Origin of the sequence: Limnohabitans sp. (assembly GCF_040401135.1) — a bacterium.
In the GTDB taxonomy this organism is placed as follows: Bacteria; Pseudomonadota; Gammaproteobacteria; order Burkholderiales; family Burkholderiaceae_C; genus Limnohabitans.
Map to the genome: position 1 here is coordinate 1 of NZ_JBBAOV010000010.1, position 55267 is coordinate 55267.

At 55.9% G+C, this 55267-nt stretch carries 60 protein-coding genes and 1 tRNA gene (1 of these 61 cut by a window edge); 21 read left to right on the forward strand and 40 right to left on the reverse strand.

The features are described 5' to 3' along the window. Window positions 1-139 precede the first annotated feature (139 nt). The 4 genes from ABWP81_RS04305 (at window position 140) to ABWP81_RS04320 (ending at window position 7655) form a co-directional block, all read left to right on the forward strand. On the forward strand, window positions 140-766 hold the full coding sequence (locus ABWP81_RS04305) for a TRAP transporter small permease subunit (RefSeq protein WP_353139832.1): 627 nt from the start codon (window positions 140-142) through the stop codon (window positions 764-766). Then, on the forward strand, window positions 763-2673 hold the full coding sequence (locus ABWP81_RS04310; protein WP_353139834.1) for a TRAP transporter large permease: 1911 nt from the start codon (window positions 763-765) through the stop codon (window positions 2671-2673). Before ABWP81_RS04305 ends, ABWP81_RS04310 begins: the two co-directional genes overlap by 4 nt. Before the next feature lie 178 nt (window positions 2674-2851). Continuing rightward, the gene (gene icmF, locus ABWP81_RS04315) at window positions 2852-6145 is read left to right on the forward strand and encodes a fused isobutyryl-CoA mutase/GTPase IcmF (RefSeq protein ID WP_353139836.1); all 3294 of its coding nucleotides are present in this window, start codon (window positions 2852-2854) and stop codon (window positions 6143-6145) included. Window positions 6146-6161: 16 nt separating this feature from the next. Continuing rightward, window positions 6162-7655 (forward strand): AMP nucleosidase, encoded by a 1494-nt coding sequence (locus ABWP81_RS04320; protein WP_353139838.1) that lies wholly within the window; start codon window positions 6162-6164, stop codon window positions 7653-7655. 3 nt (window positions 7656-7658) lie between these two features. Here the strand turns inward: ABWP81_RS04320 and asd are convergent, their stop codons facing one another. Beyond that, on the reverse strand, window positions 7659-8534 hold the full coding sequence (gene asd / locus ABWP81_RS04325) for an archaetidylserine decarboxylase (RefSeq protein WP_353139840.1): 876 nt from the start codon (window positions 8532-8534) through the stop codon (window positions 7659-7661). 30 nt (window positions 8535-8564) lie between these two features. Here asd and ABWP81_RS04330 point away from each other — a divergent pair, with 30 nt between their 5' ends. The 5 genes from ABWP81_RS04330 (at window position 8565) to ABWP81_RS04350 (ending at window position 13529) form a co-directional block, all read left to right on the forward strand. Further along, the gene (locus tag ABWP81_RS04330) at window positions 8565-9488 is read left to right on the forward strand and encodes an ATP-binding cassette domain-containing protein (RefSeq protein WP_353139842.1); all 924 of its coding nucleotides are present in this window, start codon (window positions 8565-8567) and stop codon (window positions 9486-9488) included. A gap of 6 nt (window positions 9489-9494) precedes the next feature. After that, a complete protein-coding gene (locus ABWP81_RS04335) occupies window positions 9495-10268 on the forward strand; it encodes an ABC transporter permease (protein WP_353139844.1) in 774 nt (257 codons plus the stop codon). A 173-nt stretch (window positions 10269-10441) separates the two neighbouring features. Beyond that, on the forward strand, window positions 10442-11290 hold the full coding sequence (locus tag ABWP81_RS04340; protein ID WP_353139846.1) for a 3-hydroxybutyryl-CoA dehydrogenase: 849 nt from the start codon (window positions 10442-10444) through the stop codon (window positions 11288-11290). 32 nt (window positions 11291-11322) lie between these two features. Continuing rightward, window positions 11323-12087: a metallophosphoesterase family protein gene (locus ABWP81_RS04345; protein ID WP_353139848.1), complete on the forward strand. Its 765-nt coding sequence runs from the start codon at window positions 11323-11325 to the stop codon at window positions 12085-12087. Continuing rightward, on the forward strand, window positions 12084-13529 hold the full coding sequence (locus ABWP81_RS04350) for a protein kinase domain-containing protein (protein WP_353139850.1): 1446 nt from the start codon (window positions 12084-12086) through the stop codon (window positions 13527-13529). Before ABWP81_RS04345 ends, ABWP81_RS04350 begins: the two co-directional genes overlap by 4 nt. Here the strand turns inward: ABWP81_RS04350 and ABWP81_RS04355 are convergent. The 8 genes from ABWP81_RS04355 to ABWP81_RS04390 form a co-directional block, all read right to left on the reverse strand. After that, window positions 13526-14506: a tripartite tricarboxylate transporter substrate-binding protein gene (locus ABWP81_RS04355; protein ID WP_353134403.1), complete on the reverse strand. Its 981-nt coding sequence runs from the start codon at window positions 14504-14506 to the stop codon at window positions 13526-13528. The genes ABWP81_RS04350 and ABWP81_RS04355 overlap by 4 nt on opposite strands. 126 nt (window positions 14507-14632) lie before the next feature. Beyond that, entirely contained in the window at window positions 14633-15883 is a 1251-nt protein-coding gene (locus ABWP81_RS04360; RefSeq protein ID WP_353139852.1) for a phenylacetate--CoA ligase family protein, read from the reverse strand. A 24-nt stretch (window positions 15884-15907) separates the two neighbouring features. Next, window positions 15908-16717, reverse strand: coding sequence for an ABC transporter ATP-binding protein (locus tag ABWP81_RS04365; protein ID WP_353134409.1), 810 nt, complete (start codon window positions 16715-16717; stop codon window positions 15908-15910). Between the two features lie 129 nt (window positions 16718-16846). Continuing rightward, complete coding sequence (locus tag ABWP81_RS04370; RefSeq protein ID WP_353134412.1) at window positions 16847-18169, reverse strand: ABC transporter substrate-binding protein; 1323 nt, start codon at window positions 18167-18169, stop codon at window positions 16847-16849. A gap of 44 nt (window positions 18170-18213) precedes the next feature. Beyond that, a complete protein-coding gene (locus ABWP81_RS04375; RefSeq protein ID WP_353134415.1) occupies window positions 18214-19290 on the reverse strand; it encodes a branched-chain amino acid ABC transporter permease in 1077 nt (358 codons plus the stop codon). An 11-nt stretch (window positions 19291-19301) separates the two neighbouring features. Then, window positions 19302-20231: a branched-chain amino acid ABC transporter permease gene (locus ABWP81_RS04380; protein WP_353134418.1), complete on the reverse strand. Its 930-nt coding sequence runs from the start codon at window positions 20229-20231 to the stop codon at window positions 19302-19304. A gap of 15 nt (window positions 20232-20246) precedes the next feature. Next, on the reverse strand, window positions 20247-21029 hold the full coding sequence (locus tag ABWP81_RS04385) for an ABC transporter ATP-binding protein (protein WP_353134421.1): 783 nt from the start codon (window positions 21027-21029) through the stop codon (window positions 20247-20249). Next, window positions 21026-22972 (reverse strand): AMP-dependent synthetase/ligase, encoded by a 1947-nt coding sequence (locus ABWP81_RS04390; protein ID WP_353139854.1) that lies wholly within the window; start codon window positions 22970-22972, stop codon window positions 21026-21028. The genes ABWP81_RS04385 and ABWP81_RS04390 overlap by 4 nt, the downstream gene beginning before the upstream one ends. A 173-nt stretch (window positions 22973-23145) precedes the next feature. Here ABWP81_RS04390 and ABWP81_RS04395 point away from each other — a divergent pair, with 173 nt between their 5' ends. The 4 genes from ABWP81_RS04395 (at window position 23146) to ABWP81_RS04410 (ending at window position 27530) form a co-directional block, all read left to right on the forward strand. Next, window positions 23146-23853: a Crp/Fnr family transcriptional regulator gene (locus tag ABWP81_RS04395; RefSeq protein ID WP_353134427.1), complete on the forward strand. Its 708-nt coding sequence runs from the start codon at window positions 23146-23148 to the stop codon at window positions 23851-23853. Between the two features lie 12 nt (window positions 23854-23865). Beyond that, window positions 23866-24723, forward strand: coding sequence for a pseudouridine synthase (locus ABWP81_RS04400; protein WP_353139856.1), 858 nt, complete (start codon window positions 23866-23868; stop codon window positions 24721-24723). Window positions 24724-24817: 94 nt separating this feature from the next. Further along, on the forward strand, window positions 24818-26779 hold the full coding sequence (gene htpG / locus ABWP81_RS04405) for a molecular chaperone HtpG (RefSeq protein ID WP_353139858.1): 1962 nt from the start codon (window positions 24818-24820) through the stop codon (window positions 26777-26779). Between the two features lie 19 nt (window positions 26780-26798). Then, window positions 26799-27530, forward strand: a complete 732-nt coding sequence (locus ABWP81_RS04410; RefSeq protein ID WP_353139917.1) for a haloacid dehalogenase type II — start codon at window positions 26799-26801, stop codon at window positions 27528-27530. On the opposite strand, the gene ABWP81_RS04415 is transcribed toward ABWP81_RS04410, so the two are convergent. From ABWP81_RS04415 to rplN, 21 genes are all read right to left on the reverse strand, one after another. After that, the gene (locus ABWP81_RS04415) at window positions 27527-28531 is read right to left on the reverse strand and encodes a serine/threonine protein kinase (RefSeq protein WP_353139860.1); all 1005 of its coding nucleotides are present in this window, start codon (window positions 28529-28531) and stop codon (window positions 27527-27529) included. The two genes, ABWP81_RS04410 and ABWP81_RS04415, sit on opposite strands and share 4 nt — an antisense overlap. After that, window positions 28524-28877, reverse strand: coding sequence for a DUF1840 domain-containing protein (locus tag ABWP81_RS04420; RefSeq protein ID WP_353134439.1), 354 nt, complete (start codon window positions 28875-28877; stop codon window positions 28524-28526). The genes ABWP81_RS04415 and ABWP81_RS04420 overlap by 8 nt, the downstream gene beginning before the upstream one ends. Window positions 28878-28923: 46 nt before the next feature. Continuing rightward, window positions 28924-29814: an alpha/beta fold hydrolase gene (locus ABWP81_RS04425; protein WP_353139862.1), complete on the reverse strand. Its 891-nt coding sequence runs from the start codon at window positions 29812-29814 to the stop codon at window positions 28924-28926. A 55-nt stretch (window positions 29815-29869) separates the two neighbouring features. Next, a tRNA-Met gene (locus ABWP81_RS04430) sits at window positions 29870-29946 on the reverse strand. A gap of 22 nt (window positions 29947-29968) precedes the next feature. Continuing rightward, window positions 29969-30364: a 50S ribosomal protein L17 gene (gene rplQ, locus ABWP81_RS04435; protein WP_353134445.1), complete on the reverse strand. Its 396-nt coding sequence runs from the start codon at window positions 30362-30364 to the stop codon at window positions 29969-29971. A gap of 75 nt (window positions 30365-30439) precedes the next feature. Next, on the reverse strand, window positions 30440-31432 hold the full coding sequence (locus ABWP81_RS04440; RefSeq protein ID WP_353134448.1) for a DNA-directed RNA polymerase subunit alpha: 993 nt from the start codon (window positions 31430-31432) through the stop codon (window positions 30440-30442). Window positions 31433-31544: 112 nt separating this feature from the next. Then, window positions 31545-32168 carry a 30S ribosomal protein S4 gene (gene rpsD, locus ABWP81_RS04445; protein WP_104796726.1) on the reverse strand — a complete coding sequence of 208 codons (624 nt, stop codon included), beginning with the start codon at window positions 32166-32168 and terminating at the stop codon, window positions 31545-31547. A 103-nt stretch (window positions 32169-32271) separates the two neighbouring features. Then, complete coding sequence (rpsK, locus tag ABWP81_RS04450; protein ID WP_100133809.1) at window positions 32272-32673, reverse strand: 30S ribosomal protein S11; 402 nt, start codon at window positions 32671-32673, stop codon at window positions 32272-32274. Window positions 32674-32685: 12 nt separating this feature from the next. Then, window positions 32686-33051 carry a 30S ribosomal protein S13 gene (rpsM, locus tag ABWP81_RS04455; RefSeq protein ID WP_310613754.1) on the reverse strand — a complete coding sequence of 122 codons (366 nt, stop codon included), beginning with the start codon at window positions 33049-33051 and terminating at the stop codon, window positions 32686-32688. 25 nt (window positions 33052-33076) lie between these two features. After that, entirely contained in the window at window positions 33077-33190 is a 114-nt protein-coding gene (gene rpmJ, locus ABWP81_RS04460; RefSeq protein ID WP_011481465.1) for a 50S ribosomal protein L36, read from the reverse strand. Between the two features lie 68 nt (window positions 33191-33258). Continuing rightward, on the reverse strand, window positions 33259-34572 hold the full coding sequence (gene secY / locus ABWP81_RS04465; protein WP_353134457.1) for a preprotein translocase subunit SecY: 1314 nt from the start codon (window positions 34570-34572) through the stop codon (window positions 33259-33261). Between the two features lie 27 nt (window positions 34573-34599). Next, window positions 34600-35031, reverse strand: coding sequence for a 50S ribosomal protein L15 (gene rplO / locus ABWP81_RS04470; RefSeq protein WP_353134460.1), 432 nt, complete (start codon window positions 35029-35031; stop codon window positions 34600-34602). A gap of 10 nt (window positions 35032-35041) precedes the next feature. Further along, complete coding sequence (rpmD, locus tag ABWP81_RS04475; protein ID WP_353134463.1) at window positions 35042-35224, reverse strand: 50S ribosomal protein L30; 183 nt, start codon at window positions 35222-35224, stop codon at window positions 35042-35044. Window positions 35225-35238: 14 nt separating this feature from the next. After that, window positions 35239-35757: a 30S ribosomal protein S5 gene (rpsE, locus tag ABWP81_RS04480; RefSeq protein ID WP_353134466.1), complete on the reverse strand. Its 519-nt coding sequence runs from the start codon at window positions 35755-35757 to the stop codon at window positions 35239-35241. An 18-nt stretch (window positions 35758-35775) separates the two neighbouring features. Beyond that, a complete protein-coding gene (rplR, locus tag ABWP81_RS04485; RefSeq protein WP_353139864.1) occupies window positions 35776-36141 on the reverse strand; it encodes a 50S ribosomal protein L18 in 366 nt (121 codons plus the stop codon). A gap of 11 nt (window positions 36142-36152) precedes the next feature. Then, entirely contained in the window at window positions 36153-36686 is a 534-nt protein-coding gene (gene rplF, locus ABWP81_RS04490) for a 50S ribosomal protein L6 (protein WP_353139866.1), read from the reverse strand. A gap of 24 nt (window positions 36687-36710) precedes the next feature. Further along, a complete protein-coding gene (rpsH, locus tag ABWP81_RS04495) occupies window positions 36711-37106 on the reverse strand; it encodes a 30S ribosomal protein S8 (protein ID WP_353134474.1) in 396 nt (131 codons plus the stop codon). Window positions 37107-37123: 17 nt separating this feature from the next. Further along, window positions 37124-37429 (reverse strand): 30S ribosomal protein S14, encoded by a 306-nt coding sequence (gene rpsN, locus ABWP81_RS04500; RefSeq protein WP_108360242.1) that lies wholly within the window; start codon window positions 37427-37429, stop codon window positions 37124-37126. Further along, complete coding sequence (rplE, locus tag ABWP81_RS04505) at window positions 37422-37976, reverse strand: 50S ribosomal protein L5 (protein WP_353134478.1); 555 nt, start codon at window positions 37974-37976, stop codon at window positions 37422-37424. Before rplE ends, rpsN begins: the two co-directional genes overlap by 8 nt. A gap of 2 nt (window positions 37977-37978) precedes the next feature. Then, window positions 37979-38299, reverse strand: coding sequence for a 50S ribosomal protein L24 (gene rplX / locus ABWP81_RS04510; RefSeq protein WP_353134481.1), 321 nt, complete (start codon window positions 38297-38299; stop codon window positions 37979-37981). A gap of 9 nt (window positions 38300-38308) precedes the next feature. After that, window positions 38309-38677 (reverse strand): 50S ribosomal protein L14, encoded by a 369-nt coding sequence (rplN, locus tag ABWP81_RS04515; protein ID WP_053172537.1) that lies wholly within the window; start codon window positions 38675-38677, stop codon window positions 38309-38311. A gap of 219 nt (window positions 38678-38896) precedes the next feature. Between rplN and proC the strand changes: the two genes are divergently transcribed. Continuing rightward, complete coding sequence (gene proC / locus ABWP81_RS04520) at window positions 38897-39727, forward strand: pyrroline-5-carboxylate reductase (RefSeq protein ID WP_353139869.1); 831 nt, start codon at window positions 38897-38899, stop codon at window positions 39725-39727. A gap of 54 nt (window positions 39728-39781) precedes the next feature. Continuing rightward, window positions 39782-40012, forward strand: a complete 231-nt coding sequence (locus ABWP81_RS04525; protein ID WP_353136450.1) for a hypothetical protein — start codon at window positions 39782-39784, stop codon at window positions 40010-40012. Window positions 40013-40030: 18 nt separating this feature from the next. On the opposite strand, the gene ABWP81_RS04530 is transcribed toward ABWP81_RS04525, so the two are convergent. The 3 genes from ABWP81_RS04530 to recG are packed head-to-tail and all read right to left on the reverse strand — an operon-like array spanning window position 40031 to window position 44067. Then, the gene (locus ABWP81_RS04530) at window positions 40031-40933 is read right to left on the reverse strand and encodes a 4-hydroxybenzoate octaprenyltransferase (RefSeq protein WP_353139871.1); all 903 of its coding nucleotides are present in this window, start codon (window positions 40931-40933) and stop codon (window positions 40031-40033) included. A gap of 11 nt (window positions 40934-40944) precedes the next feature. Further along, complete coding sequence (locus ABWP81_RS04535; protein WP_353139873.1) at window positions 40945-41910, reverse strand: LysR substrate-binding domain-containing protein; 966 nt, start codon at window positions 41908-41910, stop codon at window positions 40945-40947. Window positions 41911-41916: 6 nt separating this feature from the next. After that, window positions 41917-44067 carry an ATP-dependent DNA helicase RecG gene (recG, locus tag ABWP81_RS04540; RefSeq protein WP_353139875.1) on the reverse strand — a complete coding sequence of 717 codons (2151 nt, stop codon included), beginning with the start codon at window positions 44065-44067 and terminating at the stop codon, window positions 41917-41919. Window positions 44068-44134: 67 nt separating this feature from the next. Here recG and queA point away from each other — a divergent pair, with 67 nt between their 5' ends. The 3 genes from queA to ABWP81_RS04555 are packed head-to-tail and all read left to right on the forward strand — an operon-like array spanning window position 44135 to window position 47631. Further along, on the forward strand, window positions 44135-45220 hold the full coding sequence (queA, locus tag ABWP81_RS04545) for a tRNA preQ1(34) S-adenosylmethionine ribosyltransferase-isomerase QueA (protein WP_353139877.1): 1086 nt from the start codon (window positions 44135-44137) through the stop codon (window positions 45218-45220). A 10-nt stretch (window positions 45221-45230) separates the two neighbouring features. Next, on the forward strand, window positions 45231-46421 hold the full coding sequence (gene tgt / locus ABWP81_RS04550) for a tRNA guanosine(34) transglycosylase Tgt (RefSeq protein WP_353139879.1): 1191 nt from the start codon (window positions 45231-45233) through the stop codon (window positions 46419-46421). A gap of 43 nt (window positions 46422-46464) precedes the next feature. Continuing rightward, entirely contained in the window at window positions 46465-47631 is a 1167-nt protein-coding gene (locus ABWP81_RS04555; RefSeq protein WP_353139881.1) for an ATP-binding protein, read from the forward strand. A gap of 2 nt (window positions 47632-47633) precedes the next feature. On the opposite strand, the gene ABWP81_RS04560 is transcribed toward ABWP81_RS04555, so the two are convergent. The 6 genes from ABWP81_RS04560 to ABWP81_RS04585 all read right to left on the reverse strand — a co-directional run bounded on the left by ABWP81_RS04560 (window position 47634) and on the right by ABWP81_RS04585 (window position 53319). Next, entirely contained in the window at window positions 47634-48914 is a 1281-nt protein-coding gene (locus tag ABWP81_RS04560) for an FIST signal transduction protein (protein ID WP_353139883.1), read from the reverse strand. Further along, window positions 48911-49618 carry a PhaM family polyhydroxyalkanoate granule multifunctional regulatory protein gene (locus ABWP81_RS04565; protein WP_353139885.1) on the reverse strand — a complete coding sequence of 236 codons (708 nt, stop codon included), beginning with the start codon at window positions 49616-49618 and terminating at the stop codon, window positions 48911-48913. The genes ABWP81_RS04560 and ABWP81_RS04565 overlap by 4 nt, the downstream gene beginning before the upstream one ends. Window positions 49619-49680: 62 nt before the next feature. Then, on the reverse strand, window positions 49681-50175 hold the full coding sequence (locus ABWP81_RS04570; protein WP_353139887.1) for a copper chaperone PCu(A)C: 495 nt from the start codon (window positions 50173-50175) through the stop codon (window positions 49681-49683). A 15-nt stretch (window positions 50176-50190) separates the two neighbouring features. After that, on the reverse strand, window positions 50191-50727 hold the full coding sequence (locus ABWP81_RS04575) for a YcnI family copper-binding membrane protein (protein ID WP_353139889.1): 537 nt from the start codon (window positions 50725-50727) through the stop codon (window positions 50191-50193). A 35-nt stretch (window positions 50728-50762) separates the two neighbouring features. After that, window positions 50763-52862 (reverse strand): TonB-dependent receptor family protein, encoded by a 2100-nt coding sequence (locus tag ABWP81_RS04580; protein WP_353139891.1) that lies wholly within the window; start codon window positions 52860-52862, stop codon window positions 50763-50765. A gap of 100 nt (window positions 52863-52962) precedes the next feature. Further along, window positions 52963-53319, reverse strand: coding sequence for a DUF2946 family protein (locus ABWP81_RS04585; RefSeq protein ID WP_353139893.1), 357 nt, complete (start codon window positions 53317-53319; stop codon window positions 52963-52965). Window positions 53320-53455: 136 nt separating this feature from the next. On the opposite strand from ABWP81_RS04585, the gene ABWP81_RS04590 reads away from it, so the two are divergent. Both ABWP81_RS04590 and ABWP81_RS04595 read left to right on the forward strand, forming a co-directional pair. After that, window positions 53456-53821 carry a TraR/DksA family transcriptional regulator gene (locus ABWP81_RS04590; protein WP_353139895.1) on the forward strand — a complete coding sequence of 122 codons (366 nt, stop codon included), beginning with the start codon at window positions 53456-53458 and terminating at the stop codon, window positions 53819-53821. A 17-nt stretch (window positions 53822-53838) separates the two neighbouring features. Beyond that, a complete protein-coding gene (locus tag ABWP81_RS04595) occupies window positions 53839-54210 on the forward strand; it encodes a hypothetical protein (protein ID WP_353139897.1) in 372 nt (123 codons plus the stop codon). On the opposite strand, the gene ABWP81_RS04600 is transcribed toward ABWP81_RS04595, so the two are convergent. Continuing rightward, the gene (locus tag ABWP81_RS04600; RefSeq protein WP_353139899.1) at window positions 54203-55165 is read right to left on the reverse strand and encodes a fumarylacetoacetate hydrolase family protein; all 963 of its coding nucleotides are present in this window, start codon (window positions 55163-55165) and stop codon (window positions 54203-54205) included. The two genes, ABWP81_RS04595 and ABWP81_RS04600, sit on opposite strands and share 8 nt — an antisense overlap. An 11-nt stretch (window positions 55166-55176) precedes the next feature. Between ABWP81_RS04600 and ABWP81_RS04605 the strand changes: the two genes are divergently transcribed. Further along, on the forward strand, window positions 55177-55267 hold the 5' end (the start) of the coding sequence (locus ABWP81_RS04605; RefSeq protein ID WP_353139901.1) for a DUF3108 domain-containing protein. Its footprint extends 1001 nt past the window's final position; 91 of the gene's 1092 nt are visible here — the first part of the coding sequence; its start codon is at window positions 55177-55179; its stop codon lies off the right edge, out of view.

Below are 55267 nucleotides of genomic sequence, written 5' to 3' on the forward strand. Positions count from 1 at the left end.
AACATCAGCCGTCGCATGGCGGTGAATCACTTCTTCGGCGCGAAGAAGGCCTAAGAATCGATAGCTCTTATGAGCTATCGCGTTTTCCATCAGCCATCCGACATTCGTCGGGTGGCTGATTCATTTATCTCAGCACAAAATGCAAAAACTATTACTCACCATTGACAAAATCAGCACCCAGGTTGGTCAAGTGTTTGCTTGGCTTATTCTTGCGCTCACTTTCATGATCACATGGGAAGTAATCTCGCGCTATGCGTTTGACAACCCTCACCCTTGGGCCTTCGATGTGATGAGCATGATGTATGGCTCTCTCTTCATGATGGCCGGCGCTTACACCTTGTCGAAAAACGGTCATGTGCGTGGTGACGTCTTGTATGGGTTTTTCACGCCGCGATTGCAAGCAGGCTTTGACTTAACGCTCTACTTTGTCTTCTTCATTCCAGGCATCGTGGCTTTGGCGTGGGCGGGTTACAACTATGCGGGCGAGTCTTGGGCCATCAACGAACATTCAAACGTGACTGCGAATGGCCCGCCTGTCTACCCCTTTAAAACCATCATCCCAATTGCAGGCACTCTTTTGTTGTTGCAGGGCTTGGTAGAAATTGTGCGTTGCGTGCTTTGCCTGCAAACCGGCGAGTGGCCCAAACGCGGTGACGACGTGGACGAAGTAGACGTTGAAAAACTCAAAGAAATGGTCAACGTTAAAGACGAGGACATCGCCAAGCTCGATGCCTATGTTGTCGGTGCCAAGGGAACACAAAAATGAAAAAAGAAATATGGTTTGGCCTGAGCATCATGGCCGTGGTCGTGTTGGCGGCTTTTGTTTTACTGCCCCCCGTGTCAGAAATGGCCAATGGCCACTTGGGCTTGCTGATGTTGGCCTTGGTGGTTGTGGCCATCATGTTGGGTTTCCCTACAGCCTTTACCCTGATGGGCATGGGCATGATCTTCGCCTGGTTGGCATATAAAAGCCAAAATCCAGAGCTAGCTGTCACGCAAACTTTGGACTTGATGGTGCAACGCACCTACTCAGTGATGTCCAACGATGTGCTGATTTCGATTCCGCTGTTTGTGTTCATGGGCTACCTGATTGAACGCGCCAACTTGATTGAAAAGCTCTTCAAGAGCATGCACTTGGCTGCGGCCCGCGTGCCAGGATCGTTGGCGGTGGCCACCATCATTACCTGCGCGATCTTTGCAACAGCGACCGGCATTGTGGGTGCCGTGGTGACCTTGATGGGCCTGCTGGCCCTGCCCGCCATGCTTCGAGCTGGCTACAGCGTGCAGTTGTCGGCGGGTGCAATTACCGCGGGTGGTTGCCTTGGTATTTTGATTCCGCCTTCGGTCATGCTGATTGTGTATGGCGCGACGGCTGGCGTGTCGGTGGTCAAGCTGTATGCGGGCGCCTTCTTTCCCGGAATCATGCTGGCAACCTTGTATGTGGTTTACGTGATCGTTATTGCCAAGCTCAAGCCGCATTTGGCACCGCCTATGTCGGCTGAAGACCGCTATGTACCGCTGCCACCCGTGGCGCATGAAGTGTCTTTGACGATCAGCGACAAAGTATTGCCCGGTTTGATTGGTGCCATCAAGGGCAAGCGCAACGCTGCTGTGCCCCTTAGCGAACTGCTCAAGCAACTGGGCATTGCCTTGCTGCCAGCCGTTTCTGCTTTGGTGATCATGGGCGCCATCTTTATGTCGGTCACGGCCCCCGCACCGTTGGAAGATGTGCAAGGTGTTGTCTCGATGGGTGGCGGTTTTGAAGATCCAGCCCCCGAAGCAGAAGCCGGCGATTTAGCTGAACCTGGCGATTTGCAAGCGCCCCCCGGCACGGACGAACCTGCGGCCAAAGTGGCTATCGAGGCACCCGCTGCAGCAGAAGTAGCCCCTTCCGAACCAGCAGCCCCGCAAGAGCGCTTAGATGCCCCTGCCTCCTTCTGGATTGGCTTGGCCAGCGTGGCTGTGGCATTGGCCATCTTCTACACCTACTTCAGCTTTGTGCGCCTTGAGATTTTCAAGATGTTGCTAGGCTCGTTCTTCCCACTGGCCATCATGATTTTGGCGGTGCTTGGCACCATCGTGTTTGGCTTGGCCACTCCGACTGAGGCCGCGGCGATGGGATCGATGGGTGGTTTGTTGTTGGCGGGCGCTTATCGCCGTCTCAACATGACGGTGATGCGCGAATCGGTGTACCTAACCGCCAAAACCAGCGCCATGGTGTGTTGGCTGTTTGTGGGCTCCAGCATCTTCTCGGCAGCGTTTGCGCTGTTGGGCGGACAAGACTTGATCAACACCTGGGTGCTGGGCATGGACCTGACGCCCACGCAGTTCATGATCTTGGCGCAAGTGGTGATCTTCTTGCTGGGCTGGCCGTTGGAGTGGACTGAGATCATTGTGATTTTCATGCCCATCTTTATCCCGTTGCTGCCGCACTTCAACATCGACCCGCTGTTCTTTGGCTTGTTGGTGGCGTTGAACCTGCAAACTGCGTTCTTAAGCCCGCCTGTGGCGATGGCAGCGTTTTACTTGAAAGGCGTCAGCCCTCCTCATGTGACGCTGAACCAAATCTTTGCAGGCATGCTGCCGTTTATGGGCATTCAAGTGTTTGCCATCTTCTTGCTGTACATGTTTCCAGCAATTGGCATGTGGCTGCCTAGCGTGCTTTACAAATAAGCATCTTTAGCACCACGCAAAGCCGCAGCGCCTTTTGGTCTGCGGCTTTTTTCTTGCCACTTTGTCTTGGTTATTAGGGCAACTCCTCTTCACACGCGCTGCCAAGTTGCTATGATTGACGTTTACGTAAACGTAAGCTAAACATCACGTTTTATCTGCTTTTCTTTCGGAGCCTCCCATGTCTAACCTGTCCGCCGAATTCCAAGCCCTTGCCAACTACAAGCCCACGCAAAAAGTGCGCTTCGTCACAGCGGCCAGTTTGTTTGACGGTCACGATGCGGCCATCAACATCATGCGTCGCATTTTGCAAGGCATGGGCGCCGAGGTGATTCATTTGGGCCACAACCGCTCGGTGGACGAGGTGGTCACAGCTGCGCTGCAAGAAGACGTGCAGGGCATTGCCATCAGCTCGTACCAAGGCGGCCATGTGGAGTATTTCAAATACATGGTGGACTTGCTGCGCGAGCGCGGTGGTGAACACATTCAAGTGTTTGGCGGCGGCGGTGGCGTGATCGTGCCGCCCGAAATTCGAGAGCTGCAAGCCTACGGCGTGACCCGCATCTACAGCCCCGAAGACGGCCAGAAGATGGGCCTGCAAGGGATGATTGGCGAGATGATCATGCGCTGCGACACAGACCTGTCGGGCTACGCGCCTGCCGCTGTGAAAGACATTCAAGGCCACAGCGAAATGGCTTGGCGCAAACTGGCGCAGCTCATCACGGCTTTAGAGAACGAAAAGGCAGACCCCAAGATGGTTGAAGCCGTGCGCAAAGAATCGATCAAACACCAAGTGCCTGTGCTCGGCATCACCGGCACAGGCGGTGCGGGCAAGTCGTCACTCACCGACGAACTGGTGCGTCGTATTCGTCTGGACCAAGGCGATGCGTTGCGCATTGCTGTCATTTCCATCGACCCCTCACGCCGCAAGAGCGGTGGCGCGCTGCTGGGCGACCGCATTCGCATGAATGCCATTTCGCCTTGGCGCAGCGGTCAGCGCGTGTTCATGCGCTCCCTCGCCACACGCGACTTTGGCAGTGAAATTAGCGCGGCCTTGCCCGATGTGTTGGCCGCTACCAAGTGCGCGGGGTTTGACTTGATCATTGTGGAAACCTCGGGCATTGGCCAGGGCGATGCCGCCATCGTGCCGCATGTGGATGTGCCCATGTATGTGATGACACCCGAGTTTGGCGCGGCCAGCCAGTTGGAGAAAATAGACATGCTCGACTTTGCCGAGTTTGTGGCCATCAACAAGTTTGACCGCAAAGGCGCCAGCGACGCGCTGCGCGATGTGGCCAAACAAGTGCAGCGCAACAAAGAGGCGTGGACCACGCCCACCGAGCAAATGCCCGTGTTTGGCACCATGGCCGCCCGCTTTAACGACGACGGCGTGACCGCGCTTTACCAAGCGCTGAAAGGCCGATTGGCCGAGCTGGGCCTGAGCTTCAAAGATGGCTTTCTGCCACGCGTCGACGTGCGCCACAGCAGCAACCAAACGCCCGTGGTGCCTGCCGCACGCGCACGCTATTTGGCCGAAATTACCGACACCGTGCGCGGCTACAAAAAACGCGCACGCACACAGGCCAAACTGGCCCGTGAAATTCAACAACTGCGCGAAGCCGCACGCATGCTGTCTGAAGGCAAACCGGGCCGCGCCAAAGCATCAGAGGCGGCGATCGACTTGGCCTTTAGCCGCGAAGAAAACTTAGGTGGCGCAGAGCGCAAGCTGCTGGCCCAATGGCCCGATCTACAAGCCGCCTACGCCGGCGATGAGTACGTGGTGAAGATTCGCGACAAAGAAATTCGCACCGCGCTCACCACCAAATCGCTGAGCGGCACGGTGATTCGCAAAGTGGCCTTGCCCACCTACGAAGACCACGGCGAAATTTTGAAATGGCTCATGCTCGACAACGTGCCTGGCAGCTACCCTTACACCGCTGGCACCTTTGCGTTTAAGCGCGAGGGCGAAGACCCCACGCGCATGTTTGCAGGCGAAGGCGATCCCTTCCGCACCAACCGCCGCTTCAAGCTGGTGAGCGAAGGCCTTCCTGCCAAGCGCTTGTCCACCGCGTTTGACTCGGTCACGCTGTATGGCAACGACCCCGATCTGCGCCCCGACATTTACGGCAAAGTGGGCAACTCGGGCGTGAACGTGGCCACGCTGGACGACATGAAGGTGTTGTACGACGGGTTTGATTTGTGCAACCCCACCACCAGCGTGTCGATGACCATCAACGGCCCAGCACCGTCCATCTTGGCAATGTTCATGAACACCGCCATTGACCAAAACCTTGATAAATTCAAGGCCGACAAAGGCCGCAACCCGACCGATGCCGAGGCCGCCGACATCAAAGCGTGGGTCATGCAAAACGTGCGCGGCACGGTGCAAGCCGATATCTTGAAAGAAGACCAAGGGCAGAACACGTGCCTCTTCTCAACAGAGTTTTCATTGAAGGTGATGGGCGACATCGCGCAGTACTTTGTGCACAACCAAGTGCGCAACTTTTACAGCGTGTCCATCAGCGGTTATCACATTGCCGAAGCGGGGGCGAACCCCATTTCGCAACTGGCGTTCACGTTGTCGAATGGCTTCACGTTTGTCGAGGCCTACCTCGCGCGCGGCATGCACATTGACGACTTTGCACCCAACCTGAGCTTCTTCTTCAGCAACGGCATGGACCCCGAGTACACCGTGATGGGCCGCGTGGCACGCCGCATTTGGGCCGTGGCCATGAAAGAAAAATACGGCGCGAACGAGCGCAGTCAAAAGCTGAAATACCACATCCAAACCTCAGGCCGTTCACTGCACGCGCAAGAGATTCAGTTCAACGACATTCGCACCACGTTGCAAGCGCTGATCGCGATCTACGACAACTGCAACAGCCTGCACACCAACGCGTTTGACGAAGCCATCACCACGCCCACCGAAGACTCGGTGCGTCGCGCCATGGCGATTCAGCTCATCATCAACCGAGAGTGGGGCTTGGCCAAAAACGAAAACCCCAGCCAAGGCGCCTTCATCATCGAAGACCTGACCGAGTTGGTGGAAGAGGCCGTGCTGGCCGAATTCGAGCGCATTGCCGAGCGCGGCGGCGTGTTGGGCGCGATGGAGACGGGCTACCAACGCGGCAAGATTCAAGACGAATCGATGACCTACGAAATGCTTAAGCACACGGGCGAGCTGCCCATCATCGGCGTCAACACCTTCCGCAACCCGCACGGCGAGCAAGTGATGGACAAGCTGGAGTTGGCCCGCTCAACTGAAGAAGAAAAGCAAAGCCAGTTGAACCGCTTGAACGACTTCCAGGCACGCCACCAAGACGCGGCAGCCGTGCAAATCAAGCGCCTGCAGCAAGCGGTGATCGACAACGCCAACGTGTTTGAGGTGTTGATGGATGCGGTGCGTGTGTGTTCACTGGGACAAATTACCCACGCTTTGTTTGAGGTGGGTGGGCAGTACCGAAGGAATATGTAATCGGTAATATCGGGGTATGAGTATCCGCCCACCCTTCACCGCCCCCACCCAGCACACCGATGCTGGCAGCGCCTTGGCACAAGTGCAAGCGCTGTACCAAATCAGCCTTGACCACCTGAGGCTCGCCATGCGCGACTTCGTCGCAGGCACGCACTTTGAACAGCGTGTGCGCGCGTTTTACCCGTTTGTGCGCATCCATACCAAGACCGGTGCGCTGCAAGCAGACAACGATGGTGCGCGTTTGAGCTACGGCTTTGTGGCCGAGCCTGGACGTTATGAGACCACCCTGACCCGCCCCGATTTGTTTGCTGCGTATTACCGCGAACAGTTCAGCTTGCTACTGCAAAACCACGGCGGAACGCTAGAGGTGGGTGTGAGCCACCAGCCTATTCCCGTGCATTTTTCGTTTGCCGACAACGACCATGTGGAAGGCGAGATGAGCGCCGAGCGCCGCCAGCTGATGCGCGAGGTGTTTGACCTGCCCGACCTCACCGCCATGGACGACGGCATTGCCAACGGCACGTTTGAAGCCAAGGCGGGCGAGCCGCAGCCCTTGTCGCTGTTCACCGCTGCGCGCATGGACTATTCGCTGCAGCGCTTGCGCCACTACAGCGGCACCAGCCCTGAGCATTTTCAAAACTACGTGTTGTTTACCAACTACCAGTTCTACATTGACGAGTTTGTGCGCTTGGGCCACGAGGCCATGCAAGACCCGCACAGCGAGTACATCGCGTTTGTCGAGCCAGGCAATGTGGTGACACGCCGTGTGGGTTTGCCCGCTGATGACAATGACTCATTAGGCAAAGTGCCGCCGCGTTTGCCGCAAATGCCGGGCTACCACCTGGTGCGCGCAGATCGCACGGGCATCACCATGGTCAACATTGGCGTGGGCCCGGCCAATGCCAAAAATATCACCGACCACATTGCGGTGCTTCGCCCACATGCATGGCTGATGCTGGGCCACTGCGCGGGCCTGCGCACCACCCAACAGCTGGGCGACTACGTGCTAGCCCACGCCTATGTGCGTGAGGACCACGTGCTGGACGAAGAGCTGCCACTTTGGGTGCCTATCCCCGCGCTGGCCGAAATTCAAGTTGCGTTAGAGCAAGCGGTGAAAGACGTGACGCAATGCGAGGGCCAAGAGCTGAAACGCATCTTGCGCACGGGCACTGTGGCCAGCACCGACAACCGCAACTGGGAACTGCTGCCCAACAAAACGCCCCAACGCCGCTTTAGCCAAAGCCGCGCTGTGGCGCTGGACATGGAAAGCGCCACGATTGCAGCCAACGGGTTTAGGTTTCGTGTGCCCTACGGCACGCTGCTGTGCGTGAGCGATAAGCCGCTGCACGGCGAGATCAAACTACCGGGCATGGCCAACCACTTTTACCGAGAGCGTGTAGACCAGCACCTACGCATTGGCATGCGGGCCATCGAGCTGCTGCGCCAGCAAGGGCCGGCGCAGTTGCACAGTCGCAAGTTGCGAAGCTTTGCTGAGGTGGCGTTTCAATAGGCCTTAAAGCGCATCACCCATCTTCTCGCCCAAACGCACGCCCTGTGCGGCTTGCCAAGCAGGGCTGAGCGCAATCGTGTTTTTGGGCCACAGCAACACCACGGTTGAGCCCAACAAAAAGCGGCCCATTTCGTCGCCTTGCTTCAAGCTCAGCTTGGGGTCGTCATAGGTCCACTCGCGCACCATGCCCGGGCGCGGTGGGTTAACCACACCATGCCACGGCGTAGCCATGCTGCCCACGATGGTGGCGCCGACGAGCACCAACACAAATTGCAAAGGCTTCACGTCAGCACTGGCAGAGGCGTCAACAGGCATGTCAAACACACACACCACCCGCTCGTTGCGCGCAAACAAGCCAGGCACGCCTCGCGCCGTGGCGGGATTGACCGAGAACAAATCACCGGGCACATGAATCATGCGGCGCAAGCGGCCTGCGCTGGGCATGTGGATGCGGTGGTAGTCCTTGGGGCTGAGGTAGATGGTGGCGAACTCGCCGTCTTGGAACTGAGCCGCCAATGCAGCATCGCCGCCCACCAGCGCTTGCGTGCTGTAGCGGTGGCCTTTGGCTTGGAAAATTTGATCGCCCTCGATGTGTCCCAGCTGGCTGATGGCACCGTCCACGGGGCACACAAATGCGGCATCGGCCAAGGGGCGTGCGCCGGGCTTGAGGGCGCGGGTAAAAAAGTCGTTAAAGCTGGCGTACTGCGTGATGTCGGGCTGGGCGGCCTCGTCCATGTTGACTTGGTACTTGCCCACAAACCACCTGATGAGGGCATGTGTCCATTTGCCGCCACGCGCTCGGGCCACAGTGCCCGCCAAAACCGTGAGGGCGTGTTTGGGTAGCGCGTATTGCAGGGCTACAAATGTGTGTTCATTCATTTTGCAATTTTAGGCGGGCAAAATAGGCCCATGAGCACCCCCCTTTTTGAATGCCAACATCTGGTCAAACGCTACGGTGACAACACCGTGGTGAACGACGTGTCTTTCAGCATCGCGCCTGGCGAATGTTTGGGCGTCATCGGCCCCAACGGCGCGGGCAAAACCACCACGCTGCGCATGTGCTTGGGGCTCGCCCAGCCCGACGGCGGCAGCATCAAAGCGTTTGGCCTGTCCATGCCCGAAGATGCACTGGCCATCAAGGCACGCTTAGGGGTGGTGAGCCAATTTGACACGCTAGACCCCGATTTCACTTGCGCCGAAAATTTGATGGTGTTTGGCCGCTACTTTGGCATGAAGAAGGCCGACATTCAGGCGCGCATTCCGCAGCTTTTAGAGTTTGGCGCGCTCGCACACAAGGCCGACGCCAAGCCCGGCGAGTTGTCGGGCGGCATGAAGCGCCGGCTCAGCCTGTCCCGGGCCCTGATTAACAACCCCGATTTGCTGCTGCTGGACGAGCCCACCACCGGTCTAGACCCGCAGGCGAGACACCTGATGTGGGAACGTTTGCAGCAACTGCTGCAACAAGGCAAATCAATCTTGCTGACCACCCACTTTATGGACGAGGCCGAGCGTTTGTGCAACCGCTTGCTGGTGCTGGACCACGGCAAAAAGATTGCCGAAGGCACACCGCGTGATTTGATAGCCCAGCACCTAGAGCCCGATGTGGTGGAGGTGTATGGCAACGGCGCATTGGCATTGGTGGGCAGCCCCATCGCAGCCTTGGCGCAACGCGTGGAGACCAGCGGCGAGACCGTGTTTTTCTACACCCAAGATGCCGCGCAAGTGCTGCAGGCGCTCAACGCCCACGCGGGCCTGCGCACGCTGCACCGCCCCGCCAACTTGGAAGATTTGTTTTTGAAAATGACCGGACGCCAAATCCGTGAGGAAGGTTAATCAGTGATGAACACCTATTTCCGTTTCTGGCCCGTCTTCATGCGCAACCTGTTGGTGTGGCGCAAGCTCGCCATTCCCAGCTTGGTGGCCAACATTGCCGAACCTTTGATGTGGCTGGTGGCCTTTGGCTACGGCATGGGCGCCCTGGTGGGCGAGGTGACTTTGGGCGAACTACAAGTGCCCTACATGTTGTTCTTGGCCAGTGGCTCGATTTGTATGAGCGCCATGAACGCCGCCACGTTTGAAGCCCTCTACTCCGCCTTCTCGCGCATGCATGTGCAAAAAACATGGGACGGCATTTTGAACGCCCCCATGCGTTTGGACGATGTGCTGCTGGCCGAAATGCTGTGGGCTGCGTTCAAGGCCCTGTTCACCATCACCGCCATCTTAGGCGTGATGGCAGCGCTGGGCATCACCCAAAGCTGGAAGCTCTTAGCCGCCTGGCCCATCCTGTTGTTTGTGGGCATCACCTTCAGCTGCATTGCGCTGATCTTCAACGCACTGGCCAAGGGCTATGACTTTTTCACCTACTACTTCACGCTGTTTCTGACGCCCATGATGTTTTTGAGCGGCGTGTTCTTTCCGCGTGACCAGCTGCCCGGCATCGTGCGCGACATTTCAGAATGGCTGCCCCTCACCCAAGCCATTGCCTTGGTACGCCCCTTGTTTTTAGACCAATGGCCTGCTAACCCGGCGCTGCATTTAGGCGTGTTGGCCATCTACACTGTGTTCGCCTGGAAGATCGCTCTGCACCTGACGAAGAAACGTTTTCGCGCATAACTACCCGCAAGCGAGTTGGCTTGGGGCGGCTGACGATTTCTGGTACTCCAGCATGAGGAAGACGCCCCAAGCTAACTCGCTGAAGCATTAAAAATTGACCTACGTCAGCCATCAGCACCCCCTCGCTCGCTAATATTGTTTTTTTAATTTCACCCATCAACAAGGATTTCCCAATGAGCATTCAAACCGTAGGCATCATCGGCGCCGGCACCATGGGCAACGGCATCGCACAAGCCTGTGCAGTGTCTGGCGTGAACGTGGTGATGGTCGATATCTCTGACGCTGCCGTGGCCAAGGGCTTGGCCACCGTGTCGGGCAGTTTGGATCGCTTGATCAAGAAAGAAAAAATCACCGAGGCCGACAAAGCTGCTGCCTTGGCGCGCATCACCATCAGCACCAGCTACGACGACCTCCAAGTCGCGCAGCTGGTCATCGAAGCCGCGACCGAAAACTTCGACCTTAAGGTGAAAATCGTCAAACAGCTCGATGCCATGCTGGCCCCCGAGGCCATCATCGCGTCCAACACCTCGTCGATTTCTATTACCAAATTGGCCGCGGTCACCACGCGTGCTGACCGCTTCATTGGCATGCACTTTTTCAACCCCGTGCCCATGATGGCGCTGGTCGAGATCATCCGTGGTTTGCAAACATCCGATGCCTCGCACGCCGCCGTGCACGACCTGTCCACACGCTTGGGCAAGAGCCCCATCACGGTGAAGAACTCACCGGGCTTTGTGGTGAACCGCATCTTGGTGCCCATGATCAACGAGGCCTTCTTTGTGTTGGCCGAAGGTGTGGCCACTGCCAAAGACATTGACGCCGGCATGATGTTGGGCTGCAACCAACCCATCGGCCCCTTGGCCTTGGCCGACATGATTGGCTTGGATGTGTGCGTGGCCGTGATGGATGTGTACTTGCAAGAGTTTGGCGACAGCAAATACCGCGCTTGCCCACTGCTCAAAGAGATGGTGGCCGCAGGCCAACTGGGCCGCAAAACTGGCCACGGCGTTTACACCTACTAACCCACACGACGACGCTGCATAAAAGCCTTGGCATGAAGTACGCCCTGCTCTCTGACATCCATAGCAACTTGCACGCGCTCGACGCGTGCTTGGCACATGCGCAAGCCCAAGGGGTAGAGCGCGTGGCCATCTTGGGTGACTTGGTGAGCTATGGCGCATTCCCCGCCGAGGTGGTGGCACGCTGCCAAGCCTTGCAACAAGAAGGCGCCATCGTGCTGCGGGGCAACCACGAAGAGTTGATTCAAACCCACAACATCAACTCCGCCAACCCTAACCCCTCATTGGGCAGCCAAACGGCGGAATGGACGCATGACCAGCTGTCACCCGCACAACGCTTTTGGCTTGAAATTTTGCCCCTCACCGCACAGGCCGAGCAGATGCTGCTTGTACACGCCAGCGCCGATGCGCCCGAGCTTTGGCGGTATGTGAATGACGAGCGCACTGCAGCCTTAAGCCTAGACGCCGCATGCGCCCACCCCGATGTGCGCTACGTGTTTGGCGGCCATGTGCACCACCAGTCGCTGTACTACCGAGGCACGGGCCGCCAGTTAATGGCGTTCAAGCCCACCTCGGGTGTGCCCATTCCCACCCCCAAACACCGCCAGTGGATTGCCACCATCGGTTCGGTGGGTCAGCCACGCGATGGCAACCCTCGCGCCATGTACGCCGTGTTTGACAGCACAGCCGCCAAGTTGACCTTTCACCGCGTGGCGTATGACCACCGTGCAGCCGCTCGCGCCGTGCGCGAAGCGGGCTTGCCCGAATACTTTGCGCAACGCTTGGAGACCGGCAAGTGAAGCGCTTAGAAGCAGGCACCGAGCTGGACGGCTTTCGCATCGGTGCTTGCTTGCACGCGGGCGGCATGGCGCACATTTACCAAGTGACCTATGCCGACGCGCGTCCCGCGCCGTTTGATATGGTGATGAAGGTGCCACGCATGACCGTAGGCGATGGTGCTGAAAACATTGTGGGCTTCGAGGTGGAGCACCAAATTTTGCAGGTGCTGCACGGCACGCATGTGCCTCGTTTTGTGGCGGCGGGTGACCTTGCTCACCTGCCGTACTTGGTGATGGAGCATGTGCCTGGCTTGACCTTGCAACACGTGCTCGACGCGCATACGCAAAACAAAACACGCGCAGAAGTGACTGACTTTGCACGCTTAGGCGCTGCCATTGCCCGTGCTGCGCACAGCCTGCACCAACAAAACACCTGCCACCTCGACATCAAACCCGCCAACGTGCTGTTGCATCCCAACGGCCACGCGGTGCTGCTGGACTTTGGCTTGTCCTGCCACGCGCACTACCCAGACTTATTGGCTGAGGAACTCCGCAAAGCCGTGGGCTCGCCCGCGTGGATTTCGCCTGAGCAAGTGGTGGGCGTGCGCGGCGACCCACGCAGCGACATCTTTGCCATCGGCGTCATGCTGTACGAGCTGGCCACCGGCGAGCTGCCCTTTGGCAACCCACAAACACAAGGCGGTATGCGCCAACGATTGTGGATGGACCCCACGCCGCCGCGCCGCTTACGCGACGACTTGCCCGAGTGGTTTCAAGAAGTGGTGCTGCGCTGCCTAGAGCCCGAAGCGGCCAAGCGTTACCCATCGGCCGCACATTTGGCGTTTGACCTGGAACACCCAGAACAAGTGAAGGTGAGCAAACGTGGCAAGCAACTGGAAGGCACTCCGTTTTTCACGCACTTCAAGCGCTGGCTGAAAGCAGCGGGCATGCACTACCAGCCCAGCCCACTGCCATCACAACAGATTGATGAAGTGCCGATTCTGATGGTGGCTGTGCCGCACTTGGATGCGAGCGATGCCACGCTGTATTCGTTGCGCCAGGCAGTGGCACGCTCGCTAGGCATTCGCCCCGGCGCTCGCTTGGCGGTGGTGACGGTGATATCACCCAACCAAACCAGCGCCACTGAAAGCATCAAAAGTGAAACCTCGGTGCACCGCCAGTACCTGACCATGCTGCACCAATGGGCGCAGCCGCTGGACCTAGAACAACACCAAACTTCATTTCATGTGCTGGAAGCCAGCGATGTGGCCAACGCCATCGTGCGCTATGCCGAGGGCAATAACGTGAGCATGATCGTCATGGGGGCGGCCACGCACGGTTTACAAATGCAACGCTTTGTGGCGACCGTGCCAATCAAGGTGGCGATGGACGCACCCTGCACCGTGATTTTGGTGAAGCAGGCGCTGCCGTTTGAGCGCCTTGACCGTGAGCACTTAGTTTAGTCAGCGTAAACGCCAGCGGCCTGAATGACTGGGCCCCACTTGGCAATTTCTGCGGCCACAAACTTCTTGTGTTCAGCGGGTTCAACGCGTTTGTCGCTCACAACCACAGCACCCAAAGCTTCTTGCTTTTTGATGAACTCGGGGTCTTTCAAAGCGACTTTTAAAGCAGCGCTGATCTTGGCTGCCACGTCAGCAGGTGTGCCTTTAGGCGCATACAAACCGTGCCAAATAGTGACTTCAAAACCTTTGAGGCCAGACTCTTGCATGGTGGGCAAGCTCTTGAGTGCGGGCGTCGTCAAACGCTTGGCGGTAGTCACAGCAAAGGCCTTGACAGTCTTACCTTCAATTTGGCTGGTTGTGTTGGTGGTTTGGTCACACAACAAATCAATCTGGCCACCCATCAAATCATTCAATGCAGGCGCAGTGCCTTTGTAGGGAACGGTCGTCATGTCGGTCTTGATGGCGCTTTGAAACATCAAACCGCACAGGTGCGACGCAGCGCCCAAGCCCGCGTTACCCAAATTGATCTTGCCCTTATTTTGTTCAATCCACGCTTGCAACTCTTTGAAGTTGTTGGCTGGCAAAGTGGGGCGTCCAATCAAGGTCATGGGCACATCATTGACCATGCCCAAGTATTCAAAATCATCGGCAGTGTTGTACGGCATCTTGCGATACAGCGCAGGCGAGGTGGCCATACCGATGTGGTGCAACAACACGGTGTGCCCGTCTTGCGGAGCCTTGGCCACTTTGTTGGCGCCAATCGTGCCGCCAGCACCAGCCACGTTTTCAACCACCACATTGGCTCCCAAAGGCTTGCGCAAGGCTTCGGCCAAGTCACGTGCCACACGGTCAGTAGGGCCGCCTGCAGCGAACGGCACCACGATGGAGATGGGCTTGTCTTTGACGGGGAAGTCTGCAGCGTTGGCGCCGGTCAATGCGGCCACGGCCAGCAAACTCAAAGTGAACAGTTGTTTCATCGGGGAGCTCCTATTTATAAGACCTCCATGCTAAAACAGTTTTTAAGGTTTTGCTATTTCGGAAATCACGTATGGGCTTAGCTTGATGCAAATCAAGCCAGTTTTGTAGCCGTGATTATTCTGCGCTTACTGATAAGTGCGCGCGTCTTCAATCACCTTGCCGTCGTTGGGCAAAGTGCCCTCGGCCACTAAGGTCACATCGGCGCGTAGCTTGGTGATGTCGCGCACGGCATCACCAAGTTTGTGCACCAGCCCCTCGGCGTCAGTGCCCTCAACCATCAGACACATTTGGTCGTTGGCCATTTCACCCGTCACCACCAAACGCGCACGCTTTATGTTGGGGAAACGCTTGACCACCTCGGCCACTTGGCCCGGATGCACAAACATGCCGCGCACTTTGGTGGTTTGGTCGGCACGGCCCATCCAGCCTTTGATGCGCACATTGGTGCGGCCTGTAGGGCAGTGGCCTGGCAGTATGGCCGACAAATCGCCCGTGCCAAAACGAATGAGCGGGTAGTCGGGGTTGAGGGACGTCACCACCAACTCGCCCACTTCGCCTTCGGGCACAGGGTCGCCCGTGCCGGGGCGCACGATTTCCACAATCACACCTTCGTCCAGCACCAGGCCTTCACGGGCTTGGGTTTCGTAGGCGATCAAGCCAAGGTCGGCTGTGGCGTAGCACTGATAGCCTGCAATGCCGTGCTCGGCCAACCAGTCGCGCAAACTGGGTGGAAAGGCCTCGCCAGACACCAAGGCTTTGGTGACGCTGGGTAGCTTGACGCCTAATTCGGCGGCTTTTTCGACAATGATTTTTAAGAAGCTGGGCGTGCCAATGTAGCCCGCAGGCTGCAACTCGGCCATCGCGCCCACTTGCTGTTCGGTTTGGCCTGTGCCACCTGCAAACACGGTGCAGCCGATGGCGTGTGCGCCGGTTTCCATCATCGAGCCCGCAGGCGTGAAGTGGTAGCTGAAGCAGTTATGAACCAACTCATTGGGGCGAAAGCCAGCGGCATAAATGGCACGGGCCATGCGCCAATAGTCTGAGCGTGCGCCTTCGGGCTCGTAAATGGGGCCGGGGCTGGCAAACACACGCGGCATGGCCTTGCCAAACCCAATGGCAGCAAAGCCGCCAAACACCTGGGTGGCGCGTTGGGCCTGCTGCTGCGCCAACAATTCGTATTTGCGAATCACGGGAAGCTGAGCCAAAGCTGCACGGCTGCAAATGCTGGACGCATCCACGCCCGCCAAAGAAGCGGTGAAAGCAGCTGCGTTTTTTTGTGCGTGCGCCACTTGCGCTGGCAACGCCGCCATCAAGGCGGCTTCGCGCTCAGCGGGGTTGCGGGTTTCGAGGGTGTCGTAATGAGAAGGGGCCGTCATAACTTGCAGTCAAGAAGTGAGAAGTTATGCCAACCAACGCTTGCGGCGCTTGTAGCTCTTGGCATCTTTGAAGCTCTTGCGTTCGCCGCCGCCCATGCCGAGGTAGAACTCTTTCACGTCTTCGTTGTTGGCCAAGTCAGCGGCAGCGCCGTCCATGACGATACGGCCCGACTCCATGATGTAGCCGTAGTCGGAGTACTTCAGCGCCATGTTGGTGTTTTGCTCGGCGAGCAAGAAGGTAACTTTTTCTTTGTCGTTCAAATCTTTGACGATGTTGAACACCTCTTCCACGATTTGCGGGGCCAAGCCCATGGAGGGCTCGTCGAGCAACACCATGTTGGGATTGGCCATGAGGGCGCGACCGATGGCGCACATTTGCTGCTCACCCCCTGAGGTGTAGGCGGCTTGCGAGTTACGGCGTGTTTTGAGACGTGGAAAGTAGTTGTAGACCTTCTCCAAATTGGCTTCGATCTCGCCTTTGCTGGTGCGCGTGTAGCTGCCCGTAAGCAAGTTTTCATCGATGGTCAAGTGGGCAAAGCAGTGACGCCCTTCCATCACCTGCACCACGCCACGTTTGACCAAGTCGGCAGGCGTGAGGTTTTCGATGCGTTCACCGCGCAGCTCGATGCTGCCCTTGGTCACCGCGCCGCGCTCGCCCTGCAGCAAGTTAGAAACGGCCCGCAAGGTGGTGGTTTTGCCCGCGCCGTTGCCGCCCAGCAGCGCCACAATGCTGCCTTGTGGTACTTGCAGCGATACGCCCTTGAGCACCAAGATGACGTGGTTGTAAATGACTTCAATGCCATTGACGTTGAGAACAATGTTGTTGGCGCTCATGACTTACCTTGCTAATAAAACGTTGCTGGACCAGACCAAACCTCAAAGCAAACGCCGTGTTTGCCTTTGAGGTTTGGCGACTCGTGAGAGTCGCCAAATCATCAGCCGCGAGGGCTGATGTGCCTCACATTAAGCTTGGCAATCGGCCGCAGTGCGACGTGAGAGTTTTTTCTCAGCGGCGTACTTGTCGGCAAACTGCTTGACCAAAGGTTTGATGATGGCTTCATCGGCTTCGATCCAGTCAGACGCGAAGTTCCACTTTTTGCCGTCCCAGGTGTGCACGCGTGCAGAGCGTGAACCTTCGTGGTCCAAACAAGAAGTGCTGATGGGCTTCATCACTGTGCCCAAGCCGAGCTTGTCGAGTGCTTTTTGGTCCAAGGTCAAGTTTTCCAAGCCCCAACGGATTTGGTCGCCGTCCATCACTTTGCCTTTGCCGTAACGTGATTGCGCTTGACGCACACCTTCCACCGCCAAAGCAGCGCTGACCATGCCACGGTTGTAGAGCGTGGTGCCCACTTCTTCCGCAGGTCCTGTACCGAGCTTTTTGTCGTGCACATGGGTCTTCATATCGGCAATCACTTTGCCGCCATCACCCGTAACCACCAAACCGCTGTAGCCCTTGGCAGCTTCGCCCACGTCTTTGACGTCCGGCTCAGCAGCTGACCACCAAATGCCGTACATCTTTTCGCGTGGGTAGCCTGTGGCCACGGCTTCTTTCAAAGCAGCCGAGTTCATGACACCCCAGCCCCACAACAAGACGTAGTCAGGACGGGCTTGGCGAATTTGCAACCAAGTGGCCTTTTGCTCAACGCCTGGGTGTGCAACGGGCAACAAGCTCAATTCAAAGCCTTGCATCTTGGCGCGCTCTTGCAGCAGTGCAATGGGTTCTTTGCCGTATGGACTGTCGTGATAAACCAGCGCAAACTTCTTACCTTTGATGTTGCCGCCTTCTTTTTTGGTGATGTGCTGCATCAGAATGTCAGCGCCAGACCAATAGGTGCCCATCAGGGGGAAGTTCCACTTGAACACTTGACCATCGCTGGACTCGGAACGACCGTAGCCAGAAGTGATGAGTGAGTTTTTGTCAGCAGGTGCCTTTTCGGTCATGGCAAACGTGATGCCCGTTGACAAAGGCTGGAAGATGGCGCCTTTGGCTTTGCCCTTGAGGCGCTCATAGCACTCCACGCCGCGGTCTGTGGCGTAGGCGGTGTCGCACTCTTCATAGGTGATCTTCACGCCGTTGATGCCGCCGTCGCGTGAGTTGATGAGTTTGAGGTAATCGGCATAGCCGTTAGCCCAAGGCACACCGTTAGGTGCATAGGCGCCCGTGCGGTAAGGCAGCACAGGGAAGAACTGCTCTTTGGCTTGCGCCTGAGCGGAGGTGGTCACCACGGCGCTGGTCAACCCAGTCGCTGCAACGGCCAACGCCATCATGAGGGAACGAATTTTCATTTGAAGTCTCCTTAGAAAAATAATGCAAACACTGGAAAACCAACTCAGTGGGGAAAAGGCCACAAACGCAGCTTTTGTTTACCCACACTCCACAACTTGGCCAAGCCATGCGGCTCGACGATCAAGAACCAAACAATCAAAGCACCGAAAATTATTTGCTCGGCGTGCGTCAATGCCGCCGTGCTAACTTCGATGCCCACCATCGCGCCCATAGATGGCAACAACAAGTTAATGACGATGGGCAGCACCACAATGAACGCTGCGCCAAAGAAGCTACCCATGATGGAGCCCATGCCACCCAAGATGACCATGAACAACAACTGGAACGAACGGTCCACTGAAAACGCGGCTGGCTCCCAAGATCCAAGATAGACGAAGGCCCACAAAGCACCAGCCACGCCCACGATGAATGAGCTCACAGCGAACGCACTGAGCTTGGCGTACATCGGGCGAATGCCGATCACGGCAGCAGCCACGTCCATGTCGCGAATGGCCATCCACTCGCGGCCAATGGCGCTACGCACCAGGTTTTTGGCGAGCAAACCAAACACCACCAAAAAGGCCAAGCAGAAGGTGTATTTCTCAAAAGGCGTGTTGATGGCAAACCCAAACACTTGCAAGTCAGACACCGCGGCAGTGCCCGAAGCCGAATCGTTGGTGAACCACTTGATGCGCAAGAACGCCCAGTCACAAAAGAACTGAGCGGCCAGGGTGGCAACAGACAAATACAAGCCCTTCACGCGCAAGCTGGGAATACCAAAGAAGATGCCAACCAAGGTGGCAAAAAAGCCACCCATCAGGATTGCCAAGATGAGGGGCATGCCGTCAATGCGCACAAGGAAGTTGTAAGCGGCATATGCGCCCACCGCCATAAAAGCGCCCGAGCCCAAAGAAATCTGACCGCAATAACCCACCAAGATGTTCACACCCAAAGCAGCGAGCGACAAGATGAGGAAAGGAATCAAAATCGCACGCAACATGTATTCATCGGCCAACAGAGGCACCCCAATGAATGCGAAGGCGATGAGCAGCAACACACCCACGCGGTCTTGCGTGATAGGGAAGATTTGTTGGTCTTGCTTGTAAGTCGTTTTGAATTGACCGTTTTCTCTGTAAAACATTTTTCTTTTCCTTACACGCGGTCAATAATTTTTTCGCCAAACAGGCCTTGTGGACGAACCAACAAGAAGCCCAAGGCCAAGACGTAGGCAAACCAAATCTCAATGCCGCCGCCCACATAAGGACCGAGGAACACTTCAGACAATTTCTCGCCCACGCCGATGATCAAGCCGCCAATGATGGCGCCGGGCACCGAGGTCAAACCACCCAAAATCACCACTGGCAAGGCCCGCAAAGCAACGGTGGAGAGCGAGAACTGCACGCCCAACTTGGAGCCCCAAATCATGCCGGCCACCAAAGCGACTACACCGGCCACGCACCACACAATGACCCAAATGCGGTTGAGTGGAATACCAATCGATTGAGCTGCCTGGTGGTCATCCGCCACAGCACGCAGCGCACGGCCGGTGGTGGTTTTTTGGAAGAACACACTGAGCAAGGCAACCAGTGCAGAGGCGATCACCGCCGCCACCAAGTCTTCTTGGTTGATCATGATGCCGCCAGGAAAGGTGGACTCCATGAGCATCAAAGGCTCTTTGGGCATGCCTACATCGATCTTGTAAATGTTGCTACCAAAAATGGTTTGGCCCACGCCATCCAAGAAGTAGGTGATGCCCAAGGTGGCCATCAGCAAGGTAGTGCCTTCTTGGTTGACCAAGTGGCGCAACACCAAATACTCAATCAGCCACGCCACCACAAACATCACCGCAGCTGCGCCCAGAAAGGCCAGCAGGTTAACCAACACAAAGTGCGTGATGCCGAAGTACTGAGGAATCCATTCGCCAAAACGGGCCATGGCCAACGCAGCAAACAACACCATCGCGCCTTGCGCGAAGTTGAACACGCCAGAGGCTTTGTAAATCAGCACAAAGCCCAAAGCCACGAGTGAATACAACATGCCAGCCATGAGGCCGCCGAAAAGGGTTTCAAGAAAAAATGCCATGTCTACTCCAATCTCTCAATGCGAAGTGCCGAGGTAAGCGCTAATGACTTCCTCGTTATTGCGCACCTCATCGGGTGTGCCGTCTCCGATTTTTTTGCCGTAGTCGAGCACAACCACGCGATCAGAAATATCCATCACCACGCTCATGTCATGTTCGATCAACACAATGGTGGTGCCAAATTCATCGTTCACATCCAAGATGAAGCGACACATGTCCTGCTTCTCTTCGACGTTCATACCGGCCATGGGCTCGTCGAGCAACAGCACTTGCGGCTCAAGCGCCAGCGCGCGGCCTAAGTCGACGCGCTTTTGCAGACCGTAGGGCAGTTGGCCCACGGGTGTTTTACGGAAGGCTTGGATTTCTAAAAAGTCGATGATGTGCTCTACCTTTTCGCGGTGCATCATTTCTTCTTTTTCGGCGGGGCCGATGCGCAAGGCTTGCAGCAGAATGTTGCTTTTCATACGCAGGTTGCGGCCGGTCATGATGTTGTCGAGCACGCTCATGCCTTTGAACAAGGCCAAGTTTTGGAAGGTGCGTGCAATGCCCATGGTGGCCACTTGGTAGCTGTCCATGTGCCCAAAGGTTTGACCCCGAAAGGTGATGGTGCCTTCTTGCGGCGTGTAAACACCGTTGATGCAGTTAAGCATCGAGCTTTTGCCAGCGCCATTAGGGCCAATGATGGCGCGCACTTCGTGCTCTTTGACGTTGAAGGAAATGTCGCTCAGTGCCTTGACGCCACCGAAACGCAAACTGATGTTTTTGACGTCAAGGATGACGTCTCCGATTTTCTTGCTCATGCTGCTTTCCCCACGGGCGCGAAGGTTTTGGCGTCTGACAGCTTGAGCGTGGCGCTCACGCTACCGGCGCGACCGTCTTCAAACTTCACCACGGTTTCAATGAATTGTTCAGTCGCGCCGCTGTAGAGGGCGCCCACCAAGGCGCCGTATTTTTCGGCAATAAAACCGCGGCGCACTTTGTTGGTTCGGGTAAGTTCACCGTCATCCGCATCGAGCTCTTTGTGCAGCACAAGGAAGCGGCTCACTTGGCTACCGGCCAACAGCTCATCCGCGGCCAAGTCGGCGTTGACTTTCTCGACGCACTCTTTGATCAGTTGATACACCTCTGGTTTTTGCGCCAAATCCGTGTAGCCCGCGTAGGGTAAGTTGCGGCGCTCGGCCCAGTTGCCCACAGCGTCCATGTCGATGTTGATCATCACGCACACTTTGTCACGTTGGTCGCCATAGGCCACGACTTCTTTGATGTGCGGGAAAAACTTAAGCTTGTTCTCAACGTACTTGGGTGCAAACATGGCACCGTCATTGGGGCCACCTTGAATGCGGCCCACATCTTTGACACGGTCGATAATTTTTAAGTGGCCATGCGCATCCAAGAAGCCCGCATCGCTGGTGTGGTACCAACCATCGGCGGTCAGCACTTCGGCGGTGGCTGCATCGTTTTTGTAATAGCCTTTGAGCAAGCCAGGTGACTTAACCAAGATTTCGCCGTTGTCGGCCACCTTGATTTCTACGCCCGCACAGGGCACGCCCACGGTGTCGGCGCGGGCTTCATGGTCTGGCTGCAAGCAGACAAACACGGCGGTTTCGGTGGAGCCGTAAAGCTGCTTCAAGTTCACGCCAATGGCGCGGTAGAAGCTAAACAAGTCTGGACCAATCGCCTCTCCTGCGGTGTAGGCCACGCGCACACGGCTCATGCCGAGGTTGTTACGCAAAGGACCATAGACCAAGAGGTCGCCCAAACCATAAAGGAAACCGCCAACCAAGCCAATCGATTGGCCCGACATTTTGCTGGGTCCGTATTTGCGCGCCACGTCCATGAAGAAATGGAACATGCCGCGCTTGGGTGCGCTGGCGTCTTCCATGCGAATCATCACCATGGTGAGCAAGCCCTCAAACACGCGGGGTGGGGCGAAATAGTAGGTGGGGCCGACTTCCTTCAAGTCGATGGTGACGGTGGCCACTGACTCAGGGCAGTTGACCACGTAGCCGCAATACAGCCACTGGGCGTAGCTGAAAATGTTTTGACCAATCCACGCCGGCGGCAAATAGGCCAAAACCTCTTCGTGCGATGTGAGTTTGTCAAACAAGGCGCCCGCTTCGGCCCGGTTGATAAGTGAGTTGTGCGTGTGCACCACGCCTTTGGGGTTGCCCGTGGTGCCTGATGTGAAAAACATGGCTCCCACATCGTCGGTGTGCGCTTTGTCAACTTCGTTTTCAAAGAAATGGGGGTGTTGTTTGGCAAACACAGCGCCCGCAGCCAACAGTTCTTCGATTGATGCCAAGCCTGGTTCTTCATATTTGCGCAGGCCACGCGGATCGTCAAAAATGATGTGGGCGAGTTGTGGGCATTGCTCGCGGATCTCTAGGAGTTTGTCTACTTGCTCTTGGTCTTCCACCACGCAAAAGCGCACCTCGGCGTTGTTGAGCGGGAACACGCACTCGGCACCCGCCGCGTCTTGGTACAAGGGAATGGGAATCGCACCCAAAGATTGAGCGGCCAGCATGGTGGCGTAAAGACGGGGACGGTTGGAGCCAATCACCACCAAATGCTCGCCGCGTGTCAAGCCAGCTTGATGCAAGCCGCAGGCCATGTCCGCCACCATGGCAGCCATGTCGGCCCATGTGGTGGTTTGCCAAATGCCATATTCCTTCTCGCGCATGGCGGGCGCGGCAGGGCGCTCGCTGGCATGCTTAAGTAACAGTCGTGGGAACGTGGTCTGCATTCCTAATCCTTGCGTTGTGTGTCGACAAAAAATCGTGGCGCCTACGTGAAGCGCCTTTCATGTTGTCGCGATCGTATGAGTAGGTTTGACGCCATGTTGTCGTTTCGACGACAATCTAGGGTAGACACTTAGCAGTGATTACCCGAATAATACTTTTGATTAGAGTCGCCCTTATGGCAAAAGAGCCCAGTGTTTTTCAGCGCCGACGCAGTGCTACCCCCGCCGAATTGGCCGCTATTCCTTGGTTGGTTTTACTGACGACCAGCGAGCGCAAACGCGTCGAGGCACAAGTGGTGGTGAGCGATCCCTTGACGGGTGACTACGTGTGCCGCATGGGTCGCCAAGCCACGTATTGGTTTGGTGTGATCGAAGGCTTGTTAAAGATGAGCGCCGACAGCGCCAGTGGCCGCAGCATCACGTTCACGGGCGTGCCGCCCGGTGGCTGGTTTGGTGAGGGAACCGTGATCAAACGTGAAAGCTACCGCTACAACATCATGGCCTTGCGTCACAGTGTGGTGGCGGGGCTGCCGATTGAGACGTTTCACTGGTTGCTCGACAACTCGATTGGGTTTAACCGCTTTGTGATGAACCAACTTAATGAGCGCTTGGCGCAGTTCATCGAAGCACGTGAAATTGATCGCTCAACGGATCCCGATGTGCGTGTCGCAAGAAATTTAGCGGCGCTGTTTAACCCCGCCTTGTTTCCTGGCGTGGGCGAGGTGCTGCGTATCACCCAGCAAGAGTTGGCTTACTTGGTGGGCCTGTCACGGCAACGCGTCAATGTGGCGCTGAACCGACTTGAAGCACAGGACGCAATTCGCATTGAATACGGTGGCATGCGGGTGTTGGACCTTGCTGCACTGCGCTCGAGCGGCACTTAGAATTTGCCCCTTATGTCAGACACCCCCACAGACCTTACCCGCCTCAACAAACGCATGGCCGAACTTGGCCTTTGCTCACGCCGCGAGGCCGATACGTGGATAGAACAAGGCTGGGTGCTGGTCAATGGCCGCCCTGCTGAAATGGGCGTAAAAGTTGGCCCCCATGACCGCGTAGAAATTGACCCGCGCGCCACTGGCCACCAAGACACACAAGTCACTGTTCTGCTGCACAAGCCCATGGGCTATGTAAGTGGGCAAGCGGAAGACGGGCACGAGCCCTCTATTTTGCTCATTAACCCTCGCACGCATTGGGCGGGCGACTCGTCCAAACGACGTTTCACGCCCACACAGTTGCGCAGCCTTGCGCCTTCGGGACGACTCGACATCGACTCCACAGGCTTGTTGGTGTTGACGCAAGACGGCCGCGTCGCCCGCCAATTGATTGGCGAAGACTCGGAGATGGAAAAAGAATATTTGGTGCGCGTGACCTACACCGGTCAAGAAAACATCGCCGCCGCCAACGCCGCATCTGCCACGTATGGCGGCAGAGCCCATCAACTCAGCGCCATTGGAGACCACGACCGCGTGACCAACAACGTGCAATCTGTGTTTCCAAAGGCTCAACTCGAACGCTTACGTCACGGCTTGAGCTTGGACGGCAAACCCCTGAAACTCGCGCAGGTGGAATGGCAAAACCCAGAGCAGCTTCGCTTTGTCTTGACCGAGGGAAAAAAGCGCCAAATTCGCCGTATGTGCGAGCAAGTCGGCCTTCAGGTCGTGGGCCTCAAGCGCATCCGCATTGGGCACGTTCAACTGGGGCAACTTCCAGTTGGGCAGTGGCGTTACCTGGGTGCTCATGAGCGTTTTTAAGTTGCATTGATTGCCTGTGCTTTATCGCTCTTGAAATTGAGGCCAGCGCCCCACAACTCGATACGTTGTTTTTTGTAATTCTGATTTAAAGACCATGACCAAACATACCCATTCCTTTCAAGCCGAAGTCTCACAACTGCTGCACCTTGTCACTCATTCGCTTTACTCCAACAAAGAAATCTTCTTGCGCGAATTGGTGTCTAACGCCTCCGACGCCTGCGACAAGCTGCGCTACGAAGGCCTGAACAACGACGCCTTGTTTGAGGGCAACGCGGATCTTGAGGTGCGCGTGAGCTTTGACAAAGAAGCCCGCACGCTGACCATTGCCGACAACGGCATTGGCATGAGCCAAGAGGACGCGATTGCCCATCTTGGCACGATTGCCAAGAGCGGCACGCGCGAGTTCATGGGCAAGCTCAGCGGCGACCAAAAAACCGATGCCAAAGACCAAGGCGCGTTGATTGGGCAGTTTGGCGTGGGCTTTTATTCGGGCTTCATCGTGGCAGACCGCATCACCGTCGAGTCACGCCGCGCTGGACTGAAGGCCGATGAAGGTGTGCGCTGGAGCAGCACCGGCACGGGCGACTTTGAGGTGGAGACCATCACCCAAACCGATCGCGGGACACATGTCATCTTGCACCTGCGCGACGATGCCGAGGAATACCTGAGCGCATGGAAGCTCAAGTCGGTGATCAATAAATACTCGGACCACATTTCTTTGCCCATTCGGATGCGCAAAGAAGAATGGAAAGAGGGCCAAAACGACCAACCCGGCGAAATGGTGCTAACCGACGAATGGGAAACTATCAACCAAGCCAACGCGCTGTGGTCACGTCCCAAAAAGGAAGTGACTGACGAGCAGCACGCCGAGTTCTACAAACACATCAGCCACGACTTTGAGCCGCCATTGGCTTGGAGCCACAACCGCGTGGAAGGCAGCACCGAGTACACGCAGCTGCTGTACATCCCCGGCAAGGCGCCAATGGATTTGTTCAACCGCGAGCAGAAAGCGGGCTTGAAGTTGTATGTGAAGCGTGTGTTCATCATGGACGACGCTGAGGCGCTGATGCCTTCTTATCTCCGATTTATCAAAGGCGTGGTGGACTCCGCCGATTTGCCACTGAACGTGAGCCGCGAGTTGCTGCAAGAAAGCCGCGACGTGAAAGCCATTCGCGAGGGCAATACACGCCGCGTGTTAGCTGTGTTGGAAGACTTAGCCAAATACGACAAAGCGACCGTGGCTGACGTCGACGGTGTGACTGACGTTTTGAGCGAAGAAGACAAATCCAAGCAAGGTAAGTACAGCCAGTTCTACGCTGAGTTTGGCGCGGTGCTTAAAGAAGGCTTGGGCGAAGACTTTGCCAACAAAGACAAACTCGCCAAACTGCTGCGCTTCGCAAGCACCAGCACTGACACTGTGAGCGTGTCTTTTGCCGACTACAAAGCGCGCATGAAAGAAGGCCAAGAGGCTATTTACTACATCACAGCCGACACAATGGCGGCGGCCAAGAACAGCCCGCAGCTGGAAGTGTTTTGTAAAAAGGGCATCGAGGTGTTGCTGATGACCGACCGCGTGGATGAGTGGGCCTTGAACTTTGTGCAAGAGTTTGATGGCACACCCATGCAGTCTGTGGCCAAAGGCGCTGTGGACTTGGGTTCGTTGCAAGACGACGCCGAAAAGAAGGCGGCCGAAGATGCGGCAGAGACTTTCAAGCCGGTGTTGGCCATGCTCAAAGAAGCTTTGAAAGACAAAGCCGAGGACGTACGCGTGACCACCCGCTTGGTGGATTCACCTGCGTGCTTGGTGGTACAAGACCATGGCATGTCCATGCAACTGGCCCGTATGCTCAAGCAAGCTGGCCAACAAGCGCCTGACATGAAGCCAGTTTTGGAAGTAAATGCAGACCACCCTTTGGTTAAAAAACTAAGCGCCGATGCCAACCCGCATTTCAACGACTTGGCGCACATTTTGTTTGACCAAGCACTGTTGGCTGAGGGTGGACTGCCGGAAGACCCTGCCGCCTATGTGAAACGGGTCAACGCACTCTTGGTGTAAAAACGAGTCCATGACACACATGGACACCCCCCACCCCGAGTCTTTAGACGATTTGAAGGCCAGCACGCACGTGTTGGCCTTTGACATTTTCGGCACCGTTGTCGATTGGCACGGCAGCATCGTGCGTGAAATGCAAGGGCTTTACCCTTCAGTCGACGGCAATGCATTTGCATTAGCCTGGCGTGCAGGCTACCAGCCCGCGATGGCACGCGTACGCTCTGGGGAATTGGGCTGGACACGTATTGATGAATTGCACCGTCTGATTTTGGATGACTTGCTGCCACGATTTGATTTGATGTATTTGGGTGATGCTGAACGTGTCCACCTCAACCGCGTGTGGCACCGCTTAGATGCCTGGCCGGACAGCGTGGCTGGCTTGCAGCGTTTGAAACAAAAATTTACCATTTGCAGCTTGTCAAATGGCAACTTGGGACTGCTCACCAACATGGCCAAACACGCTGGGTTGCCATGGGACTGTGTGTTGTCAGCCGAGGTGTTTCGAGCTTATAAACCAGACCCCGCTGCCTATCTAGGCGTGTCTGATGTGTTTGATGTGCAACCCCATCAAGTCATGCTGTGTGCTGCGCATCACGACGATCTGGAAGGCGCACGCGCATGTGGTTTGCGCACCGCTTACATTGAGCGTCCGTTGGAGTTTGGCGCTTCCAAACCCAAAGATGTATCTCCGCAATCGGGTAACGATTTGCATGTGCGAGATATCCATGCTTTGGCAGACTTGCTGGGCTGTTAAACGTACAAGGGTTCTTCTTGCATGGCTTCGCACTGCTCTACCAACATGTGCGTTTGCCCAGCCCAATAGTCGCTGCTGCCAAACCATGAAAAATGCTGCACAAATGCTGGATCGTCTTTGCGTCTTGCAAGCCAAGCGCTGTAGTGAATGAGACGCAATGTTCTTAAGGGTTCGATCAAGGCCAACTCATCTCGGTTGAGTTCTCGCATTTGTTCGTAGCCATCCAACAGCATCGACAGCTGCTGTGTGCGCTGCGCACGATCGCCACTGAGCAGCATCCATAAATCTTGAATGGCGGGGCCCATCCGGGCATCGTCTAAGTCTACAAAATGCGGGCCGCCGTTGGGCAAGTCTGTAGGCGTCCACAAGATGTTGCCAGGATGGCAGTCGCCATGCAGACGTATGTTGTGTGCCGGATGGTTGGTAAATTTTTGCGTTGTGATGTCTATGGCTTGGTTACATACCGCCAGCCATTCGGTTTGTTGGTCCAGCGGAATGATGTGGTTGTCGATCAGCCAATTACGAGACTCAATTGCAAACGTGCTGACGTTCAACGTGGGTCGCGATGAAAACGCTTGTTTGGCTCCCACGTTGTGAATGCGCGCAATGAATCGGCCGATCCACTCCAACACCTCCCCATCATCTAGCTCGGGCATGCGCCCACCGCGACGCGGGCTCACGCTGAACGCGAATCCGTGGGCATGATGCAAGGTGTTGCCGTTCAAGCTTGATGGCCCCACCAATGGCACCTCTTCAGCCATCAAGGCCGCAGCGAAACTATGCTCTTCCATAATTTGGGCATCACGCCAACGCTCAGGCCTGTAGAACTTGGCTACCACCGAGCTGTTGTCGTCCAACATAACTTGATACACACGGTTTTCATACGAGCTCAAGGCTGTGAGACGACCGTCAACCGCCAGCCCAAGCTCAGACAAAGCATCAAGCACCACATCGGGTGTGAGCGCTGCGTAGGCGTGATGCTTAGGCCCGACGTCAAACACCCCAGACAACCTCTTTGTCTTCAGCGTGGGCGCGTCGCAGCATGTCAACGAACGGCACCACACGCTGTCTGAGGCTGATGGTGCGTGCACTGTCGGCAGTACGAACAGGCGCTTCAGCATGTCCATCTGTTTGAGCGGCTTGTTGTGCGGCGTCTTTGGCGGCCTTGATGGCTAGCTCTTCTCTTTCAACAGCCGCCTTTAAGGCGTCTATGGCAGCCATCATTTCGCTTGGCAAGATGATGCCCTTGGCACCAGCTTCTTTGCCAATGAGTTTGAGGATGTGTTTGCCTTGCGGCTCCAACATGATGAGGTCACCCGTGGCTTTTGATTTGAATTTGTACAGCATGCTTTCATTGTGCGCTCTTAAGGTGCACTGACAATTTGGCTTTAACTTAGGGAATTAGCAGCGGATCTACAGCCGCATGAAATGCATCTGGCCGCTCATACATGAGCCAATGCCCCGCATCGGGCACTATCGTAAACGTGGCCAACTTTGGCAGAACTGTGGGCACCTGCTGCAAAGTACGCTTGTAGAGTGCATCTAACTCACCCCACACACCGTGCACAGGGCACGTCCATTGTGTTTGTACTTTTGCCAGCACATCGGTTCGCGCGATGCGCCTGCGTCGTAAGCGGTCGCGTGCTACGTTGGACTCTTGCAGGTCAATGGTTTCGTTTGTCACGCTCTCTGCATGCGCAAGCATCATGGCGTTTAGGTTGTGTCTATGCACGCTTCTGAGCTCAGCGAGATCCATGTGTGTTGTCATTCCGCGCATTGGTAATACTTTGTCAAACAAACCCAAACCAGGCGCGCCCACCAAAATCAATTGCCGAATAATCTTGGGGTATTGCGCTGCCACCAATCCAGCGGTCATGCCCCCAAATGAGAAACCCATGACGTCAATGGCTTCACCCTGAAATGATCGCGTCAGAATTTCCGCCACGTAGGACACCAAGCCATCTGCGTCGCTCACGCCCTTAGGCAAATCGGAATCACCAAATCCTGGTATGTCCAGCGCCCAAACAGGGCGAGTTTGAGCGAAGTGTTCCACGTTTCGGACCCAATGAGTCCAGCTTCCAGAGCCACCATGAAGCAACACAATTGGTCTGGGTGAGGTTGGGCCAACGATATCGGTGTGCGTGTTTTCTGCGGCCTCTTTAGCTGCCTCTTTAGCCGCTTCATCGGCACACTCCGTCGTACCCCAAACATGCCAGACAACCATGCCCCATGCAAAGGTCTGCTGAATGCGTTTTGACTGTGCTTCTACTCTGCTGATTTCCATATGTGAATTTCCCAAGTAAAACGCCCACTGAATAAATTCAGTGGGCGTTTTAAAGTGGTTGCGCGAGTAGGATTTGAACCTACGACCTTTGGGTTATGAGCCCAACGAGCTACCAGGCTGCTCCATCGCGCGTCAAGAAGATTAGTATAACCTATTAAGCCGCTGTTTCGGTAGAAGACGCCTCAGAAACTTCAGGGCGATCCACCAATTCAACGTAAGCCATCGGAGCGTTATCGCCGACGCGGAAACCCATTTTCAAAATGCGTGTGTAACCACCTGGACGTGTCTTGAAGCGTGGGCCCAATTCGTTGAACAACTTCACCACGCTGTCACGATCGCGCAAACGATCAAATGCCAAGCGGCGGTTTGCAACGGTAGCCTCTTTGGCCAAAGTGATCATCGGCTCAATGACGCGACGCAATTCTTTGGCTTTTGGCAATGTGGTTTTGATGGCTTCGTGCTCGATCAGCGAATTCATCATGTTGCGCAACATCGCCAAGCGGTGGGATGTTGTGCGGTTAAGTTTGCGAAGTCCGTGTCCGTGACGCATTTTGATTTCCTTTGATATTTTGCCGGCCGCCGTATCAGGTACGGCCAGGGGACGTTTAAGTCAGTTAATTTAAATTCAACGACGCTCTAAACCAGCAGGTGGCCAGCTCTCGAGCTTCATGCCCAAGGTTAAACCACGAGAAGCCAAAACTTCTTTGATTTCGTTGAGTGACTTGCGGCCCAAGTTGGGGGTCTTGAGCAACTCGTTTTCAGTGCGCTGAATCAGGTCACCGATGTAATAGATGTTTTCTGCTTTCAAGCAGTTGGCAGAACGCACAGTCAACTCCAACTCGTCCACTGGGCGCAACAAGATTGGATCAAACTGTTGGCCGCCACGAGGTGCAGCTGCTTCCATGATGCCGTTGATAGCGTCGCCTTCCAACTGTGCAAACACAGCCAGTTGCTCAACCAAAATTTTGGATGAAGCGCGTACAGCGTCTTCAGCCGTGATCGCGCCGTTGGTCTCAATTTCCATGACCAAACGGTCAAGGTCTGTGCGTTGTTCAACACGCGCGTTTTCAACGCTGTAGCTGACGCGGCTGACGGGGGAGAAAGCAGCATCCAACACGATACGACCGATGGACTTGCTTGGCTCTTCGCCATAACGACGCACAGTACCTGGCACATAGCCGCGGCCTGTTTCAACTTTGAGTTGAATGTCGATCTTGCCGCCGTGCGACAAGTTAGCAATCACGTGCTCAGGGTTGATGATTTCAACATCGTGAGGCACCTGGATGTCAGCAGCCGTCACAGCGCCTTCGCCGTCTTTGCGCAGGCTCAGAGTGACTTCATCACGGTTGTGCATCTTGAAAACGACGCCCTTGAGGTTCAACAAAATGTTGACCACGTCTTCTTGCACGCCGTCGATTGACGAGTATTCGTGCACCACGCCAGCGATGGTGACTTCAGTCACCGCATAGCCAACCATCGATGACAACAAAACGCGGCGAAGTGCGTTGCCCAAGGTGTGACCGTAGCCACGCTCAAAGGGCTCCAAGGTAACCTTGGCGCGATTGAGACCCAATTGCTCCACATGGATATTTTTTGGTTTTAGCAAATTCGTTTGCATTCAGATTTCCTATCAATACCCCCGGTTCGTTACACCGGTAAGGCTGGGTTTCTGGACCACACAGTGCGAGCAGACCGCGTGGGGTGCGTTAGGTTGAAAACTTCAACCAGGATTAACGCGAATAAAGTTCGACGATCAAAGATTCGTTGATGTCAGCAGCAAACTCGTCGCGGTCAGGGGTCTTCTTGAAGACACCTTCAGCTTTTTCGAGGTTGACTTCAACCCAAGCAGGCATGCCGACTTGTTTGGCCAACTCTAGAGCTTCCAAAACGCGACCTTGCTTTTTAGACTTTTCACGGACAGCTACTACGTCACCGGCTTTCACCAAGTAAGAAGCGATGTTGACTTGATGACCGTTCACAGTGATGGCCTTGTGTGACACCAATTGACGGGCCTCAGCACGTGTAGAGCCAAAGCCCATGCGGTACACCACGTTGTCCAAACGAGTTTCCAAAATAGTCAACAGGTTTGCACCCGTGTTGCCTTTTTGGCGGTCAGCAGCAGCAAAGTAACGGCGGAACTGACGCTCCAACACACCATACATGCGTTTGACTTTTTGCTTTTCGCGCAACTGCAAACCGAAGTCAGACGTGCGTTGACCAGAAGTACGGCCATGCTGGCCGGGCTTGCTGTCGAATTTGCACTTGTCGCTGATCGAGCGACGTGCGCTCTTCAAGAACAAGTCAGTGCCTTCACGGCGTGAGAGTTTGGCCTTGGGGCCTAGGTAACGTGCCACTTGAAATTCCTTATCTAATCAGCTGCTCGCTAGAAGCGAGGAGCCGCTGGGGGTTGGCCAGCGGCGGTGGGCTTGTGGTTAACAGTAAAAAAGCGAAGAACGCTTAGATACGACGACGCTTTTGTGGACGGCAGCCGTTGTGCGGCACTGGTGTCACGTCAGCAATCGAGTTGATGCGAATACCCAATGCAGCCAAGGCGCGCACTGAAGATTCACGGCCAGGGCCTGGACCTTTGATCTCGACATCAAGATTCTTGATGCCTTGATCAACGGCAGCGCGACCCGCAACTTCCGAGGCTACTTGAGCCGCGAAAGGTGTGGACTTGCGTGAGCCCTTGAAACCTTGTCCACCTGACGATGCCCATGACAAGGCGTTGCCTTGGCGGTCAGTGATGGTAATGATGGTGTTGTTGAACGACGCGTGCACGTGGGCGATGCCGTCAGCAATGTTCTTGCGAACCTTTTTACGTACGCGTGAAGCTGCGCCGCTTGGAGATTTAGCCATTGTTCAGTCCTATTATTTCTTCAACGACTGGGCTGCTTTACGCGGACCCTTACGTGTACGAGCGTTGGTACGCGTACGTTGACCACGCATAGGAAGACCACGACGGTGACGGAAACCGCGGTAACAGCCAATGTCCATCAAACGCTTGATGTTCATGGTTGTCTCGCGACGAAGGTCACCTTCAATCGTGAATTCAGCGATCTGGTCACGGATCTTTTCGAGGTCCGAGTCAGTCAGATCTTTGATCTTCTTTGTGTAATCAATGCCAGTTGCTTCGCAAATTTTGCGAGCGCGTGTGCGACCAATACCAAAAATAGCTGTAAGGCCAATTTCAGTGTGTTTGTGTGGCGGAATATTAATGCCTGCGATACGTGCCATGTGCGTCCTCTTTAAACCAGTTCAATCAACCTTGACGCTGTTTGTGGCGTGGATCTGTACAGATCACACGAACCACGCCCTTGCGCCGGATGATTTTGCAGTTGCGGCAAATTTTTTTGACCGAAGCCGAAACTCTCATTTCACTCTCCTAAAACTCATTTCATTTCACACCGTCATTGGCATGAAACACGATTTTTACTTGGCTCGTTAGAGCGTTGTTTTAAAACTTGCCTTTTTCAACAGCGAATCATATTGTTGGCTCATCATGTAGTTCTGTACTTGGGCCATAAAGTCCATAGTGACAACCACAATAATCAGCAACGATGTCCCGCCGAAGTAAAAAGGCACGTTGTATTTCAAGATCAAGAACTCAGGTAACAAGCACACAAAGGTGATGTACACAGCACCCGCAAGCGTGAGTCGAACCAAAATTTTGTCAATGTATTTAGCAGTGTGGTCACCTGGACGAATGCCTGGTACAAAGGCGCCACTCTTCTTCAAGTTATCAGCAGTTTCTCGGCTGTTGAAAACCAAGGCAGTATAAAAGAAGCAGAAAAACACGATTGCTGCTGCATACAACATCACATAGACGGGTTGTCCAGGTGCAAGTGCAGCAGAAATATCTTTCAGCCAACTCATGCTGTCACCGGTACTAAACCAGCTCACCACGGTTGCCGGCAAGAGAATGATGGATGAAGCAAAGATGGGAGGGATCACACCCGCCATATTCAACTTCAAGGGCAAGTGAGACGATTGACCGCCGTAAACTTTGTTACCGACTTGGCGGCGTGCGTAGTTCACCAAAATTTTACGCTGGCCTCGCTCTACAAACACCACAAAGTAGGTGACCAAGGCCACCACAACCACAATGAGAATAGCAGCCAGAATGCTCATCGCACCGGTACGCACCAGTTCAAGCAAGCCGCCAATAGAACCCGGCAAGCCTGCTGCGATACCAGCAAAAATTAGAATAGAAATTCCGTTACCCAAGCCACGTTCAGTGATTTGCTCACCCAACCACATCAAGAACATGGTGCCCGCAGTCAAGCTGATCATGGCAGTCATACGAAAGCCAAAACCGGGGACGTTTACCAAGCCAGCCGATGCTTCTAGTGCCAACGCAATGCCCATTGACTGGAACATAGCCAAGCCCAAAGTGCCGTAGCGTGTGAACTGGGTGATTTTGCGTCGACCTGATTCGCCTTCTTTTTTGAGCTGCTCTAAAGAGGGCAACACATAGGTCAGCAACTGCATGATGATCGAAGCAGAAATGTAGGGCATGATGCCCAACGCGAATACCGTGAAGCGCGACAAAGCGCCGCCGGAAAACATGTTGAACAAGCTCAAAATACCGCCCTGCTGGCCCTTGAACAGTTGTTGCAACTGATCAGGGTTGATGCCGGGCACAGGAATATGGGCGCCTAAGCGGTAAACCACCAAAGCGAGCAGCAAGAAGACCAGTCGGCGACGCAGGTCGCCGAACTTGTCGTTGTTACCGATCGATGGAGAGGTGGTTGCCACGGAGCGTGTTTCCTGTTTAATCTACGATTACGCGACAGAGCCGCCAGCGGCTTCGATCGCAGCTTTAGCGCCGGCAGTAGCGCCGATGCCATTGAGCTTGACAGCAGTTGTCAATTCGCCAGTCTTCACGACTTTAACGACGCGAGCAATGTTTGCCACAAGGCCAGCGGCCTTCAATGTCAACATATCAACTTCAGCTGCGCCGAGTTGTTGCAAGTCAGCCAACGTTACTTCGTCGTTGTACTTCAACGTAGTGGACTTGAAGCCGCGCTTAGGCAAACGACGTTGCAAAGGCATTTGACCGCCTTCGAAACCAACCTTGTGGTAGCCGCCTGAACGTGACTTTTGACCTTTGTGACCGCGACCAGCAGTTTTGCCGAGGCCGGAGCCGATACCGCGACCAACACGGCGCTTGGCGTGTTTCGCGCCAGGTGCGTGGGTGATGTTATTGAGTTCCATCTTCAACCTTTTACAGCACTTTGACCAGATAGCTGATCTTGTTAATCATGCCGCGCACTGCAGGCGTGTCTTGCAACTCGCTCACAGAATTCACTTTGCGCAAGCCCAAGCCACGGACGGTGGCGCGGTGCGATTCTTTGGTGCCAATTGGGCTACGCACCAATTGGATCTTGACAGTTTGAGGGGTAGTCATTGAATGCTCCGAGATCAAGCGAAGATTTCTTCGATTTTTTTGCCACGCTTAGCCGCCACTTCTGAGGGCGTTGTGGAATTGTTCAAAGCATCCAAGGTTGCACGAACCATGTTGTAAGGGTTGGATGTACCGTGGCTTTTCGCCACGATATCAGTGATCCCCATCACTTCGAACACAGCGCGCATTGGACCGCCCGCGATGATGCCAGTACCTTTGGGTGCTGGAATCATCATGACGTTTGCAGCACCGTGACGACCGTGCACCTTGTGGTGAATCGTGCCGTTTTTCAAAGTAACTTTAGTCATGTTGCGACGGGCTTCTTCCATCGCTTTTTGGACAGCGGCTGGCACTTCTTTCGACTTGCCCTTGCCCATGCCCACGCGGCCATCGCCATCACCGACCACAGTCAAAGCTGCGAAACCGAGAATACGGCCGCCCTTGACAACTTTGGTAACGCGATTGACCGCGATCATTTTTTCGCGGAGTCCGTCTTCTGGACCATCACCCTGCGCTTTAGCTTGAAATTTAGCCATGTGTAATTTCCAATCCGATTAGAACTGCAAGCCAGCTTCGCGGGCTGCGTCGGCCAAAGCCTTGACGCGGCCGTGGTAAGCAAAACCTGAACGGTCAAACGCCACTTTTTCGACGCCAGCTTTTTTCGCTTTTTCAGCGATCAGCTTGCCAATCACTTGCGCTGCACTGACGTTGCCGCCTTTGCCAACGGCGCCGAGTTGCTTGCGCACATCGGCTTCGGCTGAAGATGCTGTCGCTACGACTTTGGTGCCGCAAGCGGAAACCACAGTCGCATAGATATGCAAGTTGGTGCGGTTCACCATCAAACGTGCAACGCCTTGATTGGCGATGCGAATACGCGTTTGACGTGCCCGGCGGAGTCGCTGCTCTTTTTTGGTCAACATGTTGCAGCTCCTTATTTCTTCTTGGTCTCTTTGATCGTGATCTTCTCATCCGAATAACGGATGCCCTTGCCTTTGTAAGGCTCTGGGGGACGAATCGCACGAATCTCAGCGGCCACTTGGCCCACGCGTTGACGGTCAGCACCTTTGATGATGATTTCCGTTGCGGCAGGCGTTTCAACCTTGATGCCCTCAGGCATTTCTTTGTTCACGGGGTGCGAATAACCCACAGCCAAGTTCAACTTAGAACCTTGTGCCGCAGCTTTGTAACCCACACCCACCAAGAGCAACTTCTTCTCGAAGCCCTTGGTAACACCTGTGACCATGTTGTTAACCAACTGGCGCAATGTGCCGCTCATAGCGTTTGCTTCACGCGAATCATCGACCGGAGTGAATGTCACTTGACCGGCTTCGTTAACAACTTTCACCAATGCGTGAGCAGCCACCGACAGCGAACCGCCGGAGCCCTTGACACTGATTTGGGTATTGTTGATAGACACGTCCACACCTTGGGGGACGGTCACTGGCATTTTTCCTACTCGGGACATTTCAGTCTTTCCTTTAGGCTGCGGTTAAGCGACGTAGCACAACACTTCGCCACCGACACCGGTAGCGCGTGCTTTGCGGTCAGTCATAACACCTTGAGGTGTCGTGACAATTGCCACGCCCATGCCATTCATGACTTGGGGGATAGCGCCGCAGCCTTTGTAAACGCGCAAGCCAGGACGGCTCACACGCTCAATGCGTTCGATCACTGGACGGCCTGCGTAGTACTTGAGAGTAATCTCAATCTCAGTCTTGCCAGCGTCTTGTTTAATTTGGAAACCGTCGATGTAGCCTTCGTCTTTCAGCACTTGCGCAATGGCGATCTTCACTTTGGAAGAAGGCACCATCACAGTGGGCTTAGCCACCATTTGCGCGTTGCGGATGCGAGTCAGCAAGTCGGCGATTGGATCACTCATGCTCATATTGAATCTCCTGCCTATTACCAGCTGGCTTTAGTGATACCGGGAATGTTGCCCTGGAAGGCTAATTCACGGATCTTGGCGCGGCCAAGGCCGAATTGGCGGAATGTGCCACGTGGACGACCTGTGATCGCACAACGGTTACGTTGACGCGTGGGATTCGCGTTACGTGGCAGCTTTTGCAAACCCAAACGGGCAGCTGCGCGCTCTTCATCGCTACGCTTGAAGTCGGTGGCAATTGCCTTCAACTCCGCGTGCTTAGCAGCGTACTTTGCGACCAAACGGTCACGCTTGAGCTCGCGCTCGATCAATGCTTGTTTAGCCACGTGCCACCTCTGTCTTGAATGGGAAACGAAAGCCAGCGAGGAGCGCTTTGCACTCTTCGTCGGTCTTAGCCGTCGTGGTGATGCTGATGTTGAGGCCGCGCAGTGCGTCGACTTTGTCGTACTCAATCTCAGGGAAAATGATTTGCTCTTTCACGCCGATGTTGTAGTTACCACGGCCATCGAAAGCGCGAACAGAGATACCACGGAAGTCACGAACACGAGGCAGAGCCACGGTCACGAAACGATCCAAGAATTCATACATCTGCACGCCGCGCAAAGTCACCATACAACCGATAGGCTGGCCTTCACGGATTTTGAAACCCGCGATTGGCTTTTTAGCCTTGGTAACCACAGGCTTTTGGCCTGCAATTTTGGTTAAGTCGCTGACTGCGTTGTCCATGACTTTTTTATCAGCCACGGCTTCGCTCACGCCCATGTTCAACGTGATCTTGGTCAAACGTGGAACTTGCATGGGCGACTTGTAGCCAAACTTTTCAATCAGTTCGGGCGCTACTTTTTCGCGGAAGTGTTGTTGGAGTCGTGCCATATTTATGCCGCCTTGATTTCTTCGCCACTGGACTTGAAGACGCGCACTTTGCCGCCGTCTGCCAGGACTTTGATGCCAACACGATCAGCCTTGCCAGTAGCAGCATTGAAAATGGCCACGTTAGACTGATGGATGGGCATGGTTTTTTCAACGATGCCACCTTGCGTGCCAGCCATTGGGTTTGGCTTGGTGTGTTTTTTCACCAAGTTAATACCGTCGACCATCAAGTGGCTATCGTCTTTACGCAGCGATACAACGCCACGCTTACCTTTGTCGCGCCCAGTAAGGATGATGACCTGGTCGCCTTTGCGAATCTTGTTCATTGTTAGCCCTTACAGAACTTCAGGGGCCAATGACACGATCTTCATAAACTTCTCAGTGCGCAACTCGCGCGTCACTGGGCCGAAGATACGGGTGCCGATTGGCTCCAACTTTGCATTAAGCAACACTGCTGCGTTGCCATCGAATTTGACGAGCGAACCGTCGCCGCGGCGGATGCCTTTGGCAGTACGGACCACAACAGCGCTATACACCTCGCCTTTTTTGACGCGGCCACGCGGAGCGGCTTCTTTAATGCTCACCTTGATGATGTCGCCCACGCTTGCATAGCGACGCTTAGAACCGCCGAGCACTTTAATGCACAAAACGGACTTCGCACCGGTGTTGTCAGCGACATCTAACCGTGTTTCAGTTTGGATCATTTCAATATTTCCCAACTTGCATCAGTCTTCACACAACTTTCGTCGTGCATAGAACTGATCAGTCTTGGGCCCGTCATCCACATCGCAAACCACTCGCAATGCTTCAACTTGGGGCAGATAAACCCCGCTTTTTTAGCGGAGCCCCAAATTATGCCATGACTTTTTATGTCGCGTCAAACTATTTTTATGATTCTTTTTGGATTCACCGACAATTCAAGCATGTCTACACCCTTCAAAACCTCTCAAACCCTTGCATTCATTGGTGGCGGCAACATGGCAAGCGCCATCATTGGCGGCCTTATCAAGCAAGGCATGCCGGCCCACCTCATCTTGGTGGTTGAGCCTTTTGATGAAGCTCGCCAGCGCCTGCAGAGCCTATTTGGCGTGAAGGTCTTGTCATCTGCAGATGCAACACTGGCCGAAGCTGGCCTTGTTATCTGGGCCGTCAAGCCTCAATCCTTCAAAGAAGCGGCACAACAGACCCGCGCTTTTTGTGGCCACGCTCTGCACCTTAGCGTGGCTGCTGGCATTCGTAGCGACAGCATTGCCAACTGGCTGGGCACCGAACGCGTGGTGCGGGCCATGCCCAACACGCCCGCCCTCGTTGGCCTTGGCCAAACGGGCTTGTTTGCTCGCGCAGCCGTCACGGACAGCGATAAAGCATGGGTTGAACAAGTGGTCGCCACCACGGGCGCGCTGCTGTGGGTGAAAGACGAGCCCCTACTTGACGCGGTGACCGCGCTGTCTGGCTCTGGCCCCGCCTATGTGTTTTTCTTTATAGAAAGCATGGTCGAAGCTGGCGTGAACATGGGCCTGACCACAGAACAAGCCACTCAATTGGCGATTGGCACGTTTGAAGGTGCCTCTCAACTGGCTAAGGCTGCCAGTGAGCCCCCTTCTGTGCTGCGCGAGCGGGTGACCTCCAAAGGCGGCACCACCTATGCTGCCCTCACCGCCATGCAAAACACACAGGTGGGCACGCTCTTTCAAGCCGCATTGCAGGCCGCGCAGCAGCGTGCGCACGAGCTTGGCGATGAGTTTGGGGCTTAAATCCCCACAACTAGTGCGACAATAGTTGGGTTAATTATTAATACCTTTGAATCCATGAACAAACTTTTGATTTCTCTTTTGTCAGCCGCCGCCCTGAGCCTGCCATTGACTTCTGGCGCTCAGGCGCCGGCCATGCCGGCAGCGCCTGCAGCGCAACCGGAGCAAGGGGCCACCAACACTCCCAACACCGACAAAGCAGCCCCAGCCAAGGCAGACAAAAAAGCCAAGAAGCCCAAGAAAAAGAAGCTCAAAAAGAAGAAGGCTAAAAAGGCCAAATCTCAGTAAATATTCAGCTGATGGCTCTCAACGGGCGCCGTAGCTCAGGGCGATACCGGCAAACACAGTCGCACCCAGCCAATGGTTGGAGCGAAACGCCCTAAAACAGCCTTCCCGCGAGCGGTCCATGATCAGCAAAAAGTGCCACACCGCTTGTAAGCCCGCCAAGCACAAGGCAACAGTCCAATGCCAGCCCAGTTTTTCGTGCTCTAACAGCCCGTACCAGCCGCATAAATAAACCGCATAAAACGCCATGACGGCAGATACGTCATGGCGACCCAAGGTGATGGCAGAGGTTTTCATGCCGATGCGCAAATCGTCGTCACGGTCCACCATCGCATACTCTGTGTCGTAGGCCAGCACCCAGAACAAATTGAACAACATCAAGCCCCACGCCTGTATGGGCACGGCGTCACTCAGGGCTTGCAGGCTAAGGTCTTGCCAAGTGATGTTTGCACTTCCCACCGCCACAAACGCCAAAGGAATGCCAAAGCTAAACGCCACGCCCAGCACCGCTTGAGGCATAGAAACATGGCGTTTGGCGTAGGGGTAAATCAAGGTCATCGCCAAGCCCGCAAACGACCACACGATGGTGGCGGGGTTGGTGGTCAACACCAAGCCGAACGCCGCTAGCGCCAGCAAAGCGCCCAACAGCAAGGCCTCGCGCACAGACACAGCGCCCCGCGTCACCGGTCGCTCTGCCGTGCGTTTGACGTGACGGTCAAACTCGCGATCGGCCACATCATTGATGCAGCAGCCCGCACTGCGCATCAAAATGGTGCCCAACACAAACACCACCACCAAATGCCAACCTGGCCAACCGCCGGCCGCCACCCACAACGCAGACAGCGATGGCCACAGCAACAGCAGCCAGCCTGCGGGACGATTCCAGCGAATTAAATCCAAATAAAGGTTTAAGCGTTCACGCATCTCAGCACCCATCAAGACAAACGGCTGACGCCGGGCAACTCACACCCGTAAATGGCGTTGCGCAAAGCGGCAATCGCCTCATAACGCGTGAAGCTACGACGCCATGCCAACACCACACGGCGCGTGGGCGGTTCGCCCCCTTTGTCGTCGGTGATGGGCAAGTAGCGCACATAAGTTTCTTCACTTTTCTTGCGCTTCGATTGGGTGCCCAGCGCTTCTTTAGGCACGCTCAAGCGTGGCACCAGCGTCACACCCATGCCGGCAGCCACCATGTGTTTGATGGTCTCGAGAGAGGAGCCTTCAAAGCTCTTTTGAATGCCCGAGGCATTGCTAGAAAAGCGCGCAAATTCAGGACAGACCTCCAACACATGGTCGCGAAAACAGTGGCCATTCCCCAACAACAACATGGTTTCATTTTTCAACTCATCCGCGCTCACCTGCTTTAAGGCGGCCAGCGGGTGGTTGCTGGGCACGGCGGCCATGAAGGGCTCGTCGTACAAGGGCGCAGTGGCAAGGCCCGTGTCTGGAAAAGGTTCGGCCATGATGGCGCAATCAATCTCTCCGGTACGCAACATTTCTAGTAATTTGACCGTGAAGTTTTCTTGCAGCATCAACGGCATTTGCGGCGTTCTGGCAATCGCCTGACGCACCAAGCTCGGCAGCAAATAAGGGCCAATCGTATAGATCACGCCCAGCTTTAACGGGCCAGCCAGCGGGTCTTTTCCGCGTTTAGCAATTTCTTTGATGTTGGCCGCTTGCTCCAACACGCTTTGCGCTTGACGGATGATTTCTTCACCCAAGGACGTCACAGCCACTTCGTTGGCGCTGCGCTCAAACAGCTTCACACCCAACTCTTCTTCGAGTTTTTTGATGGCCACAGACAGCGTGGGCTGCGACACAAAGCAGGTTTCGGCAGCGCGGCCAAAGTGTTTTTCGCGGGCCACGGCCACGATGTATTTAAGTTCGGTAAGGGTCATGTTTTTTTAAGCCTTCAAGAAGTCTGATTTTCCACCCAACCAGCGACTCACATGCCGCTCGGCCAATTCGGGGTGCATGTCCAGCATCAACGGGGCCAATTCTCGGGCCCATTGCAGCAACTCGCCGTCTTCTGCCAAATCGGCAAAGCGCAGCAGCGCAGCGCCTGATTGGCGAGCGCCCAAAAATTCACCCGGGCCGCGAATTTCTAAGTCACGCCGTGCAATCTCAAAACCGTCCGAGGTTTCCACCATCGCACGCAATCGCTCACGCGCTGTCTCGCTCACGCGCCCACTCTCTCCCGTGGCGTACATCAACACGCAGGCCGATGCCGCCGCTCCGCGCCCGACACGTCCGCGCAACTGGTGCAACTGGCTCAGTCCAAAGCGCTCGGCATGCTCAATCACCATCAGCGATGCGTTGGGCACATCCACGCCCACCTCAATCACGGTGGTGCTGACCAGCACACCCATCGCCCCGCTTTCAAACTGGGCCATCACTGCTTTTTTGTCGGCTGGCGGCATGCGCGAATGCAGCAGGCCCACCAGCACAGGCGTTGCACCCGGCGGGTTGAGCGCCTCCAGGAGCAAGGCATGGGTTTCGGTGGCATTGGTCAGGTCGAGCGCTTCGCTCTCCTCAATCAGCGGGCACACCCAATACACCTGACGCCCTTCCTCCAACTGGTGGCGGATGCGTTCAATCAACTCATCTCGCCGCGACTCCGACACCAGCTTGGTCACCACCGGCGTGCGGCCCGGCGGCAACTCATCGAGCGTGGACACATCCAAGTCCGCGTAATAGCTCATCGCCAAGGTGCGAGGGATGGGCGTGGCGCTCATCATCAGCATGTGCGGCTCTTGCTCTGGCATGCCGTCGTGGGTGAGCATCTTCTCGCGCAACGCCAAGCGCTGCGCCACACCAAAGCGGTGTTGCTCGTCGATGATGGCGAGTGCTAGGTTTTTGAAGACCACCTGCTCCTGAATCACCGCATGCGTGCCCACCACCAAGGCCGCCTCGCCGCTGGCAATCAGCCCCAACATTTCGGTGCGTTCCTTTTTCTTTTGACTACCCGTCAGCCACGCCACGCGCTTGCCTAGCGGCGTGAGCAAGGGCTCTAGCCAGCCAATGAGCTTGCGAAAGTGTTGCTCGGCCAAAATCTCGGTGGGGGCCATCAGCGCACACTGCCAGCCGCCGTCCATGGCCACAGCGCCAGCCAGTGCCGCCACCACCGTTTTGCCTGAGCCCACATCACCCTGGAGCAACCGGTGCATGGGCACTTGGCGCATCAGGTCCAGCGCAATCTCTTCGCCCACGCGGCGCTGTGCGCCCGTCAAGCCAAAAGGCAGCACGCCCAATAGCTGCTCGTGCAGACCGCCTTTTTTCAGCACCAACGCCGGCGCACGCAGTTCGTCACGCGCCCGCTTAGATTGCAATTGCGACAGCTGCTGCGCCAGCAACTCTTCGGCTTTCAGCCGCTGCCATGCAGGGTGCGTGCGGTCTTCCAGCTGCGCCAACGACACATCGGCGGCAGGGTGGTGCAGAAAATGCAACGACTGCTCCAGACCCCAAGCCTTTGCGCCAGCACTCATGGCCGAGCGCGGCATGTGGTCGGGTGGAATGGTCTCGATAAACGCGCCATGCCGCGCTGCATGCACCAGCCCGCTGTGCACCGCCTTGCGCAAATACACCTGCGGCAAACCTGCCGACGTGGGGTACACAGGCGTAAGCGCATTGGGCAGCTCGCCGCCCGCCATGTGAAAGCTGGGGTGCATCATGGTGCGGCCCATAAATCCGCCCTTCACCTCACCGCGCAAACGCAAGTGGTTGCCCACGGCCAGCGCTTTTTGTTGGGATGGGTAAAAGCTGAAAAAGCGCAGCGTGCACGTGTCAGAACCGTCGTCCACCACAACCAACAATTGGCGGCGGGGTTTGTAGGTGATTTCACACGACACCACCGTCGCTTCGATCTGCGCCATATCGCCCTCGCGCGTGTCGGCCAGCCGCACGATGCGCGTCTCGTCTTCGTAGCGCAGCGGCAGGTGCAGCGCCAAATCAATGTCGCGGTCCAACCCAAGCTTGCGCAACGCTTTTTGCGGGGCGGAGAGGGGTTTGTTGTCCGTTTTAGCTTCAGGCTTCACGGGTGGCTTGGCGCGAGTCATGGGACAATTGTGCCTCTGTCATTTGATCTCCTTCAACTTGGAACGGGCCTGTCCGGCCCTCAAGCGCATGTCACACACCTACACGCTCAGCGATTTTGATTTCGAACTGCCTGAGTCTCTGATTGCCCAGCACCCCGCCTCTGAACGCAGCGCCTCACGATTGCTGGATGGCCGCCAGGCTGAGTTTGCCAATCACACGTTCAAAGACCTCCCTACCCTGCTGAAAGCCGGAGACTTGCTGGTGTTCAACGACACCCAAGTGGTGAAGGCACGTTTGTTTGGCGAGAAGCCAACCGGCGGCAAGTTGGAGCTCTTGGTGGAACGCGTGCTAACCAACCACGAAGTGGTAGCCCACATGAAGGTAAGCAAAAAGCCGCCCGTGGGCACCGAGCTATTGATGAGCGGTGGCCAATATAAAGGCGGATTCACGGCCACGCTGCTGGGGCGCTGGCCTAACGAAGACGGTCAACTGTTTCGCTTCAAGTTCAGCGACGAGCCGCACACCTTGATGCAGCAGCACGGCCACATGCCGCTGCCGCCTTACATTGAGCGCCACCAAAACACGGCTAACGCGCAACATGAAACCGAAGCCGACAAAGCCGAGGACGAGCGTCGTTACCAAACCGTGTTTGCCAAGCACCCAGGCGCAGCCGCTGCGCCCACCGCCGCGCTGCACTTTGACGAAGGCGTGCTGCAAGGGCTGGAGGCCCAAGGCGTGTCACGCGCCAGCGTCACACTGCATGTGGGCGCGGGCACGTTTCAGCCGGTCAAGACCGAGGACCTGTCTGAGCACCGCATGCACAGCGAGTGGTACAACATCCCCCCCGAAACCATCCAAGCAATTGCCGACTGCCGCGCTCGTGGTGGTCGCGTGGTGGCGGTGGGCACGACCAGCGTGCGCACGCTGGAGAGCTGGGCGCAAAGTGGACTGACGAGTGGCGACACGCAAATCTTCATCACGCCGGGCTTTGAATTCAAGGTGGTGGATGTGCTGATCACCAACTTCCACTTGCCCAAGAGCACCTTGCTCATGTTGGTCAGCGCGTTTGCAGGCTTTGAGCACATGCACGCGTTGTACCGCCACGCCATTGCCCACCAATACCGATTCTTCAGCTACGGCGACGCCATGCTGTTGGAGAAAAAATCTGCTTGAAAGACCGACCATGTTGAAGTTTGACATTCTCGCCAAAGACACCCCTGCCGCAGACGGCAACTACGCGGGCAGCCACGCCCGCCGCGGCACGCTCACGCTCAACCACGGCGTGGTGCAAACGCCCATCTTCATGCCAGTGGGCACGTATGGCACGGTCAAGGGTGTGATGCCGCGCAGCCTCGAAGAAATGGGCGCGCAAATCATCTTGGGCAACACCTTTCATTTGTGGATGCGCCCCGGCACGGAGGTGATGCAAAGCTTTGGCGGTCTGCACGACTTTGAGCGTTGGAACAAACCCATCCTTACCGACAGTGGCGGCTTTCAGGTGTGGTCGCTGGGTGCGATGCGCAAGATCACCGAAGAGGGGGTGACGTTTGCCTCGCCCGTGAACGGCGACAAGCTGTTCATGTCACCCGAGGTGAGCATGCAAATTCAAACCACGCTCAACAGCGACATCGCCATGCAGTTGGATGAGTGCACCCCGTATGAAACCAAAGGCCACCTGACCACGGAGGCGGAAGCCCGCAAGTCAATGGAGATGAGCCGCCGCTGGGCCGTGCGCAGCAAGGAAGAGTTCGCACGTCTGGAGAACCCCAACGCCTTGTTTGGCATCGTGCAAGGCGGCATGTTCCCCAACTTGCGCCAAGAGTCGCTGGACGCGCTGGTGGACATGAACTTCCCCGGCTACGCCGTGGGCGGCGTCAGCGTGGGGGAGCCCAAAGCCGAAATGCTAGAGATCATGGCCCACACGCCCCACCGCTTGCCCGAGCACAAGCCGCGCTACCTGATGGGCGTGGGCACCCCCGAAGACTTGGTGCAGGGTGTGGCCGATGGCGTGGACATGTTTGACTGCGTCATGCCCACCCGCAATGCGCGCAACGGCACACTGTTCACCCGCTTTGGCGATTTGAAAATCCGTAACGCACGCCACAAGGCAGACCACGGCCCGCTCGACAGCACCTGCACCTGCTACACCTGCGCGGGCCACACACGGCTTGACGGCACTACCAGCGGCGGCTTTAGCCGCGCGTATTTGCACCACCTCGACCGCTGCGGCGAAATGCTAGGCCCCATGCTGACCACCGTGCACAACCTGCATTACTACCTCAACCTCATGCGCGAAGTGCGCGAGGCTTTGGACGTGGGTCAGTTTGGCGCGTTTCGCGCCAAGTTCAAAGAAGACCGCGCACGCGGGGTTTAAATTAACCTTGCAAATCATGGAATTACGATCCATAATTGCAAGGATGATAAACCGCCAACTCAGCCACCTCTTAAGCGAAGAATTACGTCACTCCCCCGCTGTCGCCTTGCTCGGGCCTAGGCAGGTGGGTAAAACCACGTTAGCGCTTGCGGTTGCAAAAAAAACTCCTCATGTTTATCTCGACCTTGAATCCGAGCGCGATCGCGGCAAGCTTGCACAAGCCGAAGCTTATCTAGAAACACATCTCGACAAATTGGTCATCCTTGACGAGGTGCACCGTGCCCCCGGGCTCTTTCCAGTGCTGCGTGGATTGATAGACAAAGCACGTCGCTCCGGCGATGCCGCAGGGCGCTATCTGTTGCTGGGCTCTGCCTCACTGGACGTGCTGCAGCAATCGGGCGAGACACTGGCTGGCCGTATCGCCTATTTGGAATTAGGCCCTTTCAACATCCTTGAAGCCTCTGCTGAAAACGCCAACCAGTTGTGGATGAGAGGCGGGTTTCCTGAGAGCCTGAATGCCAACTCCGATGCACGCAGCCTTCGATGGCGCGAAAACTTCATTCGTACTTATTTAGAACGCGACATCCCGCAGTTTGGACCCCGCATTTCTGCCGAAATGCTTCGCCGTTTTTGGACCATGCTGGCTCACCACCAAAGTGGCCTGCTGAATGTGGCTCAGCTCGCACGCAACTTAGGAGTTGATGCAAAAACGGCGCATAGCTACATAGACCTGATGTGCGACTTGCTACTCGTTCGCCGCCTCCAACCTTGGCATACCAACATCAGCAAGCGCTTGGTCAAAGCGCCCAAAGTTTATGTTCGAGACAGCGGATTGGTAAATGCGCTATTGGGAATTGAAACCTTAGAGGAACTGCTTTCACACATGGTTGTCGGCGCAAGCTGGGAAGGTTTTTGTATCGAAAACATCTTGGCTTGTGTGCCCCCATCTGTCACTGGCTACTTCTACCGAACCAGCGCGGGAGCTGAGATTGATTTGTTGCTTTCTTGGCCCAACTCAGAACTGTGGGCGATTGAGATCAAGCGCAGCACAAGTCCCAAAGTAGAACGTGGGTTCCACAGCGCTTGCAATGACATCAATCCGACTCATAAATGGGTGGTGTACCCCGGTCAAGAAAGCTATCCGCTAGGAAACGACATTCACACCACGTCGCTAGCTGCCATTTGCCGCATGTTGCAGCAAAAAAACTGAGCTTAAGCCTCGGTGGTGAACACCGTCAGCACGCCGGTGTAGCCATGCAGCTCTTGGTGGGCAATTTCGCCACCCGCAAAGAAGCCCACCAAGGGGACATCACCCAAGGCACGACGCACGATTTGCAGCTCGGCACTGGGGCCGCCAAAATGTGGCCCACCTCGACCTGCGCAGCTCACATAAATAGCGCCCGCCATGCGGCGTGCTGGGTGCGGGTTGGTGTGGGTGTCGGCGTTCAAAGCGCCGGCCAAATCGGCGGTCATTTCTTCGGGTTCTAAGGCCTCGCGAATTTCGGCGCAGATGCGTGTCAGGTCAGCACGTGCAGCCCCTGCATTGCGTTGGCAAAACGTCAGACGCATGCCCGCCTCTACGGGTTGCGCCACGGCCACCGCTTCGCGTGCAGGGTCGATGCCGATGATGTGACGCACCAGCACCGCATCATCAAACTCGCCAGTGCGCTTGATGGTGGGGTCATGCTCGGCCGACAAGCCCACCAATGTGGCGCGCACTTTGGCAATGGCGGGTTGCTTGTCGGCGAGGCTGATTTGCAAGTCGCGCTCCATCACATGAAGTGCGGGTTCGTTGTCCAAGGTCAGCACCACGTTGTTGTCCGCGCTGGTGATGATGTGCACCTTGGCCACTGGCAAGCAGCCTTGCGTTACGCGCGACACCATGGCCACATGGGCATCAAATGCAACGCCGCTCAAGCCGCCATGAAACACGCCCGTGGCTTTGCCCTGCCCCGCGATATTGCCGTCACCACTGAGCGCAAACTGCACCACATCCGTTCGGCTGGCAGAGAGGCCGCCGAACACATAGCCACTGGCCGTGCGTTGGGCCAGCTCGGCAATCAGCTCGGGCACGTCGGGTGTGTTGGCGGCAGCGTGTAACAGCGCCGTGTGCGGCACAAAACTGCTGCCACGTTTAGAACCAATACCCGCTTGCGCCAACGGAGCCACACCGCTGAACACGCGGTAATGTTCAGGTGCTATGTCGCACAGCATCACACTGAGCGCGGGCTCGTCAAAGTACTCCACGTTGTTGGCCGCAATACCCACGCCCACGGTGCCGGCCCAGTCGGTAACCTCAGGCAGCTCGGAGCTGAGGTGAGACAAGATGTCTTGCGCATGCGTGGCGTAGTGGTCGGTGATGTAGAGCAGCCCGAGGTGCGGCGTATCCGCGTAATCGGGCAGCGCCATATGGGCACGCAACTGCGCCAGCACCAGGCCGGCGGCCATCTCCCACTGCGGGTGGGTGGCGTGGCCGTAGGGGAAGAGTTTCATCTCTTGCGGGCGGCTGTCTTGCGAGCCGCTGGCTTTTTGGCTGCCGAAGTTTTGGCTGTGGGGGCTTTGGCTGCGGTTTTGCGCGGTGCGGCTTTTGCCACAGGTTTTTTGGCCGCCGGCTTGGCTGCTTCGGCAGCCGCATGCGCCTTTGCACGGTGCGTCATGTCGTTCATGGCATGTGTGGCGATGTGCTGAAACTGGTCGGTCAACGCGCCCCACCAATGCGCAGGATCAACCCCTGTGGTTGCAGCTTTTTTGCTGCGTGATTTGCTGGCCTTGGGTGCTTCGGGCTCAGCCTCATGCGCCACTTCGGCTTCCACCTCTGGCTCGGCCTGCACAGGCGCTGCTTGCGTGAACGAATACTTGGGTCTTGCTGGCTCAGCAGGTGCTGCCGCCTGCGGCTTGGCCTTGAGCGAATCGGCCAAGTCGTTGAAGCTCATGTTCATGCCCTTCAAGGTGTTGAGGGTCATGCGCTGCACCTCAAGGGCTTGAATGGTGGCACCCACGGCCTTGCTGTTTTGCTCTAGCCAGAACTGCACTGTTTTAAGTTCTTGAATACGCTTTTCAAGTTCTTCGGGATCTAGCGTGGGCGCCACCCAGCCGGGCGCGGCAGACGTTGTGGCGCCTCCTCCGGGTGTGAGGTTTTTTAAAAAATCAAAGCCCGGAACGAACTTGGTGAAATCAAAGCCGGCTGAGTCGGTCATGTCTGTCTCCTGTGTGTATAAGTCGCATTAAACCAAACCCCGGCCCACAGCAGGCTGACAGATCAATGCTTGTGATCGCCGTGGTTGTGATCCATCTGTTTTTGCTGCTGCATCATGGGCGCTTGCATGCCCACTTTCACTTTCAGCTCCACATTCGACTTCACGCCTTTGGCGTCTTGGAACGTCAACGTCACTGGCACAGTGGTGTCTTTGGCCAATGGGGCCTTCAAGTCCATCAACATCAAGTGGTAGCCGCCGGGCTTGAGCTCAACGGCTTTGCCTGCGGGCAGGTCGAGGCCGTTGGGCAAAGCGGCCATCTTCATGATGTCTTTTTCCATTTTCATTTCGTGAATCTCGGCCACGCCCGCCACGGGGCTGCTCACGCCCACCAGTTTGGCATTGTCTTTGGCAGTGATCTTCATAAACGCGCCCGTGGCCTTTTGGCCCTGCACGGTGGCGCGTGCCCAAGCGTCGGTCACGGTGACGTTTTGTGCAAACGCGCTAACAGCACACACGGTGGTGAGCGCAGCGGCGATGAGGTGTTTTGAAAATTTCATATGTGCTCCTTGGGATTAATGGTGATGGTCGTGTTTGGGGGCGCTTTGCACATCAAGCAAAGCGGCGGGTGATTTCAAGCCACGGGTGGATGTGCCGCTGGCAGGAATATCTGACCAGTCATTTTGACCGCTCTCGCAGGTCTGCAACACCTTCACCCAGAGTGGGCCCGCTTGGTCGGGCAAACGGCCCATGAAGGCGAACTCGTCAAATTGCTCGTCTGGCAGTGCGGTGTCTTTGCTGGCCGCGATCCAGCGCAACTCCACCACATCGTCGGTCACAGTTGTGCCGTGGCTGTTGTAGGGCGTGGCAAGTTTGGCCTTGCGCGAGGTGAGTGTCCAGCCTGTTTTGGGCTGGGGCTTGGCGCCTTGAAAACCTGAGGGTATTTGCACGATCAGTCCTGTGGTGGCTGAACCGCTGCAGCCGTGGCCCACGCGCAACGTGGCTTTGTAATAGCTTGCAGCGATGGCTTTGGGCTCGGACAAGACGATGTGTGCTTGCGCCAACGGAAGAAAAGCCGCACTGAGCAAAAAGAGTTTGATTTGTTTTTTCATAGGGAAATGTTTCGTCAATCGTTTCAGGGTTGAAGTTAGTCGATCTTGGCCTCGATGCCGAAGTAAATGGCGCGGCCATCACCTGGGTAATACATCGCCGCTGTGTTAACGCCAGCCAAGTTGGCAGAGATGCTGCTGTCAGCCGCGTATTTTTTGTTAGTCACGTTACGGGCGTCGGCAAACCAAGACCATTTTTTGTCAATGGCTTGACCCGCTTTGAAACCAACCAAGGTGTAACCATCGCGGTAAACGCTGTTGGTGTTATCCATTGATGCTTTGCGTGGAACCCATTCAATTTTTGGTCCTGCATAGAAGCTTGGCTTACCGTTGACTTCTGCCCCGAAGCGATAGAGGCTTTCGGCACGAACAATGATGGGAGGGAAACCTGGTAGCTGGTTGTTGCCATAGGCGGAGTTGTCCACAAATTTAAAGTCGCCATAAAGCAATGCCATGCGGCTGTCGATTTGACGGGCATACAAATGACTCAAGCCCAGCTCAATGCCTTGATGCATCGATTTAGGCACATTGGTTGTTGGTGCGGGTGAGCAACCAGGGACAACACACGCGCTCAAAAACTCGTTCCTCAAGTTAGCGCGATAGTAGGTTGCATCCCAACCAAATTGGCTGCTGCCATCTACTGCCTCGCCGCGTGTGCCCACTTCAAACGTTGTCCCGCTTTGAGCTTTGTTAGCCAATGAAGTGGCACCTGCCAAACCATGGATGGGCGCTTCAAAGTTGCGGCTCACACTGGCAAAAACTTGATTCTTGGGCGTTAAGCCATGCGTCACGCCAACTCGGGGGCTCCATTGACTAAAGTCGTGGTCGTAGTTGTTGGATGCAGCAACCACATCAGAAACTTTGCGATTCGCTTTGTCGTATTGCAATGCGCCGACCAACGTTGTCTTGTCAGAGATGCGGTATTTATCCTCTACAAAAAAGGAGTGGTTTGTAGACTTTTGCGAATAATCTGAGGTCGGATTGCCAGTCACCAAACCACTTGCATTGGCAGCATGTGACGTGCCTTTGGTTGTTCCTGAACTTGGCAGATAGGCGACCGTCACTTGGTTTGCGCCGGATATATTGGTGAGCTTGAGATGCCCGCCCTGTGTGTCCACATTTTGCTGAATGATGCCGAAGGCAATCGGATGCCGGAGGTTGTAATTCATGGCGTAGGCGGCAAACTCATACACATTGTTACCGTCACGCACCGTTGTTTTATTTGCCACGCGTTGTGAATCAATGTCACGGCGCTGGTTGTTGTCATTGACGTAGGCTGCGCCAGAGTTGCGGATGTTGGGTGTTGATTCCAACTGCGCAATTGTCAAATAGCCCGGCAACTGCGTGCGACTACGAACTGCAGCCACATAAAAACGTGACTCCACATTGCGGCTCACTTTCACGCCAAAGTTAGCCAACAACTTTTGGTTTTCCATTTCAGCGTGTTGACGAAAACCATCTTGCTTGGTTTGCGATCCTGCCACGTAGTAGTCCCAAACATTTCCACCCACCTGGGTGGGCTTGGCAACGCCAGCGGTGCTGCCAAAAACTTTGTTGTACCCAAAGCTACCCGCTTCAGCCTTGCCCACAAACGAAGGACTTGTATAACCCGTGGGAGCCACAAAGTTGATGGCGCCACCCAGCGTGGTTGCGCCATAGGTGGTGGCGTTTGGACCGCGCAACACTTCGACATAGCGTGAGGCATTGGGGTCAAGTGTTTGCATGTCAAACATGCCGTCGGCGTAGTTGATGGGCACACCGTCTTGCATCACTTTGGTGCCAAACCCGTGATACGTCCGGCTTAAGCCTGAACCACGGATGGCCAAACGTGCCTCTTCGGAGCCAAACCGATCTTGAATGAAAACGCCAGGAGCCAAACCCAAGCTGTCGCTCCAGGTTGATTGGCGGCCTTCGCGTACGTGGTTCAAATCCACGATGGACGCACCGCCGGGAATGGTTTTAACGATTTCTTTGGCACTCTCGATAGAGTCCTGGGTCAAAGAATTGGGCTTTGCCGTGATCACCACGGTGCCAAATCCTTTGCCTTCTGATGACTGCGCCAATGCAGTCCCAGCGAAGGCCATGATCAGAGAGATGACCCACACTTGGCCCCAGTAAATGGGTGAGTTTTTTTGCATTTAACTTTTCCTAAAACCTCGTTGGCTTGCGATGCGCAAACGCGCAACACAAAGCCAACTAAATAGGCGGCGGCACATGACCGCACGCCCGCTTTAACGATCAGAGGGAAAGTGCAGGCGGCCCACGCGATGGGAGCGGGGGTGCAGTGAGGGCCGCAATGTGCGCTGAAGCCACGGGCTGCAGGGCATGAGCCAGAGGGGAAGGTTGCGTCAACGCGTTGTTGAGCGCGGGCGGCGGTGCGCTGATGGACGCGCACAAGGGGCAATCCAGCGTGAGGCTGGAAGCGGCCACATCGTCTTCGTCCTGCAGCACCAGTTTCATCGTGCCGGTGCCGGTGCACACCATGTCCATGCCCGCGGGGTTGAGCACGGGTGAGGCAATGGCCACGCCCACAGACAACGCAAACCACACCAGCACAAGGCGGGTGATTTGGATGGTGTTGCGTAGCTGTTGCATAAAGAGAATTATGTCGGAAGTCAAAAACAGATCAAACCCTCTGTTCATGCCCCGTCAAGCAGGGTTTTGTTGATATCCATCAACTACAGCGTGTCCGTGCAGGCGCAAGATGAAGTCCATAAAAAAGGGAATTGCTATGCATACACAACACGCCACCGCCTTCAAGCAAAAGCTTGAGCACCAACGCGCCGACTTGTTGGCACAAATTGCACAGCAACGCGGTGGCATCACCAGCCGCGCCGAAGTGGCTGCAGAGCACTTCGCACACAACGAAGATTCAGACGCGCAAGTCAACACAGCACGCGACTTGGAGTTCGCCATCAACGAACACGAAACCGCCAAACTAGCCGCGATCGATGAAGCTTTGGCTCGCGTTCACGCGGGCACTTACGGCCACTGCACCGACTGCGATGCCACGATTCCCGAAGCACGCCTGAACGCAGCACCCGAAGCGGCCCGCTGCATTGGCTGCCAAGAGAAAACCGAACACAACCACCACTAAGAGAGAAAGAAAATCACATGACCACTTTTCACGCCGTTGTTTGGATGGACCACAAAGAAGCCCACGTGTTGATGTTTGACCGCGAGCACGTGGAAAGCCAACGCGTCAAATCACGCTGCCACCACAAACACCAAGGCAAGCCCAATGAAGTTGCGCACCTGTATGCCGACATTGCCAAGGCCTTGGAAGGCACGCACGAAGTGTTGGTGACGGGGCCAGGCTTGGCGCGCGACGAGTTTCGCGATTGGTGCAAACAACACCACACCCATGTGAACGTGGTGGACAGCGTGTCCAGCGATCACCCCACCGATGCACAAGTGGTGGCCATGGCGCGCCAGTACTTCAAGAAGTTTGACAACATGGGCGCTGACCCCGCACTCGTCAAATAAGGGTCAGCGAAGCTAGTTCTTGATCAATCGCGCCAAACACGCTTTGGCCATCTTTGCCTTTGGCTTCGATGCGCACGGTGTCGGCAAACTGCATGAAGTCGGTGGTGGCTTTGCCATCGAGCGCGGTTTCCATGGCGCGTTTTTCGGCAATGCAGCTGTAGCCTTTGGGCCATTCAGTTTTGCCGTTTTGCTCAAAGCCTGCATTGCTGACTGTGCCGCTACTGACCACCGTACCCGCAAGCAGTGCGCGTGTTTTGCTGGCGTGCGCCACGATTTGGCCAAAGTGATGCGTCATATCAGTGCCTGCATCGCACATACCGACTTTGCGGCCGTTCCATGTCACTTGTACGGTCAAGTGCACGCTGCCGTTATCCCACGCGTCACTCAATTCGTCCAGCGTCACAGCCACGGGGCTGAATGATGCAGCGGCTTGGCTTTGCACGCTGTGCCAGGCGTGGCGCAGGGTGATGGCGTTGGACAGCATGACCAAGCGAATGCTCTCTAGCGCGTCGTCGGCCGATGCACCCAGGGGCACGTCGCCCGTGATGACAGCGATTTCTGCCGAAAAGTCCACGCCTAAGTTTTCATTGGCACACACCAGATGGTCGTGCGCGCCTAGCAATGCATCGCTGGCGGCTTGGTGCACCGCTAAGTCGCCGTCGCCCTCACCCAACAAGGCGGCGTGGCTAGCGTAGGCCGTGCCCGTCAGGCGCTGGTAGGCGCGGGGCAGCGGGGCCATGCACAAGGTGGGGTCAAACGGAAAAGCATGGCGCGGTTTGCCATGGTTGAGGGTGTCATACAAGTCTTGCAACTGTGGGGCCATGAAGCCCCAGTCGTCTAAAGCTTGCTGCATGCGGTTGGCGATGCCCGTCGCATAATGCGCGGTGCTCAGGTCACGCGACACAACCACCAGTTGGCCGTCGCGTGTACCGTCTTTGTATGTGGCTAATTTCATGCCACGATTCTATGAAAGAACGATGCCCCGCCATGCACGCCCGTGCCCTGCCCTTTAGCCCTTCAAGCCCGCCGCATTTGCAGCGCAAGCATGCGGTGTTGT

Excerpts from the sequence above, each read along its gene's own strand:
- ABWP81_RS04305 (WP_353139832.1), top strand. The coding sequence starts at position 140 with ATGCAAAAACTATTACTCACCATTGACAAAATCAGCACCCAGGTTGGT.
- ABWP81_RS04310 (WP_353139834.1), top strand. The coding sequence starts at position 763 with ATGAAAAAAGAAATATGGTTTGGCCTGAGCATCATGGCCGTGGTCGTG.
- icmF (WP_353139836.1), top strand. The coding sequence starts at position 2,852 with ATGTCTAACCTGTCCGCCGAATTCCAAGCCCTTGCCAACTACAAGCCC.
- ABWP81_RS04320 (WP_353139838.1), top strand. The coding sequence starts at position 6,162 with ATGAGTATCCGCCCACCCTTCACCGCCCCCACCCAGCACACCGATGCT.
- asd (WP_353139840.1), bottom strand. The coding sequence starts at position 8,534 with ATGAATGAACACACATTTGTAGCCCTGCAATACGCGCTACCCAAACAC.
- ABWP81_RS04330 (WP_353139842.1), top strand. The coding sequence starts at position 8,565 with ATGAGCACCCCCCTTTTTGAATGCCAACATCTGGTCAAACGCTACGGT.
- ABWP81_RS04335 (WP_353139844.1), top strand. The coding sequence starts at position 9,495 with ATGAACACCTATTTCCGTTTCTGGCCCGTCTTCATGCGCAACCTGTTG.
- ABWP81_RS04340 (WP_353139846.1), top strand. The coding sequence starts at position 10,442 with ATGAGCATTCAAACCGTAGGCATCATCGGCGCCGGCACCATGGGCAAC.
- ABWP81_RS04345 (WP_353139848.1), top strand. The coding sequence starts at position 11,323 with ATGAAGTACGCCCTGCTCTCTGACATCCATAGCAACTTGCACGCGCTC.
- ABWP81_RS04355 (WP_353134403.1), bottom strand. The coding sequence starts at position 14,506 with ATGAAACAACTGTTCACTTTGAGTTTGCTGGCCGTGGCCGCATTGACC.
- ABWP81_RS04360 (WP_353139852.1), bottom strand. The coding sequence starts at position 15,883 with ATGACGGCCCCTTCTCATTACGACACCCTCGAAACCCGCAACCCCGCT.
- ABWP81_RS04365 (WP_353134409.1), bottom strand. The coding sequence starts at position 16,717 with ATGAGCGCCAACAACATTGTTCTCAACGTCAATGGCATTGAAGTCATT.
- ABWP81_RS04370 (WP_353134412.1), bottom strand. The coding sequence starts at position 18,169 with ATGAAAATTCGTTCCCTCATGATGGCGTTGGCCGTTGCAGCGACTGGG.
- ABWP81_RS04375 (WP_353134415.1), bottom strand. The coding sequence starts at position 19,290 with ATGTTTTACAGAGAAAACGGTCAATTCAAAACGACTTACAAGCAAGAC.
- ABWP81_RS04380 (WP_353134418.1), bottom strand. The coding sequence starts at position 20,231 with ATGGCATTTTTTCTTGAAACCCTTTTCGGCGGCCTCATGGCTGGCATG.
- ABWP81_RS04385 (WP_353134421.1), bottom strand. The coding sequence starts at position 21,029 with ATGAGCAAGAAAATCGGAGACGTCATCCTTGACGTCAAAAACATCAGT.
- ABWP81_RS04390 (WP_353139854.1), bottom strand. The coding sequence starts at position 22,972 with ATGCAGACCACGTTCCCACGACTGTTACTTAAGCATGCCAGCGAGCGC.
- ABWP81_RS04395 (WP_353134427.1), top strand. The coding sequence starts at position 23,146 with ATGGCAAAAGAGCCCAGTGTTTTTCAGCGCCGACGCAGTGCTACCCCC.
- ABWP81_RS04400 (WP_353139856.1), top strand. The coding sequence starts at position 23,866 with ATGTCAGACACCCCCACAGACCTTACCCGCCTCAACAAACGCATGGCC.
- htpG (WP_353139858.1), top strand. The coding sequence starts at position 24,818 with ATGACCAAACATACCCATTCCTTTCAAGCCGAAGTCTCACAACTGCTG.
- ABWP81_RS04410 (WP_353139917.1), top strand. The coding sequence starts at position 26,799 with ATGGACACCCCCCACCCCGAGTCTTTAGACGATTTGAAGGCCAGCACG.
- ABWP81_RS04420 (WP_353134439.1), bottom strand. The coding sequence starts at position 28,877 with ATGCTGTACAAATTCAAATCAAAAGCCACGGGTGACCTCATCATGTTG.
- ABWP81_RS04425 (WP_353139862.1), bottom strand. The coding sequence starts at position 29,814 with ATGGAAATCAGCAGAGTAGAAGCACAGTCAAAACGCATTCAGCAGACC.
- rplQ (WP_353134445.1), bottom strand. The coding sequence starts at position 30,364 with ATGCGTCACGGACACGGACTTCGCAAACTTAACCGCACAACATCCCAC.
- ABWP81_RS04440 (WP_353134448.1), bottom strand. The coding sequence starts at position 31,432 with ATGCAAACGAATTTGCTAAAACCAAAAAATATCCATGTGGAGCAATTG.
- rpsK (WP_100133809.1), bottom strand. The coding sequence starts at position 32,673 with ATGGCTAAATCTCCAAGCGGCGCAGCTTCACGCGTACGTAAAAAGGTT.
- rpsM (WP_310613754.1), bottom strand. The coding sequence starts at position 33,051 with ATGGCACGTATCGCAGGCATTAATATTCCGCCACACAAACACACTGAA.
- rpmJ (WP_011481465.1), bottom strand. The coding sequence starts at position 33,190 with ATGAGAGTTTCGGCTTCGGTCAAAAAAATTTGCCGCAACTGCAAAATC.
- rplO (WP_353134460.1), bottom strand. The coding sequence starts at position 35,031 with ATGGAACTCAATAACATCACCCACGCACCTGGCGCGAAACACGCCAAG.
- rpmD (WP_353134463.1), bottom strand. The coding sequence starts at position 35,224 with ATGACTACCCCTCAAACTGTCAAGATCCAATTGGTGCGTAGCCCAATT.
- rpsE (WP_353134466.1), bottom strand. The coding sequence starts at position 35,757 with ATGGCTAAATTTCAAGCTAAAGCGCAGGGTGATGGTCCAGAAGACGGA.
- rplR (WP_353139864.1), bottom strand. The coding sequence starts at position 36,141 with ATGTTGACCAAAAAAGAGCAGCGACTCCGCCGGGCACGTCAAACGCGT.
- rplF (WP_353139866.1), bottom strand. The coding sequence starts at position 36,686 with ATGTCCCGAGTAGGAAAAATGCCAGTGACCGTCCCCCAAGGTGTGGAC.
- rpsH (WP_353134474.1), bottom strand. The coding sequence starts at position 37,106 with ATGAGCATGAGTGATCCAATCGCCGACTTGCTGACTCGCATCCGCAAC.
- rplE (WP_353134478.1), bottom strand. The coding sequence starts at position 37,976 with ATGGCACGACTCCAACAACACTTCCGCGAAAAAGTAGCGCCCGAACTG.
- rplX (WP_353134481.1), bottom strand. The coding sequence starts at position 38,299 with ATGAACAAGATTCGCAAAGGCGACCAGGTCATCATCCTTACTGGGCGC.
- rplN (WP_053172537.1), bottom strand. The coding sequence starts at position 38,677 with ATGATCCAAACTGAAACACGGTTAGATGTCGCTGACAACACCGGTGCG.
- proC (WP_353139869.1), top strand. The coding sequence starts at position 38,897 with ATGTCTACACCCTTCAAAACCTCTCAAACCCTTGCATTCATTGGTGGC.
- ABWP81_RS04525 (WP_353136450.1), top strand. The coding sequence starts at position 39,782 with ATGAACAAACTTTTGATTTCTCTTTTGTCAGCCGCCGCCCTGAGCCTG.
- ABWP81_RS04530 (WP_353139871.1), bottom strand. The coding sequence starts at position 40,933 with ATGCGTGAACGCTTAAACCTTTATTTGGATTTAATTCGCTGGAATCGT.
- ABWP81_RS04535 (WP_353139873.1), bottom strand. The coding sequence starts at position 41,910 with ATGACCCTTACCGAACTTAAATACATCGTGGCCGTGGCCCGCGAAAAA.
- recG (WP_353139875.1), bottom strand. The coding sequence starts at position 44,067 with ATGACTCGCGCCAAGCCACCCGTGAAGCCTGAAGCTAAAACGGACAAC.
- queA (WP_353139877.1), top strand. The coding sequence starts at position 44,135 with ATGTCACACACCTACACGCTCAGCGATTTTGATTTCGAACTGCCTGAG.
- tgt (WP_353139879.1), top strand. The coding sequence starts at position 45,231 with ATGTTGAAGTTTGACATTCTCGCCAAAGACACCCCTGCCGCAGACGGC.
- ABWP81_RS04555 (WP_353139881.1), top strand. The coding sequence starts at position 46,465 with ATGATAAACCGCCAACTCAGCCACCTCTTAAGCGAAGAATTACGTCAC.
- ABWP81_RS04560 (WP_353139883.1), bottom strand. The coding sequence starts at position 48,914 with ATGAAACTCTTCCCCTACGGCCACGCCACCCACCCGCAGTGGGAGATG.
- ABWP81_RS04565 (WP_353139885.1), bottom strand. The coding sequence starts at position 49,618 with ATGACCGACTCAGCCGGCTTTGATTTCACCAAGTTCGTTCCGGGCTTT.
- ABWP81_RS04570 (WP_353139887.1), bottom strand. The coding sequence starts at position 50,175 with ATGAAATTTTCAAAACACCTCATCGCCGCTGCGCTCACCACCGTGTGT.
- ABWP81_RS04575 (WP_353139889.1), bottom strand. The coding sequence starts at position 50,727 with ATGAAAAAACAAATCAAACTCTTTTTGCTCAGTGCGGCTTTTCTTCCG.
- ABWP81_RS04580 (WP_353139891.1), bottom strand. The coding sequence starts at position 52,862 with ATGCAAAAAAACTCACCCATTTACTGGGGCCAAGTGTGGGTCATCTCT.
- ABWP81_RS04585 (WP_353139893.1), bottom strand. The coding sequence starts at position 53,319 with ATGCAACAGCTACGCAACACCATCCAAATCACCCGCCTTGTGCTGGTG.
- ABWP81_RS04590 (WP_353139895.1), top strand. The coding sequence starts at position 53,456 with ATGCATACACAACACGCCACCGCCTTCAAGCAAAAGCTTGAGCACCAA.
- ABWP81_RS04595 (WP_353139897.1), top strand. The coding sequence starts at position 53,839 with ATGACCACTTTTCACGCCGTTGTTTGGATGGACCACAAAGAAGCCCAC.
- ABWP81_RS04600 (WP_353139899.1), bottom strand. The coding sequence starts at position 55,165 with ATGAAATTAGCCACATACAAAGACGGTACACGCGACGGCCAACTGGTG.